Here is a 56,198-nt window from a genome sequence, read left to right as displayed (position 1 = left end):
ACTGAAAACGGTACCTTCGTTATCAACGGTACCGAGCGTGTTATCGTTTCCCAGCTGCACCGTTCTCCGGGCGTGTTCTTCGACCACGACCGCGGCAAGACGCACAGCTCCGGCAAACTCCTGTACTCCGCGCGTATCATTCCGTACCGCGGTTCGTGGTTGGACTTCGAGTTCGACCCGAAAGACTGCGTGTTCGTGCGTATCGACCGTCGTCGCAAGCTGCCAGCCTCGGTATTGCTGCGCGCGCTTGGCTACACCACTGAGCAAGTGCTGGACGCTTTCTACACCACCAACGTATTCAGCCTGAAGGATGAAACCCTCAGCCTGGAGCTGATTGCTTCGCGTCTGCGTGGTGAAATTGCTGTTCTGGACATCCAGGATGAAAAGGGCAAGGTCATTGTTGAGGCTGGCCGTCGTATTACTGCGCGCCACATCAACCAGATCGAAAAAGCCGGTATCAAGTCGCTGGACGTGCCTTTGGACTACGTCCTGGGTCGCACGACCGCCAAGGTCATCGTTCACCCGGCCACAGGCGAGATCCTGGCTGAGTGCAACACTGAGCTGAACACCGAAATCCTGGCAAAAATCGCCAAGGCCCAGGTCGTTCGCATCGAGACTTTGTACACCAACGATATCGACTGCGGCCCGTTCGTTTCCGACACCCTGAAGATCGACTCCACCAGCAACCAATTGGAAGCGCTGGTCGAGATCTATCGCATGATGCGTCCTGGCGAGCCACCAACCAAAGACGCTGCCGAAACCCTGTTCAACAACCTGTTCTTCAGCCCTGAGCGCTATGACCTGTCTGCGGTCGGCCGGATGAAGTTCAACCGTCGTATCGGTCGCACCGAAATCGAAGGTTCGGGCGTGCTGTGCAAGGAAGACATCGTTGCGGTCCTGAAGACTCTGGTCGACATCCGTAACGGTAAGGGCATCGTTGATGACATCGACCACCTGGGTAACCGTCGTGTTCGCTGCGTAGGCGAAATGGCCGAGAACCAGTTCCGCGTTGGCCTGGTGCGTGTTGAGCGTGCGGTCAAAGAGCGTCTGTCGATGGCTGAAAGCGAAGGCCTGATGCCGCAAGACCTGATCAACGCCAAGCCAGTGGCTGCGGCGGTGAAAGAGTTCTTCGGTTCCAGCCAGCTCTCGCAGTTCATGGACCAGAACAACCCGCTCTCCGAGATCACCCACAAGCGCCGTGTTTCCGCACTGGGCCCGGGCGGTCTGACCCGTGAGCGTGCAGGTTTTGAAGTTCGTGACGTACACCCGACTCACTATGGTCGTGTATGCCCGATCGAAACGCCGGAAGGTCCGAACATCGGCCTGATCAACTCCCTGGCAGCCTATGCGCGCACCAACCAGTACGGTTTCCTTGAAAGCCCGTACCGCGTGGTGAAAGACGCCCTGGTCACCGACGAGATCGTATTCCTGTCGGCCATCGAAGAAGCTGATCACGTGATCGCTCAGGCTTCGGCCACGATGAACGACAAGAAAGTACTGATTGACGAGTTGGTAGCTGTTCGTCACTTGAACGAGTTCACCGTCAAGGCGCCGGAAGACGTCACCTTGATGGACGTATCGCCGAAGCAGGTAGTCTCGGTTGCTGCGTCGCTGATCCCGTTCCTGGAGCACGATGACGCCAACCGTGCGTTGATGGGTTCTAACATGCAGCGTCAAGCTGTACCTACACTGCGTGCCGACAAGCCGCTGGTGGGTACCGGCATGGAGCGTAACGTAGCTCGTGACTCCGGCGTTTGCGTCGTGGCTCGTCGTGGCGGCGTGATCGACTCCGTTGATGCCAGCCGTATCGTGGTTCGTGTTGCTGATGACGAAGTTGAAACTGGCGAAGCCGGTGTCGACATCTACAACCTGACCAAATACACCCGCTCGAACCAGAACACCTGCATCAACCAGCGTCCGCTGGTGCGTAAGGGTGATCGCGTTCAGCGTAGCGACATCATGGCCGACGGCCCGTCCACCGACATGGGTGAACTGGCGCTGGGCCAGAACATGCGCATTGCGTTCATGGCATGGAACGGCTTCAACTTCGAAGACTCCATCTGCCTGTCCGAGCGTGTTGTTCAAGAAGACCGCTTCACCACGATCCACATCCAGGAACTGACCTGTGTGGCGCGTGATACCAAGCTTGGGCCAGAGGAAATCACTGCAGACATCCCGAACGTGGGTGAAGCTGCACTGAACAAACTGGACGAAGCCGGTATCGTTTATGTAGGTGCTGAAGTTGGCGCGGGCGACATCCTGGTTGGTAAGGTCACTCCGAAAGGCGAGACCCAACTGACTCCGGAAGAGAAGCTGTTGCGTGCCATCTTCGGTGAAAAAGCCAGCGACGTTAAAGACACTTCCCTGCGCGTACCGACCGGTACCAAGGGTACTGTCATCGACGTACAGGTCTTCACCCGTGACGGCGTTGAGCGTGATGCTCGTGCACTGTCCATCGAGAAGACCCAGCTCGACGAGATCCGCAAGGACCTGAACGAAGAGTTTCGTATCGTTGAAGGCGCAACCTTCGAGCGTCTGCGTTCCGCCCTGGTAGGTCACAAGGCTGAAGGTGGTGCGGGCCTTAAGAAAGGTCAGGACATCACCGACGAAGTGCTCGACGGTCTTGAGCACGGCCAGTGGTTCAAACTGCGCATGGCTGAAGATGCTCTGAACGAGCAGCTCGAGAAGGCCCAGGCCTATATCGTTGATCGCCGCCGTCTGCTGGACGACAAGTTCGAAGACAAGAAGCGCAAACTGCAGCAGGGCGATGACCTGGCTCCAGGTGTGCTGAAAATCGTCAAGGTTTACCTGGCAATCCGTCGTCGCATCCAGCCGGGCGACAAGATGGCCGGTCGTCACGGTAACAAGGGTGTGGTCTCCGTGATCATGCCGGTTGAAGACATGCCGCACGATGCCAATGGCACCCCGGTCGACGTCGTCCTCAACCCGTTGGGCGTACCATCGCGTATGAACGTTGGTCAGATCCTCGAAACCCACCTGGGCCTCGCGGCTAAAGGCCTGGGTGAGAAGATCAACCGTATGATCGAAGAGCAGCGCAAGGTTGCTGACCTGCGTAAGTTCCTGCACGAGATCTACAACGAGATCGGCGGTCGCAAAGAAGAGCTGGACACTTTCTCCGACCAGGAAATCCTGGATCTGGCGAAAAACCTGCGCGGCGGCGTTCCAATGGCTACCCCGGTGTTCGATGGTGCCAAGGAAAGCGAAATCAAGGCCATGCTCAAGCTGGCAGACCTGCCAGAAAGCGGCCAGATGCAGCTGTTCGACGGCCGTACCGGCAACAAGTTTGAACGCCCGGTTACTGTTGGCTACATGTACATGCTGAAGCTGAACCACTTGGTAGACGACAAGATGCACGCTCGTTCTACCGGTTCGTACAGCCTGGTTACCCAGCAGCCGCTGGGTGGTAAGGCTCAGTTCGGTGGTCAGCGTTTCGGGGAGATGGAGGTCTGGGCACTGGAGGCATACGGTGCTGCTTACACTCTGCAAGAAATGCTCACAGTGAAGTCGGACGATGTGAACGGTCGGACCAAGATGTACAAAAACATCGTGGACGGCGATCACCGTATGGAGCCGGGCATGCCCGAGTCCTTCAACGTGTTGATCAAAGAAATTCGTTCCCTCGGCATCGATATCGATCTGGAAACCGAATAACACGTGACGCGAATCGAGAGCGGGGTTGTTTAGCCCGCTCTCTGCTCCGCCAGGAGGAAAGGCCTTGAAAGACCTACTGAATTTGCTGAAAAACCAGGGTCAAGTCGAAGAGTTCGACGCCATCCGTATTGGGTTGGCATCGCCTGAGATGATCCGTTCGTGGTCGTTCGGTGAAGTTAAAAAGCCGGAAACCATCAACTACCGTACGTTCAAACCTGAGCGTGACGGCCTGTTCTGCGCCAAGATCTTTGGCCCGGTAAAGGATTACGAGTGCCTGTGCGGTAAGTACAAGCGCTTGAAGCACCGTGGTGTGATCTGCGAGAAGTGCGGCGTTGAAGTTGCATTGGCCAAGGTTCGTCGTGAGCGCATGGCGCACATCGAGCTGGCTTCGCCGGTTGCCCACATCTGGTTCCTGAAATCGCTGCCGTCCCGTATCGGCTTGCTGATGGACATGACCCTGCGTGATATCGAACGCGTTCTCTACTTCGAGAGCTATGTCGTTATCGATCCAGGCATGACCACCCTTGAAAAAGGCCAACTGCTGAACGACGAGCAGTACTTCGAAGCGCTGGAAGAGTTCGGTGACGATTTCGATGCCCGCATGGGTGCCGAAGCGGTCCGTGAATTGCTGCACGCTATCGACTTGGAGCACGAGATTGGTCGCCTGCGTGAAGAAATTCCGCAAACCAACTCCGAAACCAAGATCAAGAAGCTGTCCAAGCGTCTGAAGTTGATGGAGGCCTTCCAAGGTTCCGGCAACTTGCCAGAGTGGATGGTGCTGACCGTTCTGCCGGTTCTGCCGCCAGACCTGCGTCCGCTGGTGCCGTTGGATGGTGGTCGTTTCGCGACGTCCGACCTCAACGACCTGTATCGCCGAGTGATCAACCGTAACAACCGCTTGAAGCGCCTGCTTGATCTGTCCGCTCCGGACATCATTGTGCGCAACGAAAAGCGTATGTTGCAGGAAGCGGTCGATGCCCTGCTGGACAACGGTCGTCGTGGCCGCGCTATCACCGGTTCCAACAAGCGTCCTCTGAAATCCTTGGCTGACATGATCAAGGGTAAGCAAGGTCGTTTCCGTCAGAACTTGCTCGGTAAGCGTGTTGACTACTCCGGTCGTTCGGTAATTACCGTAGGCCCGACCCTGCGTCTGCACCAGTGCGGTCTGCCTAAGAAGATGGCTCTCGAGCTGTTCAAGCCGTTCATTTTCGGCAAGCTGGAAATGCGCGGTCTCGCGACCACCATCAAAGCGGCCAAGAAAATGGTCGAGCGCGAACTGCCAGAGGTCTGGGACGTTCTTGCTGAAGTGATTCGCGAACACCCGGTTCTCCTCAACCGTGCACCGACCCTTCACCGTCTGGGTATCCAGGCGTTTGAACCGGTACTGATCGAAGGTAAGGCTATCCAGCTGCACCCTCTGGTCTGTGCTGCGTACAACGCCGACTTCGACGGTGACCAAATGGCCGTGCACGTACCGCTGACACTGGAAGCCCAGTTGGAAGCGCGTGCGTTGATGATGTCGACCAACAACATCCTGTCGCCAGCCAACGGTGAGCCAATCATCGTTCCGTCGCAGGACGTTGTATTGGGTCTGTACTACATGACGCGTGAAGCGATCAACGCCAAGGGCGAAGGTCGTGTGTTCGCTGACCTGCAGGAAGTTGACCGTGTGTTCCGTGCCGGCGAAGCCGCACTGCACGCCAAGGTCAAGGTGCGGATCAACGAAACCGTCAACGACCGTGACGGCGGCAGCGTGACCAACACCCGTATCGTCGACACCACTGTCGGTCGTGCGCTGTTGTATCAAGTTGTGCCAAAAGGTCTGTCGTACGACGTCGTCAACCTGCCGATGAAGAAAAAGGCGATCTCCAAGCTGATCAACCAGTGCTACCGCGTGGTTGGTTTGAAAGAGACCGTGATCTTCGCTGACCAGTTGATGTACACCGGTTTTGCTTACTCGACTATTTCCGGCGTTTCCATCGGTGTTAACGACTTCGTTATCCCGGATGAAAAAGCTCAGATCATCGGCGCTGCTACCGATGAAGTGAAAGAGATCGAAAGCCAATACGCCTCCGGCCTGGTAACCCAGGGCGAGAAGTACAACAAAGTGATCGACCTTTGGTCCAAAGCCAACGACGAAGTGTCGAAGGCAATGATGGCTAACCTCTCGAAAGAGAAGGTTATTGACCGTCATGGTGTGGAAGTCGACCAAGAGTCGTTCAACTCGATGTACATGATGGCCGACTCGGGTGCGCGGGGTTCTGCTGCGCAGATCCGCCAGCTCGCCGGTATGCGTGGCCTGATGGCCAAGCCGGACGGTTCCATCATTGAGACGCCGATTACCGCGAACTTCCGTGAAGGCTTGAGCGTACTTCAGTACTTCATCTCGACTCACGGTGCTCGTAAAGGTCTGGCGGATACCGCGTTGAAAACCGCTAACTCCGGTTACCTGACTCGTCGTCTGGTAGACGTGGCGCAAGACTTGGTTGTGACTGAAGTCGACTGCGGCACCGAACACGGTCTGCTGATGACTCCGCACATCGAAGGCGGTGACGTTGTTGAGCCGTTGGGTGAGCGCGTACTGGGTCGAGTCATCGCCCGTGACGTATTCAAGCCAGGTACCGAGGAAATTATCGTTCCTGCTGGCACCCTGGTAGATGAGAAGTGGGTCGAGTTCATCGAACTCAACAGCATCGACGAAGTGATCGTTCGCTCGCCGATCAGCTGCGAAACCCGCTATGGCATTTGCGCCAAGTGCTACGGCCGTGACTTGGCTCGTGGTCATCAGGTGAACATCGGTGAAGCGGTCGGCGTTATCGCTGCCCAGTCCATCGGTGAGCCGGGTACCCAGCTGACCATGCGTACGTTCCACATCGGTGGTGCGGCAAGCCGGACCTCCGCAGCCGATAGCGTTCAGGTGAAGAATGGCGGTACCGTCCGTCTGCACAACCTGAAGCACGTTGAGCGAGTGGATGGTCACTTGGTTGCCGTGTCCCGTTCCGGTGAGCTGGCAATCGCTGATGACTACGGTCGTGAGCGCGAGCGCTACAAGCTGCCGTACGGTGCTGTGATTTCGGTTAAAGAGGGTGACAAGGTCGACGCTGGCGCAATCGTGGCCAAGTGGGATCCGCACACTCACCCAATCGTTACCGAAATGAAAGGTACCGTGACCTACGTGGGCATGGAAGAAGGCATCACGATCAAGCGTCAGACTGACGAATTGACCGGTATGACCAACATTGAAGTACTCGACGCGAAAGATCGCCCAGCTGCCGGTAAAGACATCCGTCCTGCCGTGAAGATGGTTGATGACAACGGTAAGGATCTGTTGCTGCCAGGCACTGACGTAATCGCTCAGTACTTCCTGCCAGCCAACGCCCTGGTCGGTGTAGCGGATGGTGCGAAGATCGCGATCGGTGATGTTATCGCGCGTATCCCGCAAGAAACTTCGAAGACCCGTGACATCACCGGTGGTCTGCCGCGTGTTGCCGACTTGTTCGAAGCTCGTCGTCCGAAAGAAGCGTCGATTCTGGCTGAAGTCAGCGGCACCATCGCGTTCGGTAAAGAGACCAAGGGCAAGCGTCGTCTGGTCATTACCCCGAACGACGGTAGCGATCCGTATGAAGAGCTGATTCCGAAGTGGCGTCACCTGAACGTCTTCGAAGGCGAACAGGTAAACCGCGGCGAAGTTATCTCTGACGGTCCAAGCGATCCACACGACATCCTGCGTCTGCTGGGTGTAAGTGCGCTGGCCAAGTACATCGTTAACGAGATCCAGGACGTTTACCGCCTGCAAGGCGTGAAGATCAACGATAAGCACATCGAGACCATCCTGCGTCAGATGCTGCGTAAAGTTGAAATCGCTGAATCCGGCGATTCCAGTTTCATCAAGGGCGACCAGATGGAACTGACTCACGTGCTGGTAGAGAACGAGCGCTTGAGCGCGGAAGACAAGTTTGTTTCCAAGTTCACTCGCGTGCTGCTGGGTATCACCAAGGCGTCGTTGTCCACTGAGTCGTTCATCTCGGCGGCCTCCTTCCAGGAGACCACTCGCGTACTGACCGAAGCAGCGGTAACGGGTAAGCGCGATTACCTGCGTGGCCTGAAAGAAAACGTGGTTGTGGGTCGACTGATCCCGGCCGGTACCGGTTTGGCTTACCACAGCGAGCGTAAGCGCCGCCGTGAAGCTGACAAGCCGCTGCGCGTAAGCGCCAGTGAAGTGGAAGCTGCACTGACCGAAGCACTGAACTCAAGCGGTAACTGAGTTCAGCGATAAATAAGTCCGGGCCCTGGCAGCCCCCATTCGTCGGATCGAGGCAGTATTGCCCCGGTTCGATGAGAGGGGACGTCGGGGCCTTGCCTTGACTGGGGGCAAGATCCTCTTTAGACTCTTGTACCCCTAAATTTGGCGGGAATTCGTTCCTGCCATTTTGCTTTTCTTGTAAGACAATAGCGTCGCAAGACAACAGTGGAGCTAGTAGATGGCAACTATCAACCAGCTGGTACGTCAGCCGCGTAAGCGTATCGTCGAGAAATCCGACGTGCCTGCGCTGCAGAACTGCCCGCAACGTCGTGGCGTATGCACTCGCGTGTATACCACTACGCCCAAAAAACCTAACTCGGCACTGCGTAAAGTATGCCGTGTGCGTCTGACCAACGGTTTCGAGGTTTCCTCGTACATCGGTGGTGAAGGCCACAACCTGCAAGAGCACAGCGTGGTACTGATCCGCGGCGGTCGTGTAAAAGACTTGCCAGGTGTTCGTTACCACACCGTACGCGGCTCCTTGGATACTTCCGGCGTTAAAGGTCGTAACCAGGGTCGTTCGAAGTACGGTACCAAGAAGCCTAAGTAGTAGCGGCTTTTTGCAAAACTGAATCATCTTATTTTCTGAGTCGATAAGAGTAAGGTCGGAGGCGCCCCTGAAGGGCACCAATTCCGAGCGAACCTGAAGACCGTTTGAGGGCTTATCCATGCCAAGAAGACGCGTAGCAGCCAAGCGCGAAGTGCTTGACGATCCAAAATACGGAAGCCAGATCCTGGCCAAGTTCATGAACCACGTGATGGAAAGCGGCAAGAAAGCCGTTGCCGAGCGTATCGTTTATGGCGCGCTGGAAAAGGTTAAAGAACGCAAGAACAGCGACCCCCTGGAAATCTTCGAGAAAGCTCTCGACGCCATCGCTCCGCTGGTCGAAGTGAAGTCGCGCCGTGTAGGCGGTGCTACTTACCAGGTTCCGGTTGAAGTTCGTCCGTCCCGTCGTAATGCTCTGGCAATGCGCTGGTTGGTAGACTTCGCCCGTAAGCGCGGCGAGAAGTCTATGGCTCTGCGTTTGGCTGGCGAACTGTTGGACGCTGCTGAAGGCAAAGGCGCTGCAGTTAAGAAGCGTGAAGACGTGCACCGTATGGCTGAAGCTAACAAAGCTTTCTCGCACTACCGCTTCTAAATCCAGCGTCACTAATTTTGCGAGGGCTTTATGGCTCGTACTACACCGATTAATCGCTACCGTAACATTGGTATCGTTGCTCACGTGGATGCTGGTAAAACCACCACCACCGAGCGCGTCCTTTTTTACACTGGCAAAAGTCACAAGATGGGCGAGGTGCATGACGGCGCCGCGACCACAGACTGGATGGTTCAGGAGCAGGAGCGTGGTATTACCATTACTTCTGCTGCTATTACCGCCTTCTGGAAAGGTTCCGAGAAGCAGTACAAGGACGAGCACCGCTTCAACGTTATCGATACCCCAGGCCACGTAGACTTCACTATTGAAGTTGAGCGTTCCCTGCGCGTACTCGACGGCGCTGTCGTTGTGTTTTGCGGTACCTCGGGTGTTGAGCCTCAGTCGGAAACCGTATGGCGTCAAGCCAACAAGTACGGCGTTCCACGTCTTGTTTATGTAAACAAGATGGACCGTGCTGGTGCTAACTTCCTGCGCGTGATCGGTCAGATCAAGCAGCGTCTGGGTCACACTCCGGTGCCTATCCAATTGGCTATCGGTTCCGAAGATAACTTCCAGGGTCAGATCGATCTGATCGCCATGGAAGCTGTCTACTGGAACGACGCTGATAAAGGTATGGTCCCTGTTCGCAAGCCTATCCCTGCAGAACTGCAGGAACTGGCTGACGAGTGGCGCAATAACATGGTGGAGGCTGCGGCCGAAGCCAGCGAAGAACTGATGAACAAGTACCTCGAAGGTGAAGAACTCACCAACGTGGAAATCAAGGCTGCTCTGCGTCAGCGTACTATTGCTGGCGAGATCGTCTTGGCTGTTTGCGGTTCCTCGTTCAAGAACAAGGGTGTCCCCCTGGTTCTCGATGCTGTGATCGACTACCTGCCAGCTCCAACCGACATTCCTGCTATCAAGGGTACTAACCCTGATAACGAGGAAGAAGAGATGGAGCGTCACGCAGACGACAGCGAGCCTTTCTCGGCCCTGGCGTTCAAGATCGCTACCGACCCATTCGTGGGTACCTTGACCTTCGTCCGCGTTTACTCGGGCGTGTTGGCCTCCGGCGACGGCGTGATCAACTCGGTTAAGGGTAAGAAAGAGCGCGTGGGTCGTATGGTGCAAATGCACGCAAACGCCCGTGAAGAGATCAAGGAAGTGCGCGCTGGTGACATCGCGGCCTTGATCGGCATGAAGGACGTCACCACTGGTGAGACTTTGTGCGACGCTGCTAAGCCAATCATCCTGGTTCGCATGGACTTCCCGGAGCCGGTTATTTCGGTTGCCGTAGAGCCTAAGACCAAGGATGACCAGGAAAAAATGGGTATCGCTCTGGGCAAGCTTGCTCAGGAAGATCCATCTTTCCGCGTCAAGACTGATGAAGAGACTGGTCAAACGATCATCTCCGGCATGGGCGAGTTGCACCTGGACATCCTGGTTGACCGGATGCGCCGTGAGTTCAACGTCGAAGCCAACATCGGTAAGCCTCAGGTTTCCTATCGTGAGCGCATCACGAAGAACTGTGAAATCGAAGGCAAGTTCGTTCGTCAATCCGGCGGTCGTGGTCAGTTCGGTCACTGCTGGATCCGTTTTGCTCCTGCTGACGAAGGTCAAGAAGGTCTGCAATTCGTGAACGAAGTAGTCGGTGGTGTTGTTCCTAAGGAATACATCCCGGCTATCCAGAAGGGTATCGAAGAGCAGATGAAGAACGGTGTTGTTGCCGGCTATCCGCTGATCGGCCTGAAAGCAACCGTTTTTGACGGTTCTTACCACGACGTCGACTCCAACGAGATGGCGTTTAAGGTGGCTGCTTCCATGGCAACCAAGCAACTGGCCCAGAAGGGCGGTGGTGAGTTGCTTGAGCCAATCATGGCGGTAGAAGTTGTTACACCTGAAGACTATATGGGTGATGTCATGGGCGACCTTAACCGTCGTCGCGGCATGATCTTGGGTATGGAAGACACGGTTTCCGGCAAAGTGATTCGCGCCGAGGTTCCGTTGGGTGAGATGTTCGGTTATGCGACCGACGTTCGCTCCATGTCCCAGGGTCGCGCAAGCTACTCTATGGAATTCAAAAAATACAACACAGCTCCGGCGCACATCGCTGAAACTGTATCCAAAAAACAAGGCTGATTCAGTCCTTTAGGCAAGGAGTTAATTGTCGTGGCTAAAGAAAAATTTGATCGTTCCCTACCGCACGTCAACGTTGGCACCATCGGTCACGTTGACCACGGTAAAACCACTCTGACTGCTGCTCTGACTCGCGTTTGCTCCGAAGTATTCGGTTCCGCAATCGTTGATTTCGATAAAATCGACAGCGCACCAGAAGAAAAAGCTCGTGGTATCACCATCAACACCGCGCACGTTGAGTACAACTCTTCGATCCGTCACTACGCTCACGTTGACTGCCCAGGTCACGCTGACTATGTGAAGAACATGATCACCGGTGCTGCCCAGATGGACGGCGCTATCCTGGTTTGCTCGGCCGCTGATGGTCCGATGCCACAAACCCGTGAGCACATCCTGCTGTCCCGTCAGGTTGGCGTTCCGTACATCGTGGTTTACCTGAACAAGGCTGACCTGGTAGACGACGCTGAGCTGCTGGAACTGGTTGAGATGGAAGTGCGCGATCTGCTGAGCACTTACGACTTCCCAGGCGACGACACTCCGATCATCATCGGTTCTGCTCGTATGGCTCTGGAAGGCAAAGACGACAACGAAATGGGCACCACGTCCGTTAAGAAACTGGTTGAGACTCTGGACAGCTACATCCCAGATCCAGTTCGCGTTATCGACAAGCCATTCCTGATGCCGATCGAAGACGTATTCTCGATCTCTGGTCGTGGTACTGTTGTTACCGGTCGTATCGAGCGCGGTATCGTTAAGGTTCAAGATCCACTGGAAATCGTTGGTCTGCGTGACACTACCGTCACCACCTGCACCGGTGTTGAAATGTTCCGTAAACTGCTCGACGAAGGTCGTGCAGGCGAGAACTGCGGCGTTCTGCTGCGTGGTACCAAGCGTGACGACGTTGAGCGTGGCCAGGTTTTGGTTAAGCCAGGTTCGGTTAAGCCGCACACCAAGTTCGAAGCTGAAGTGTACGTGCTGAGCAAAGAAGAAGGCGGTCGTCACACTCCGTTCTTCAAGGGCTACCGTCCACAGTTCTACTTCCGTACTACTGACGTGACTGGTAACTGCGAACTGCCGGAAGGCGTTGAAATGGTAATGCCAGGCGACAACATCAAAATGGTTGTCACCCTGATCAAAACCATCGCAATGGAAGACGGTCTGCGCTTCGCTATTCGTGAAGGCGGCCGTACCGTTGGTGCTGGCGTTGTAGCTAAAATCATCGAGTAAGCTCTTTTTGAGTTAGCTCCGATGCTTTGAGAAAGCCCCCGCTCAGCGGGGGCTTTTTTATTGGGTTGACACCTACTGGGGGCGTCTATAGAATTGCGCCTCCTTTTAACGGGCGTATTGCGCCCGGTGGGAATAGCAGCCGGAGTCTGAAATCCAATGCAAAATCAGCAAATCCGTATCAGGTTGAAGGCTTTTGACCATCGCCTGATCGACCAATCCACCCAGGAAATCGTGGAAACCGCGAAACGTACTGGTGCACAAGTGCGTGGTCCAATTCCACTGCCTACCCGTAAAGAGCGGTTCACCGTTCTGGTCTCCCCGCACGTCAACAAAGACGCGCGTGACCAGTACGAGATCCGTACTCATAAGCGCGTACTGGACATCGTCCAGCCAACGGATAAAACCGTTGATGCACTTATGAAGCTTGATCTGGCGGCCGGTGTGGAAGTACAGATCAGCCTCGGCTAAGACTTGGGTCTTAGTCGTGTAACGCTCTGAAATGGGCGGCCATAGCGGGTGAAAGCCCCGTACACTCATGAGGTTTACAACATGACTATTGGTGTAGTCGGTCGTAAATGCGGTATGACCCGTATTTTCACCGAAGAAGGTGTCTCCATTCCGGTCACGGTCATTGAGATCGAGCCGAATCGCGTCACCCAGTTCAAAACTGAAGAAACCGATGGCTATCGTGCAGTGCAAGTCACTGTCGGCGAGCGTCGTGCTTCGCGCGTGACTGCTGCTCAAGCAGGTCACTTCGCTAAAGCAAACGTTGCAGCTGGTCGTACTGTTATGGAGTTCCGTCTTGAAGAAGGCGACTACCAGGCAGGCGATCTGATCAACGCTGAAATCTTCGCCGCTGGTCAACTGGTTGATGTAACCGGTCAGTCCAAGGGTAAAGGCTTCCAGGGTACGATCAAGCGTTGGAATTTCCGTGGCCAAGACAACACTCACGGTAACTCCGTTTCCCACCGCGTCCCGGGCTCTATTGGCCAGTGCCAGACTCCTGGTCGTGTATTCAAGGGCAAAAAAATGTCCGGTCATATGGGCGCTGAGCGCGTGACCGTGCAGTCCCTCGAAGTAGTGCGCGTCGACGCTGAACGCAATCTGTTGTTGGTCAAGGGTGCTGTTCCTGGCGCTACTGGCGGCAACCTGGTTGTACGTCCAGCGGCCAAGGCTCGCGGTTAAGGGGAAGCTGACATGCAATTAAATGTAAATGACGCTCAAGCGATCGAAGTTTCCGAACTGACATTTGGCGGCGAATTCAACGAGACGCTGGTTCACCAAGCAGTCGTGGCCTACATGGCCGGCGGCCGTCAAGGTAGCAAGCAGCAAAAGACCCGTTCCGACGTTCGTGGTGGCGGTAAGCGCCCTTGGCGTCAGAAAGGTACTGGCCGTGCTCGTGCCGGTACTATCCGTAGCCCAATCTGGCGTGGCGGCGGTACCACTTTCGCAGCTCGTCCGCAGGATCACACTCAGAAGCTCAACAAGAAGATGTATCGCGCAGCACTGCGCTCCATCCTTGCTGAACTCGTGCGTACTGATCGTCTGGTCGTGGTTCAGGACTTCGCTGTTGAAGCGCCGAAAACCAAAGATCTGCTGAACAAGCTGAACGGCATGGGCCTGACTGACGTCTTGATCGTGTCTGAAGCTGTTGATCAGAACCTGTACCTGGCTGCTCGCAACCTGCCACACGTTGATGTACGTGACGTGCAAGGTTCCGATCCAGTTAGTCTGATCGCATACGACAAGGTGTTGATCACCGTGTCGGCCGTGAAGAAATTCGAGGAGCTGCTGGGATGAACCAGGAACGCGTATTTAAAGTTCTGCTTGGCCCGCACGTTTCCGAAAAGGCTACGGTTCTGGCTGACAAGAAAGGCCAGTTCGTTTTCAAGGTTGCGACTGACGCAACCAAGCTGGAAATCAAGAAGGCCGTCGAAAGCCTGTTCAGCGTGAAAGTAGAGCGTGTTACTACCCTGAATGTTCTGGGTAAGAGCAAGCGCACTGCTCGCGGTCTGGGCAAGCGTAATGACTGGAAGAAGGCAGTTATCTCCCTTCAACCAGGCCAAGATCTCGATTTCAGCAGCAGTGCTGAGTAAGGAAGGGGTGCATCATGGCAATCGTTAAATGCAAACCGACTTCCCCTGGCCGCCGTTTTGTGGTCAAGGTGGTCAACCAGGAGCTGCATAAAGGCGCTCCTCACGCACCGCTGCTCGAGAAGAAATCGAAGACTGGTGGTCGTAACAACAATGGTCGTATTACCACTCGTCACATCGGTGGTGGCCATAAGCAGCATTATCGTCTGGTCGACTTCCGTCGCAACGACAAAGATGGCATCGCTGCCACTGTCGAGCGTATCGAATACGATCCAAACCGTACTGCTCACATCGCTCTGCTGCTGTACGCAGATGGCGAGCGTCGCTACATCATCGCCCCTAAAGGCGTGAGCGCTGGCGACCAGCTGATCGCAGGTGCCTTGGCACCGATCAAGCCGGGCAACGCTCTGCAACTGCGCAACATTCCAGTTGGTAGCACCGTACACGGCATCGAATTGAAGCCAGGTAAAGGCGCGCAAATCGCTCGTTCCGCTGGTGCTTCGGCTCAGCTGATCGCTCGTGAAGGTGTCTACGTGACCCTGCGTCTGCGTTCTGGTGAGATGCGTAAAGTGCTGGCTGAATGCCGCGCGACCCTGGGTGAAGTCTCGAACTCCGAGCACAGCCTGCGTTCGCTGGGTAAAGCTGGTGCCAAACGCTGGCGTGGCGTTCGCCCAACCGTTCGTGGTGTTGCCATGAACCCGGTTGACCACCCACACGGTGGTGGTGAAGGTCGTACCTCTGGTGGTCGTCATCCGGTATCGCCATGGGGCTTCCCGACTAAGGGCGCGAAGACTCGTGGTAATAAGCGTACCGACAAAATGATCGTCCGTCGTCGCAAGTAAATAGAGGGATACGACAGTGCCACGTTCTCTGAAAAAAGGTCCTTTTATTGATCTTCACCTACTGAAGAAGATCGAAGTGGCGGCGGAAAAGAACGATCGCAAACCAGTTAAGACCTGGTCGCGTCGTTCGATGATCCTGCCACAAATGGTCGGTTTGACCATCGCAGTACACAACGGTCGTCTGCACGTCCCAGTTCTCGTTAACGAAGACATGGTCGGCCACAAACTAGGCGAGTTTGCCGGTACCCGCACTTATCGTGGGCACGTGGCAGACAAGAAAGCCAAGCGTTAAGGGGTAAGGAAATGGAAGTAGCCGCTAAGTTGTCGGGCGCTCGAATCTCCGCCCAGAAAGCCCGCTTGGTCGCCGACCAGATCCGCGGGAAGAAGGTGGGCGAAGCGCTCAACCTGTTGGCTTTCAGCAGTAAGAAAGCCGCCGAGATCATGAAGAAAGTGCTGGAGTCGGCCGTAGCCAACGCCGAGCATAACGAAGGCGCAGACGTTGATGACCTGAAGGTCAGCACCGTTTTCGTCAACGAAGGGCGTTCGCTGAAGCGTATCATGCCGCGTGCCAAAGGCCGTGCTGATCGCATCGTCAAGCGGTCTTGCCATATCACTGTCAAGGTTGCTGACAAGTAACGGAGTCGAAGAGATGGGTCAGAAAGTACATCCCATTGGCATTCGCCTGGGAATCGTCAAGGAGCACACCTCCGTCTGGTACGCAGACGGTCGGACTTATGCGGACTATTTGTTCGCTGATCTGAAGGTGCGTGAGTATCTCCAAGACAAACTAAAAAGCGCGTCCGTAAGCCGTATCGATATCCATCGTCCGGCGCAAACTGCACGTATCACCATCCACACCGCTCGTCCAGGTATCGTTATCGGGAAGAAAGGTGAAGATGTTGAGAAACTGCGTCAGGACCTGACCAAGCAAATGGGTGTGCCTGTGCACATCAATATCGAAGAGATCCGCAAGCCGGAGCTCGACGGTATGCTGGTTGCGCAGAGCGTAGCTCAGCAGCTGGAGCGTCGCGTAATGTTCCGTCGCGCTATGAAGCGCGCTGTACAGAACGCCATGCGCATTGGTGCCAAAGGCATCAAAATCCAAGTGAGCGGTCGTCTCGGCGGTGCTGAAATCGCACGTACTGAATGGTATCGCGAAGGTCGTGTGCCGTTGCACACCCTGCGTGCCGACATCGACTATGCCAACTACGAAGCTCACACCACTTACGGTGTGATCGGTGTAAAGGTTTGGATCTTCAAAGGCGAAGTAATTGGTGGTCGCCAAGAAGAACTGAAACCACAAGCACCAGCGCCTCGTAAAAAAGCTGCTAAGTAAGGGGTACGCCAAATGTTGCAACCAAAGCGTACGAAGTTCCGCAAGCAGATGACAGGCCACAACCGTGGTCTGGCTCAGCGCGGTAGCAAAGTCAGCTTCGGCGAATTCGCGCTGAAGTCTGTAGCTCGTGGTCGTCTCACCGCTCGTCAGATCGAGTCAGCGCGTCGTGCTCTGACCCGTCACGTAAAACGTGGCGGCAAGATCTGGATCCGTGTATTCCCGGACAAGCCGATTTCCAAAAAGCCCCTCGAAGTTCGGATGGGTAAAGGTAAGGGTAACGTGGAATACTGGGTAGCCCAGATTCAGCCAGGCAAAGTCCTGTATGAAATCGAGGGTGTAACTGAAGAGCTGGCGCGTGAGGCTTTTGCCCTGGCTGCTGCAAAGCTGCCGCTCGCCACCGCCTTTGTTAAACGGACGGTGATGTGATGAAAGCGAATGAACTTCGTGAAAAATCCGCACAGCAGCTGAACGAGCAACTGCTCGGCCTGCTGCGCGACCAGTTCAATCTGCGTATGCAGAAAGCAACTGGCCAGTTGGGGCAGTCTCATCTGCTCTCGCAAGTTAAGCGTGACATTGCTCGCGTGAAGACTGTGCTCAACCAGCAGGCAGGTAAGTGATCATGGCTGAAGCCGAAAAGACTGTCCGTACGCTGACTGGCCGTGTTGTCAGCGACAAGATGGACAAAACCATCACCGTTCTGATCGAGCGTCGCGTTAAGCACCCGATCTACGGTAAATATGTTAAGCGTTCGACTAAGCTGCACGCGCACGACGAAACCAATCAGTGCCACATCGGCGACAAAGTCACTATTCGTGAAACTCGTCCGCTGGCCAAGACTAAGTCTTGGGCACTGGTTGATGTTCTCGAACGCGCTGTGGAAGTCTAAGGACTAGGGGTCGGAGAAATTATATGATTCAGACTCAATCCATGCTCGATGTGGCCGATAACAGCGGCGCTCGCCGTGTTATGTGCATCAAGGTGCTGGGTGGCTCCCATCGTCGTTACGCTGGTATCGGTGACATCATCAAAGTTACCGTTAAGGAAGCAATTCCTCGCGGTAAAGTGAAAAAAGGCCAAGTGATGACTGCTGTTGTAGTCCGCACTCGTCACGGCGTACGTCGTGCAGATGGCTCCATTATCCGCTTTGATGGCAACGCTGCTGTTCTTCTGAACAACAAGCAAGAGCCGATCGGCACCCGTATCTTTGGGCCAGTGACCCGTGAACTTCGTACTGAGAAGTTCATGAAGATCGTCTCGCTCGCCCCAGAAGTGCTGTAAGGAGATCCGACATGCAAAAGATTCGTCGTGACGACGAGATCATCGTGATCGCCGGCAAAGACAAAGGTAAGCGCGGTAAGGTGCTGAAGGTTCTCGCTGACGACCGTCTGGTCGTTGGTGGTCTGAACCTGGTCAAGCGTCATACCAAGCCTAACCCGATGTCGGGCGTACAGGGCGGTATCGTCGAGAAAGAAGCGCCATTGCACGCTTCTAACGTCGCCATCTTCAACGGCGAAACCAACAAGGCTGATCGTGTTGGTTTCAAAGTAGAAGACGGTAAGAAAATTCGTGTCTTCAAGTCGACCCAAAAAGCGGTTGATGCTTGAACACTGCTAGGTAGATAAGACCATGGCACGACTACAAGAGATTTACCGGAAGGAAATCGCCCCCAAGCTTAAGGAAGAACTTAAGCTCGGGAACGTGATGGAAGTTCCGCGCGTTACCAAAATCACCCTGAACATGGGTCTGGGCGAAGCGATCGGCGACAAAAAAGTCATCGAGCACGCTGTTGCTGACCTGGAAAAGATCACCGGTCAAAAAGTCGTTGTGACTTACGCTCGGAAATCCATCGCTGGCTTTAAAGTCCGTGAAGGTTGGCCGATCGGTGTCAAAGTGACTCTGCGCCGTGAGCGTATGTACGAATTCCTGGATCGTCTGCTGTCGATCTCCCTGCCTCGGGTTCGCGACTTCCGCGGCCTGAATGCCAAGTCCTTCGATGGTCGTGGTAACTACAGCATGGGCGTGAAAGAGCAGATCATTTTCCCGGAAATCGACTACGACAAGATCGATGCTCTCCGCGGTCTGGACATCACCCTGACCACCACTGCCAAGAACGATGATGAAGGTCGCGCCCTGTTGCGTGCTTTCAAATTCCCGTTCCGCAACTGATTGGAGTAGGACCATGGCCAAGATGAGCATGAAAAACCGCGAGCTGAAACGTCAGCTCACGGTTGCCAAGTACGCCAAGAAGCGTGCAGCACTGAAAGCAATCATCGTTGATCTGAACGCAAGTCCAGAAGCGCGTTGGGAAGCTACAGTTGCTCTGCAGAAGCAGCCACGTGACGCAAGCGCCTCGCGCATGCGTAACCGCTGCCGCCTGACTGGTCGTCCACACGGCGTTTACCGCAAGTTCGGCCTCGGCCGTAACAAACTGCGTGAAGCGGCAATGCGTGGCGACGTACCTGGTCTGGTTAAAGCCAGCTGGTAAGTACTTTCAAAGTCCGGGTGGTCGGGATCGCAAGATGCTGACCGCCGGTACCTTGAATCTGGAACAAGCCCCTTTTGGGGCTTGTTTCATTTCCGGAGTGTGTCTAGAATACCCGGCTCGCCTGAGCCCGTGTTTTCTATGCCCGGAGATACTCAGCGACATATGTAGCCGTAAGGCTAATTTTTTTGTATTAGGAGCGTCTAGCCCATGAGTATGCAGGACCCGTTAGCGGACATGCTAACTCGTATCCGTAATGCCCAGATGGCTGAAAAGTCCGTCGTAAGCATGCCATCTTCCACGTTGAAGGTAGCTGTTGCCAAAGTCCTGAAAGACGAAGGCTACATTGCGGGTTATCAGATCAGCAGCGAAATCAAGCCACTGCTGTCCATCGAGCTGAAGTACTTCGAAGGCCGTCCGGTCATCGAGGAAGTGAAGCGCGTTAGCCGTCCAGGCCTGCGTCAGTACAAGTCCGTTGAGGATCTGCCGAAAGTTCGTGGCGGTCTTGGCGTGTCTATCGTCTCCACCAACAAAGGTGTGATGACGGATCGTGCTGCGCGCGCTGCCGGTGTCGGCGGCGAAGTTCTTTGCACTGTGTTCTAAGGGGGGATAAGCATGTCTCGCGTCGCTAAGAACCCCGTTAAGCTGCCAGCCGGTGTCGAAGTCAAATTCGCAGGCCAACAGCTTTCGGTGAAGGGTGCCAAGGGTACTCTTGAACTGAACATCCATTCGTCCGTTGAGATCGTTGAAGAAGCTGGTGAGCTGCGTTTCGCTGCTCGCAATGGCGATCAACAAACTCGCGCAATGGCCGGTACCACGCGTGCGTTGGTAAACAACATGGTCCAAGGCGTAAGCCAAGGCTTCGAGCGTAAGCTCCAGCTGGTCGGTGTTGGTTACAAAGCGCAAGCAAAAGGCTCGGTTTTGAACCTGGCCCTTGGCTTCTCGCACCCAGTGGATTACGAACTGCCGGAAGGCATCACCGCTGAGACTCCTAGCCAGACCGATATCCTGATCAAGGGCATCGATAAGCAGCTGGTAGGTCAGGTGGCCGCTGAGATCCGCGACTTCCGTCCACCAGAGCCGTACAAAGGCAAAGGTGTGCGCTACGCGGACGAAGTCGTCCGTCGTAAAGAAGCCAAGAAGAAGTAGGGCATAGCAAATGACCGACAAAAAAGTTACTCGACTGCGTCGCGCTCGCAAAGCACGCCTGAAAATGCACGAACTAGAAGTCGTGCGTCTCTGCGTGTTCCGCTCGTCGCAGCACATCTACGCCCAGGTCATCTCGGCCGACGGCAACAAAGTCCTGGCCAGCGCCTCGACTTTGGATAAAGAACTGCGTGATGGTGCCACTGGCAACATCGACGCGGCCACAAAGGTTGGCCAGCTGGTCGCTACGCGTGCTAAGGCCGCTGGCGTCTCGCAAGTGGCTTTCGACCGCTCTGGCTTCAAGTACCACGGCCGCGTTAAAGCGCTGGCTGATGCTGCTCGTGAAGCTGGGCTGGAGTTCTAAGTTATGTCAAATAACGACCAAAAGCGCGACGAAGGCTACATTGAGAAGCTGGTTCAAGTTAACCGCGTAGCCAAAACCGTTAAAGGCGGCCGTATCTTCACTTTCACCGCGTTGACCGTGGTTGGTGATGGTAAAGGGCGTGTTGGCTTCGGCCGTGGCAAGTCACGTGAAGTGCCTGCTGCGATCCAGAAGGCAATGGAAGCTGCTCGTCGCAACATGATTCAAGTTGACCTGAACGGCACCACTCTGCAGTACGCAATGAAGTCTGCTCATGGCGCTTCGAAGGTGTACATGCAGCCTGCTTCTGAAGGTACCGGTATCATCGCTGGCGGCGCTATGCGTGCTGTCCTCGAAGTTGCTGGCGTTCAGAACGTTCTGGCCAAGTGCTACGGCTCGACTAACCCGGTAAACGTGGTTCACGCCACTTTCAAAGGTTTGAAAGCTATGCAATCTCCTGAATCCATTGCCGCCAAGCGTGGCAAAAGCGTCAAGGAGATCTTCTGATCATGGCTACCGTTAAAGTAACGCTGATCAAAAGCATGACCGGCCGCATCCCTAACCACAAATTGTGCGTTAAGGGTTTGGGTCTGCGTCGCATCGGTCACACTGTAGAAGTCCAGGATACTCCCGAGAATCGCGGGATGATCAACAAGGCTTACTACATGCTGCGTGTCGAGGGTTAATCGATGAAACTCAATGATCTGAGTCCAGCGCCGGGTTCCCGTCGCGAAAAGCATCGTCCGGGCCGTGGTATCGGTAGCGGTTTGGGTAAGACTGGTGGCCGTGGCCACAAAGGTCAAACCTCCCGCTCCGGTGGCACCATTGCTCCAGGCTTTGAAGGCGGTCAACAGCCGCTGCATCGTCGCCTGCCTAAGTTCGGTTTCGTTTCCCTGAAGGCCATGGACCGCGCAGAAGTGCGTCTGTCCGAGCTGGCTAAAGTGGAAGGCGACATCGTTACTGTGCAGACCCTGAAAGATGCCAACGTGATCAACGTCAACGTACAGCGTGTGAAAATCATGCTGTCCGGTGAAGTGACTCGCGCTGTCACTATCGGCAAGGGAATCGGCGCCACCAAAGGTGCGCGTTCGGCTATCGAAGCAGCTGGCGGCAAGTTCGAGGAATAAATGGCTAAGCAAGGTGCTCTCTCAGCGCTCGGCAAAGGCGGTATGTCTGAACTTTGGGCTCGTCTGCGTTTTCTGTTCCTGGCGATTATCGTCTACCGAATAGGCGCACACATCCCGGTTCCAGGTATCAATCCGGACCGACTCGCAGACCTGTTTCGACAGAATGAGGGGACCATTCTTAGCTTGTTCAACATGTTTTCTGGCGGCGCGCTGGAACGGATGAGCATTTTTGCACTGGGGATCATGCCGTACATCTCGGCATCGATCATCATGCAACTGATGACAGCCGTCAGCCCGCAGCTGGAGCAGTTGAAGAAGGAAGGTGAAGCTGGCCGTCGCAAGATTAGCCAGTACACCCGCTACGGCACTGTCATCCTCGCCCTGGTTCAAGCTATCGGCATGTCCGTTGGCCTGGCGGGGCAGGGTGTTGCGTTCACTGGTGACTTTGGCTTCCATTTCGTCGCGGTATCCACGTTTGTGGCTGGTGCGATGTTCATGATGTGGCTGGGTGAGCAGATTACTGAGCGTGGTGTTGGCAACGGTATCTCGATGTTGATTTTCGCAGGTATCGTCGCCGGTCTTCCGAGAGCAATCGGGCAGTCTTTCGAGTCTGCACGTCAGGGTGATATCAACATTTTCGCCTTGGTTGCCATCGGTTTGCTGGCAGTAGCGATTATCGGTTTTGTGGTGTTCATTGAGCGTGGCCAGCGTCGTATTGCTGTTCACTACGCCAAGCGTCAGCAGGGCCGCAAGGTTTTTGCTGCGCAGACCAGCCACTTGCCGCTGAAAGTGAATATGGCCGGTGTTATTCCGGCAATTTTCGCGAGCAGCATCTTGCTGTTTCCGGCTTCGTTGGGTACCTGGTTTGGTCAGTCTGAAAATATGGGCTGGCTGCAGGACCTCTCTCAGTCGATCGCTCCTGGTCAGCCGTTGAATATTCTGCTGTTTAGTGCAGGGATTATTTTCTTCTGCTTCTTCTATACGGCGTTGATGTTCAATCCGAAAGACGTAGCGGAAAACCTGAAGAAGTCCGGTGCCTTTATTCCGGGCATCCGTCCAGGTGAGCAGTCTGCACGCTACATTGATGGCGTTCTGACTCGTTTGACCCTGTTCGGTGCTCTATATATGACGGCCGTCTGCTTGTTGCCCCAGTTCCTGGTGGTTGCAGCAAACGTTCCGTTCTACCTTGGCGGGACCTCGTTGCTGATCGTGGTCGTGGTTGTGATGGACTTCATGTCCCAAGTACAATCGCACCTCGTTTCGCACCAGTACGAATCCCTGATGAAGAAAGCCAACCTGAAGGGTTACGGCAGCGGCATGTTGCGCTGAGTACCCATAAGGTTCGAGGAGTTGGTGATGAAAGTTCGTGCATCGGTGAAAAAGCTGTGCCGTAACTGCAAGATTATTCGCCGCGAAGGTGTTGTTCGAGTAATTTGCAGCGCGGAACCGCGTCACAAACAGCGCCAAGGCTGAGTGTGATCCGCTTGAAGCCCGGCAGCTAGTGCGCTGCCGGGTTGATTATTTGTTATTACAGCGATATTATCTCGCGCCCTATTTCTTGGCTTCCGGGGCGTAGGTAGCTGTCAATTGGAGTCCCACTGAATGGCCCGTATTGCAGGCGTTAACATTCCAGATAACAAGCACACTGTTATCTCGCTGACCTACATCTATGGTGTTGGTCGCACTACTGCGCAGAAAATTTGCGCAGTTGCTGGGGTAAACCCAGCCGCTAAGATCAAGGATCTGAGCGACGAGCAGATTGAATTGCTGCGTGGCGAAGTGGCGAAGTTCACCACTGAAGGTGACCTGCGTCGCGAAATCAACATGAAAATCAAGCGTTTGATGGACCTCGGTTGCTATCGCGGTCTGCGTCATCGTCGTGGTCTTCCAGTACGCGGTCAGCGTACCAAGACTAACGCGCGTACCCGTAAAGGTCCGCGTAAGCCGATCCGCAAGTAATCGCCCCAGCGAATCGACAGGAAAATTATCATGGCAAAACCTGCTGCTCGTCCTCGTAAAAAAGTTAAAAAGACAGTGGTTGATGGCATCGCCCACATCCATGCATCTTTTAACAACACCATCGTGACCATCACCGACCGTCAAGGTAACGCGCTTTCTTGGGCTACCTCCGGTGGTTCGGGTTTCCGCGGTTCCCGCAAGTCCACCCCGTTTGCTGCTCAAGTAGCTGCTGAACGTGCTGGTCAAGCTGCGCTGGAATATGGCCTGAAAAACCTCGACGTTAACGTCAAAGGTCCAGGTCCAGGTCGTGAGTCTGCTGTCCGTGCTTTGAACGGCTGTGGCTATAAGATCGCCAGCATCACCGACGTGACGCCAATCCCGCACAACGGGTGCCGTCCGCCGAAGAAGCGCCGCGTGTAATCCAGGAGATTGTAAAGAATGGCTCGTTACATTGGTCCAAAATGCAAACTCGCTCGTCGCGAAGGCACCGATCTCTTCCTGAAGAGCGGCGTGCGCGCGATCGAATCGAAGTGCAACATCGAAGCAGCACCTGGTATCCACGGCCAACGCCGCGGTCGCCAGTCCGATTACGGCACCCAACTGCGTGAAAAGCAGAAGGTCCGTCGTATCTACGGCGTTCTCGAGCGTCAGTTCAGCGGCTACTACAAAGAAGCTGCTGGCAAGAAAGGTGCAACCGGTGAAAACCTGCTGCAACTGCTCGAATGCCGTCTGGACAACGTTGTATACCGTATGGGCTTTGGTTCTACTCGTGCCGAATCCCGTCAGCTGGTATCGCACAAGTCGATCAGCGTTAACGGCCAGACCGTAAACGTTCCGTCCTACCAGGTTCGTGCTGGTGACGTGGTCGCAGTTCGCGAGAAAGCAAAAAACCAACTTCGCATTGTCCAAGCTCTCGATCTGTGTGCCCAACGTGGCCGCGTAGAATGGGTAGAAGTAGACACTGAGAAGAAGTCGGGCGTTTTCAAGAACGTTCCTGCTCGCAGTGATCTGTCCGCCGACATCAACGAAAGCCTGATTGTCGAGCTCTACTCCAAGTAAGGGCTAGAAAATAGGTGCATCCATGCAGATTTCGGTAAATGAGTTCCTGACACCCCGCCATATTGATGTGCAGGTTGTCAGTCCAACCCGCGCCAAGATCACTCTCGAGCCTCTCGAGCGTGGTTTTGGCCACACCCTGGGCAACGCGCTGCGCCGCATCCTGTTGTCCTCAATGCCCGGCTGTGCAGTAGTCGAGGCCGAGATTGACGGTGTGCTCCACGAGTACAGCGCCATCGAAGGTGTACAGGAAGACGTAATTGAAATCCTGTTGAACCTTAAAGGTCTGGCTATCAAGCTGCACGGCCGTGACGAAGTTACGCTGACCTTGTCGAAGAAGGGTTCGGGGGTGGTTACCGCTGCCGATATTCAGCTGGATCATGATGTCGAGATCGTTAACCCCGATCACGTAATCGCTAACCTGGCGTCTAACGGCGCCCTGAACATGAAGCTCACTGTAGCTCGTGGTCGTGGTTATGAACCGGCCGACTCGCGTCAGAGCGATGAAGACGAAAGCCGCAGCATTGGTCGCTTGCAGCTTGACTCTTCGTTCAGCCCGGTTCGCCGTATCGCATACGTGGTGGAAAACGCCCGTGTCGAGCAGCGTACTAACCTGGACAAGCTGGTTATTGATCTGGAAACCAACGGTACTCTGGATCCTGAAGAGGCTATCCGCCGCGCTGCAACCATTCTGCAACAGCAGTTGGCTGCGTTCGTCGACCTCAAAGGTGACAGCGAACCAGTGGTAATCGAGCAGGAAGACGAGATCGATCCGATCCTGCTTCGCCCGGTTGACGATCTGGAACTGACTGTACGTTCGGCTAACTGCCTTAAGGCGGAAAACATTTACTACATCGGCGACCTGATTCAGCGTACCGAAGTAGAACTGTTGAAGACTCCGAACCTGGGCAAGAAATCCTTGACTGAAATCAAGGACGTTCTGGCCTCCCGCGGTCTGTCCCTCGGCATGCGCCTCGACAACTGGCCGCCTGCAAGTCTTAAGAAGGACGACAAGGCGACTGCCTGATCGTCGTAATCACCGAACGTGAGTTTGGTAAGGAATGAACCATGCGTCATCGTAAAAGTGGTCGTCACCTGAGCCGTACCAGCTCGCACCGCAAGGCCATGTTCCAAAACATGGCGGTGTCGCTGTTCGAGCACGAGCTGATCAAAACTACACTGCCGAAAGCTAAAGAACTGCGTCGCGTTGCTGAGCCGCTGATCACTTTGGCTAAGACAGACAGCCTGGCTAACCGCCGTCTGGCTTTCGACCGTACTCGTTCGAAAGCTATCGTTGGTAAGCTCTTCAACGACCTGGGCAAGCGTTATGCTACCCGTGAGGGTGGCTACCTGCGCATCCTCAAGTGCGGTTTCCGCACTGGCGACAACGCGCCTATGGCGTACGTCGAGTTGGTTGATCGTGCTACTGCCGGCGAAGCTGTAAGCGCCGAGTAAGACGACAGTCTGTAACGAAGAACCGGGCCTAGTGCCCGGTTTTTTGTGCGCGCGACAAAAGCGCGATATGTACAAGTTTCCTGCTGTGGCGTTGGGCACTATGGGGTTTGGATTGTTGGTAGAAATTTTCTATTGAGGCTCACAATTTAATGAATTTGTAGCCGTCATGTTGATGATTAATACTTCCTCCAAGCCGATTAGCCTGTAGTTCCAAGTCCGACCAGAGGAAAACTGAACATGAGCCAGAACAAAATCCTTACCACCGCCAGCGGTGCACCCGTTGCGGACAACCAGAATTCCCGTTCCGCCGGCCCACGAGGTCCGTTGCTGCTCGACGACTTTCACCTGATCGAGAAGCTCGCCCACTTCAACCGCGAAAATATTCCAGAGCGTCGCGTGCACGCCAAGGGTTCGGGTGCCTATGGCACCTTCACGGTCACCCGAGACATCACTCAGTACACCAGTGCCAAGCTGTTCGAGGCCGTGGGCAAGCAAACCCCGACGTTCCTGCGGTTCTCCACGGTAGGTGGTGAGCGTGGTTCGGCTGACACTGAACGTGACCCACGTGGTTTTGCCTTGAAGTTCTACACCGAAGAAGGCAACTGGGACATCGTCGGTAACAACACTCCGGTGTTCTTCATCCGCGATCCGTTGAAATTCCCTGACTTCATTCACACCCAAAAGCGCCTGCCGCAAAGCAACTTGAAGAGCGCGCAGATGATGTGGGACTTCTGGTCGCACTCTCCAGAGGCGCTGCATCAGGTCACTATCCTGTTTTCGGACCGGGGCATTCCTGATGGCTACCGTCACATGCATGGCTTCGGCAGTCACACCTACAGCCTGATTAATGCCAAGGGTGAGCGTCACTGGGTCAAGTGGCACTACAAAACCAAGCAGGGCATTAAGAACCTGGCGCCGGCAGAAGCAGCGCGGCTGGCAGGTACCGATCCTGATTATGCACAGCGTGATCTGTTCGGTGCGATCGAGCGCGGTGACTTCCCGAAATGGCGTGTGTGCATTCAGATCATGACCGAGGCCCAGGCCAACGCTCATTACGAGAACCCTTTTGACGTGACCAAGACCTGGTCGCAGAAGGAATTCCCATTGATCGAAGTCGGTGAATTGGAGCTCAACCGCAACCCGCAGAACTACTTCGCCGAAGTAGAACAAGCAGCGTTCGGTCCAAGCAACATGGTGCCAGGTGTTGGTCTGTCGCCAGACCGTATGCTTCAAGGGCGTGTCTTCGCTTATGCAGATGCTCACCGCTACCGCGTTGGTACCAATCATCAGCAACTGCCGGTAAACGCCCCACGTAGCCCGGTGAACAGCTATCAACGTGATGGTTCGATGGCATTCGGCAGTAATGGTGGCGCGGCTCCTAACTACGAGCCAAACAGCTACGCTGACGCACCGAAGCAAGCACCACAATACGCTGAGCCTGCCTTGGCCCTGAGCGGTGCGGCGAATCGTTACGATCACCGCGAAGACACCGACTATTACAGCCACGCCGGCGCGTTGTTCCGCCTGATGAATGATGAGCAGAAAGCGTTGCTCACCAGCAACATCGCCGGAGCCATGGCCGGTGTTTCCAGCGATGTCGTCCAGCGCCAATTGCAGCACTTTTTCAAGGCTGATCCTGCTTATGGAGAAGCAATCGCAAAGGCGCTCGGTGTATCGCTTAACTGACTCTAAACGATAAGCAGAACCGCCCTCATTTGGGCGGTTTTTGCGTTAATTCGACTACTTTTCTCAGTAAATCTGCACTTTTCTGCTGTTGATCCCGTGACCTGGGAGTCATCATGGTTCAAACTACAGACTTTCAAGCAGGGAGATGTAGGGCGATGCAAGGTCACCCCGACGTAATCGATTACCTCAACACGTTGCTGACGGGCGAACTGGCTGCTCGTGACCAATATTTCATCCATTCGCGCATGTATGAAGACTGGGGCTTTACCGAGCTCTATGAGCGTATCAATCACGAAATGGAAGAAGAGGCACAGCACGCCGACGCACTGATGCGCCGTATCCTGATGCTCGAAGGCACGCCACGTATGCGTCCCGATGACCTTGATGTGGGCACCACGGTGCCTGACATGCTCGCTGCCGACCTGCGCCTCGAGTACAAGGTGCGTGCCGCGCTCTGCAAGGGCATCGAGCTCTGCGAGCAGCACAACGACTATGTCACCCGGGAAATCCTGCGGGTGCAGTTGAATGACACCGAAGAAGATCACACCTATTGGCTGGAAAAGCAGTTGGGCCTGATCAAGTTGGTTGGCTTGGAGAATTACCTGCAATCGCAGTTCTGATTCCCGGCTACAAAAAAGCCCCCGTCACTGCTGAAGTGACGGGGGCTTTTTTATCGGGCTTGATAAATCAGGCCCGGTCGCGCGCCAGCAAGGGCTTGAGGTAGTAACCCGTGTGGGACTGTGGCATTTCGGAGACCTGCTCCGGCGTGCCCACCGCAATGATCTGGCCACCCTTGGAACCGCCTTCCGGGCCGAGGTCAACCAGCCAGTCGGCCGTCTTGATCACATCCAGATTGTGCTCGATCACCACCACGGTGTTGCCGTGGTCGCGCAGGCGATGCAAGACATCCAGCAACTGTTGAATATCCGCGAAATGCAGGCCGGTAGTTGGCTCATCCAGGATATACAAGGTCTTGCCGGTATCGCGCTTGGACAGCTCGCGAGACAGCTTCACCCGTTGCGCTTCACCGCCGGATAGAGTGGTCGCGGACTGCCCAAGTTTGATATAGGACAAGCCCACATCCATCAGCGTTTGCAGCTTGCGCGCCAGCGCCGGGACCGCATCGAAGAACACCCGCGCTTCCTCGATAGTCATTTCCAGGGTTTCGTGGATGCTCTTGCCCTTGTACTTGATCTCCAGGGTTTCGCGGTTGTAGCGCTTGCTCTTGCACACATCGCACGGCACATAGATGTCTGGCAGGAAGTGCATCTCCACCTTGATCAAGCCATCACCCTGGCATGCTTCGCAGCGCCCGCCTTTGACGTTGAACGAGAACCGGCCAGGCCCGTAGCCCCGCGAGCGAGATTCCGGAACGCCAGCGAACAGTTCGCGAATCGGCGTGAACAGCCCTGTGTAGGTTGCCGGATTGGAGCGTGGTGTGCGGCCAATCGGGCTCTGGTCGATATCGACCACTTTGTCCAGGTGCTCCAGGCCCTTGATGCTGTCGTGTGCCGCCGCTTCCAGGGTGGTCGCGCCGTTCAGGGCGGTGGCACTCAGTGGGAACAGGGTGTTGTTGATCAGCGTGGATTTGCCTGAACCGGAAACACCGGTTACGCACGTCAGCAAGCCCAGGGGAATTTCCAGGTCGACATTGCGCAAGTTGTTGCCCCGCGCGCCCTTGAGGTGCAATGCCATCTTCTTGTTACGTGGCGTACGCTTGGCTGGCACTTCAATCTTCACTCGGCCAGACAGGTACTTGCCGGTCAACGAGTCAGGGTGAGCCATGACTTCGGCGGGCGTGCCCTCGGCGACAATATGACCGCCATGCACGCCAGCCCCAGGGCCGATATCGACTACGTAGTCCGCCAGGCGGATAGCGTCTTCATCATGCTCGACCACAATCACCGTGTTGCCGATATCCCGAAGGTGCTTCAAGGTGCCCAGGAGACGATCATTGTCGCGCTGGTGCAGACCGATCGACGGCTCATCGAGGATGTACAGCACACCCACCAGGCCGGCGCCAATCTGGCTGGCCAGGCGAATCCGCTGGGCTTCGCCGCCTGATAGCGTATCGGCGCTGCGATCCAGCGACAGGTAGTCCAAGCCAACGTTGACCAGGAACTGCAGGCGCTCGCGGATTTCCTTGAGGATCTTGTCGGCAATTTCCCCACGGCGCCCGGTCAGCTTGAGTGCACCGAAGTACTCGCATGCATCGCCGATTGGCAGGTTGGTGACTGCCGGCAGCGTCTTCTCGCCAACCCACACATGCCGCGCCTCACGGCGCAGGCGAGTGCCGCGGCAATCCGGGCAGGGTTGAGTGCTGAGGAACTTCGCCAGTTCTTCGCGCACGCTCGCCGATTCAGTCTCGCGGTAGCGCCGCTCCAGGTTCGGCACGATGCCTTCGAACGGGTGGGAGCGCTTGACGATATCGCCACGGTCGTTCAGGTATTTGAAATCGACGTTCTGCGAGCCACTGCCATTGAGGATGACTTTCTGCTGTTCTGCCGACAGTTGATTGAATGGCACTTCAAGGCTGAACTTGTAGTGGGACGCCAGCGACCCCAGCATCTGGAAGTAGTAGACGTTACGTCTGTCCCAGCCGCGTATCGCGCCCTCCGCCAATGTCAGCTCCCCGTTAACGAGGCGCTTGATGTCGAAGAATTGCTTCACGCCCAGGCCATCGCAGGTCGGGCAGGCGCCGGCCGGGTTGTTGAAGGAGAACAGCTTGGGTTCCAGCTCGCTGATGGCATGGCCACAGATCGGGCAGGCAAAGCGCGCGGAGAAGATGATCTCTTCGCCCGGCTCGTCATCCATCGGCGCCACCAGGGCTATACCGTCTGCCAGCTTCAACGCAGTCTCGAACGATTCTGCCAGACGCTGCTGCAGGTCGGCCCGCACTTTGAAGCGGTCGACCACCACATCGATCGAGTGCTTCTTCTGCTTGTCGAGCTTCGGCGCTTCGTCCAGTTCGTAGAGCTTGCCGTTGATGCGTGCGCGCACAAAGCCCTGCGCACGCAGCTCTTCGAATACGGAAAGGTGTTCACCCTTGCGTTCGCGAATCACCGGCGCCAGCAGCATCAGCTTGGCGCCTTCCGGTTGGGCCAGCACCAGGTCGACCATCTGGCTGACGGTCTGGGCTTCCAGTGGAATGTCGTGGTCCGGGCAACGGGGAATGCCCACTCGCGCGTACAGCAGGCGCAGGTAGTCGTAGATTTCGGTGATGGTGCCCACGGTGGAGCGCGGGTTGTGGGACGTCGACTTCTGTTCGATGGAAATCGCCGGCGACAGGCCTTCAATGGTGTCGACGTCGGGTTTTTCCATCATCGACAGGAACTGGCGGGCATAGGCCGACAGCGATTCCACATAGCGACGCTGACCTTCGGCATACAGCGTGTCGAACGCCAGGGAAGATTTGCCGGAGCCGGACAAGCCGGTGATGACGATCAATTTGTCCCGGGGCAGGGTCAGGTCGATGTTCTTCAGGTTGTGGGTTCTAGCCCCACGAATCAGGATCTTGTCCAAGATGGCCTCGCACGGCGGGCGTAAATAATGCAGGAGTATACGGCTAAAGACTGGATGAATATACACTGTCAAAGTGCCGGGTGCAGCCTTACATGAAAGCTGCGCGGCAAAGCGCCGCATATACCCTCTCAATCGATGGGACTGGTAGAATCGCCGCCGGTTCACACGAGGTTTTTCCATGCACGATCCCCACAGCGAACGCATGAGTAGCGGCGAGACCCGAGCAGCAAGCGGTCTGGCCCTGGTGTTCGCCTTCCGTATGCTTGGCATGTTTATGGTGTTGCCAGTGCTGGCGACCTATGGAATGGATCTCGCAGGAGCGACCCCCGCCTTGATCGGCCTGGCCATTGGCGCCTATGGCCTGACCCAGGCGATTTTCCAGATTCCATTCGGCATCATTTCCGACCGTATTGGCCGCCGCCCTGTGATTTACCTGGGGCTGATCGTGTTCGCTCTCGGCAGCGTGCTCGCGGCCCAGTCGGATTCGATCTGGGGCGTGATCGCCGGACGTATCCTGCAGGGGGCCGGGGCAATTTCCGCAGCGGTCATGGCGTTGCTGTCCGACCTCACCCGCGAGCAACACCGCACCAAGGCCATGGCCATGATCGGCATGACCATCGGTCTGTCGTTCGCCGTGGCGATGGTGGTCGGCCCGTTGCTGACGCGCGCCTTTGGCTTGCACGGCTTGTTCCTGGCCACCGGCGGCATGGCGTTGTTCGGGATCGTGATCGTGGCCTTCATGGTGCCGCGCTCCACCGGCACGTTGCAGCACCGTGAGTCGGGCGTCGCCCGCAAGGCCCTGTTGCCGACACTCAAGCATCCGGATTTGCTGCGCCTGGATTTAGGTATCTTCGTATTACACGCAATGCTGATGTGCAGTTTCGTCGCCTTGCCCCTGGCCCTGGTGCAAAAAGCCGGGTTGCCCAAGGAGCAGCACTGGTGGGTCTACCTGACTGCCCTCCTGATTTCGTTCTTCGCCATGATCCCCTTCATCATCTACGGCGAGAAGAAACGCAAAATGAAACGAGTTTTACTCGGCGCCGTCGCGACGCTGATGCTCACTGAGCTATTCTTCTGGCAGTTCGGCGACAGCCTGCGGGCACTGGTAATCGGTACGGTGGTGTTCTTCACCGCATTCAACCTGCTGGAGGCCTCGTTGCCTTCGCTGATCAGTAAAGTTTCACCGGCCGGTGGCAAGGGCACGGCAATGGGGGTGTACTCCACCAGCCAGTTCCTTGGTTCTGCACTGGGCGGCATCATGGGTGGCTGGATGTTCCAGCACGGCGGTTTGTCGGTTGTGTTCCTGGGATGTGCCGGGCTGGCTGCACTTTGGCTGGCCTTTGCTGTTACCATGCGCGAACCTCCCTACGTCACAAGTCTGCGTTTGCCGCTATCGCCCGAGGCGATCCGTGAAAGCGGTCTGGTAGAGCGCCTCAAGGCCGTCGTTGGGGTAACCGATGCAGTCGTGGTTGCTGAAGAAGCAGCCATTTACATCAAATTGGACACCGAATTATTGGATCGCGCGACGCTCGAGCAACTGGTCAACCCAGTGCCGGCAGCGCGCCCAGCTTAGGAGAACGTTATGGCCCGTGGGGTTAACAAAGTCATATTGGTCGGTACATGCGGCCAGGATCCCGAAGTTCGCTACTTGCCTAACGGTAATGCCGTGACCAACCTGAGTCTGGCGACCAGCGAACAGTGGACCGACAAGCAGACCGGCCAGAAGGTCGAGAAAACCGAATGGCACCGCGTGTCGATGTTCGGCAAGGTGGCAGAGATCGCCGGTGAATACCTGCGCAAAGGCTCGCAGGTCTACATCGAAGGCAAGCTGCAAACCCGCGAGTGGGAAAAAGACGGTATCAAGCGTTACACCACTGAAATCGTGGTCGACATGCAAGGCACCATGCAACTGCTGGGCGGCCGTCCACAGGGTGACCAACAGGGCCAGGGCGGCATGTCCAACTCGGCACCGCGCCCACAGCAGTCCCGTCCGCAGCCAAGCCAGCAGCCACAACGTGAGTCGCGCCCAGCGCCACAACAGGCCGCTCCGCAACCGGCTCCGGATTTCGACAGCTTTGATGACGATATCCCGTTCTAAGGTCGCAGACCCGCAACGAGCGATACTCAAGAACCCCCGCTGGCGCAGGCCGCGGGGGTTTTTTATGGCTACTGATCAGGCGTCTGTTGCCGCCGTGGTCAGCACCATGTCCTTGAACCGCCGCAATACGGCCGAGTCATCACCGGCTCGCGTCGCCAGGTGGAGCGGCGCCACCAGGTTCTGGCAATCCGTCAGTGGCCGATAGACGATGCCGTCTCCACGCAGCCGTTGCATCGACGCCGGCACGATGGATACGCCAAGGCCCGCTGCCACCAGGCTCAAGGTTGCTGTCATGCGCGGCGCTTCCTGCACCACTTGCGGGCTGAACCCCGCTTCACGGCAGGCCACCAGGATCGCGTCATACAAACCCAACCCCACGCGCCGTCGATAGAGTACGAAGGACTCAGTAGCCAGTGCCGCCAAAGGCAGGGGGGAGGCGGCGTCGAGTGCCAGGGGATGATCGGTGGGCAGTGCCAACAACATGGGCTCCACGAGGATCGGTTGGTCCTGCAGCGATTGAATCCCGCTGAGCGGTGAGCGGATAAAGGCTGCGTCGAGTTTTTCATGCACCAGCGCATCCAGCAGTTCGCCGGTACCTGCTTCCTCCAGCACCACCGAGACGCCCACGAAGGTTTCGCGAAACAGCCGCAGCACACTGGGCACGAATGGGTGCAGGGCGGCCGAACTGGTAAACCCGATGGCCAGCCGTCCGCGCTCACCTCGGGCAGCGCGACGCACGACCTCCGCCACGCCGTCGACACGTGCCAACACCTCGCGCGCTTCCTCCAGCAACGCCAGCCCGGCAGGGGTTGGGCGCACGCCACGGGGCAGGCGTTCCATCAGCACAACGCCCAGCTCGGCCTCAAGGCTTTGCAGCAGTCGCGTCAGCGGTGGCTGCTGCATCCCCAAACGTTCCGCCGCGCGGGTGATATAGCCTTCTTCGGCAATGGCGACAAAGGCTCTGAGTTGGCGCAACTCCAACATAGGGATACTTTTCAGGTATGGGAGGTCGTCAATCCTGGCATTTGTTCTCATGGCTCACAAGATTTAGGCTGTCTTCACCCTTTAAAAAGCCGCCTCTAAAAAAGAAGGAAAGCCGCGATGACCTGGTCTGCCAAGCAATACACGATGTTTGAACAACAGCGCACTCGCCCGGTTCGTGACTTGGTCGCGGCCATTCCCAATACCGAGGTGCGCACCGCTGTCGACTTGGGCTGTGGCCCCGGTAACTCCACTGAAGTGCTGGCCGGGCGTTTCCCGCAAGCGCAGGTCACCGGCATGGACAGCTCCGATGACATGCTGGTCGACGCCCGTAAACGCCTGCCGGGGCTGAACTTCGAACGGGCGGATATCGGTGCCTGGAGCCCCGAGCAGGCCTTCGACGTCATCCTGGCCAACGCCTCCCTGCAATGGCTGCCCGATCACGCCACGCTCTACCCGCACCTGGTCAACCAACTGACGCCCGGTGGCACGCTGGCGGTGCAAACTCCGGACAACCTTGATGAGCCTGCCCACCGGTTGGCACGAGAGGTAGCGGCAGACGGCCCATGGTCCGCGAAGATCGGTGCGGTCAAACACCATGAGCGGCACACCGCGAGCTACTACTACGAGCTACTCAGCCAACACTGCAGCGTCGTCGACGTGTGGCGCACCACCTACCTGCATCCGTTGGCGGATCATGCGGCGGTGGTGGAGTGGTTTAAAGGTTCTGCATTGCGGCCATTTCTTGCGCCGTTGAGCGACGGGGAAAAGGCCGCATTCCTACGGGAATACCAGGCACGGATTACGCAGGCTTACCCAGCCCTGGGCGATGGCACCGTGCTGCTGCCGTTTCCGCGCCTGTTCGTCATCGCCACGCGCTGAAGCCAGCAGCATACGGGGGGCGGTCACGCGGCCGCCGTTTGTGTCTTGAGGTATTCATCCGCTGACACCACGCCTGCATAGCCGAATGCCAGCGATGCCATATAAGCGTCATGCACCTGCGCCGCCGGGATGACTTTGCCATTGAATTCCAGGTCGCGCGTGGCGCAGGCGTCATGGATCAGCGTGACCTTGTAGCCCAGGTCCGCCGCCGCTCGCACCACCGCATCGATGCACATGTGGCTCATGCTGCCGACCACCACCAGTTCGGTAATGCTGCGTTGTTCCAACAGCTCACGCAGGTTGGTTTCACGGAACGCATTCACGAAATGCTTCAGTACCACCGGCTCATTGCCCTCGTTCAACACCTTGGGGTGCAAGTGCGCCCCCTCGGAGTTCGGTGTAAAGAAGGGAGCATCCTGCGAGGTGAACTCATGGCGCACATGTATCACCGCATCGCCCGCCTGGCGAAAGGCCTGGAGCACTTGTGCAGCCTTGTCCGCCGCGGCTTCCACGCCGCTGAGCGGCCACTTGCCCTGGGGGAAGTAGTCGTTCTGGATATCGATTAGGATGAGTGCTTGCTTGGCCATGGGTGTTGCCTCGTGATGGGTTGATGGGGCCAGTATCTTAGCTGGCGCCGCTGCCGAGGATTGGCTGCACCGACAATAACAGGGGGAAAACTGACAATGGCCGTGGAACGCTCGATCGTCGAGCTGGGTGTATTGATCTATCAAGGGGCGCAATTGGCTGCGGTGCATGGCTTGACCGACCTGTTCGGCGTGGCCAACCGGATCGCCGCCGAGCATCAATCCGCGCAACTGCCGCTGCTGCGGGTCAGCCACTGGCAGGTGGATGCCCAGGGTACCCCCGCGCGGGTATTCGACAGCCATCCCGGCCCTGATCTGCCGCTGATGGCCGTGCTGGTGCCGCCCTCGATTGGCGAGTTCACCGACGAGCAAGCGCCGCCTGCGTTGCTGGCGTGGATTCGCCAGCAACACGCGGCGGGCACGGTTCTCGGTGGCGTGTGCATTGGTTCGATCATGCTGGCGCGTAGTGGCCTGCTGGACGGGCGCAGCGCCACCACGCATTGGTCCTCCGCCACATCCTTCGCCGCTCGTTACCCAGCCGTACGCCTGGAGGCGGATAAACCGATTGTCGATGACGGCGACCTGATCACGACCGCCGGGCTGATGGCCTGGTCCGAACTTGGCCTGCGCCTGGTTGACCGCACCATGGGCCCGAGCATTGCGGCCCAGACCGCCCGGTTCCTGGTGATCGCGCACAGTGACAGCGCCAGCCACTGCGGCAGCAACTTTGCGCCGATTCTCGGGCACGGCGACAGCGCGATCCTCAAGGTGCAGCACTGGTTGCAGGCCAGTGGTGCGGTGGATGTCAGCGTGGCGGCAATGGCCCAGGAGGCGGGTCTGGAAGAGCGTACATTCCTGCGGCGCTTTCGCGGCGCAACAGGGTTGAAGCCCACCGAATACTGCCAGCACTTGAGGGTCGGCAAGGCTCGGCAGATGCTGGAGTTCACCAACGGCACCATCGACCATATCGCCTGGACCGTGGGTTATCAGGACCCCAGTGCCTTTCGCGCCACCTTCAAGAAAATCACCGGCCTGGCCCCCAGTGATTACCGCAGCCGGTTTGGGGTGTGAATCGTGCAGAACACCGCGTCCATCCGCGGCTGTCGTGCAGAATCAAACAGGCCAACTGCCATCGCTTTTCAGCTAACCACTTGATTTCCACGCCATCGCCTTGAGCCAGGCCTTGGCTTGATCCCTGCAGCAGTGTCTGCACACACATGGCGGGACAATCAAGGGGGACGCATGACCCCAACGCAGCGCAAAAAGCTGGTCGTTGCCCATTCCACGCGGGAGGGCGCGCCCCAGCATGAAGTCGAAACCAATCGCGCCCTGGCGCGCTGGCTGGCGCAGATCCTCGGCCTCAAGTTTGGCGGCAGCTACGACCCCAACCGGCACGCTGGGCGTGATCTGTATGTGCTGCCCACCCAAACCCTGGTCGGCCCGGACCAGGCGCGCCCATTCGGTATTAGTGGCCCTGACGACCTGTGGGGCGGCTATGTCGATCACGACTTCATCTGTACCAAGGCGATCAGTCACGGCGTGTTGGGCCCCGAAGCCGTCGCCCCGGAGGGCTGGTCGACGTTATTTGGTGAGCGCGTGCGCGATGTGGTGTTGGACGGCCTGAGCGTGTTTGCCCTCAAGGATGCGCGGGAAGCTGCGACACGCCTGCTCTACAGTGGGCCGATCCGGTTGAAACCTGTGCACGCCAGCGCCGGGCGTGGCCAGCAAGTGATCCGTAGCCTGGATGAGTTCGACGCGTTGCTGGCGCGCCCCGAAGCGGCGCAGCTGTTCGACGACGGTGTGGTATTGGAACAGGACCTTCAGGATGTGGTCACTCATAGTGTGGGCCAGAGTTTCATCGGCGCGCACCGGTTCAGCTATTGCGGCGAGCAATACTTGACCCAGGACGGGCAGGGTGAAGAGGTCTACGGTGGCTCGAACCTGATCGTGGTCCCGGGTGACTACGACGACCTGCTGCAACTCGACCTGTCCGACGACGTACGCCTGGCCATCCGGCAAGCCCAGGTCTTCGACGCCGCCGCCCTTGAGGCCTACCCTGGTTTTTATGCCTCACGGCGCAACTACGACATCGCCCAGGGCGTGGACAGCAACGGCCAGCGTCGCAGCGGTGTACTTGAACAGTCCTGGCGCATGGGCGGGGCCAGCAGCGCGGAAGTCGCGGCGCTGCAAAGCTTCATCAACCACCCGGGCCTTAAAGCCATTCATGTGTCCTCGGTAGAAACCTACGTGGACCAGCCACTGCCGGCGGATGCCATCGAGGTTTACCGCGGCCCGGCCGAAAACAGCGACTTTCTTCTCAAGTACGTGACGGTTAAACCTTATGACGGCTAGAAGCGAAAGCATTGCGATCGACATCGACGGCGAACAGATGAGCGGCACGTTCTTGAGCCCCAAGTCCAAAGTGCCTGGGGTGTTGTTCGTGCACGGCTGGGGCGGTAGCCAGGAGCGTGATCTGGAACGGGCCAAAGGCATCGCCGGCCTGGGCTGCGTGTGCCTGACCTTCGACCTGCGTGGCCATGCGGGCACTGGCATTCCGTTGTCCCGCGTGACCCGCGAAGACAACCTGCGCGACCTGTTGGCCGCCTACGACCGCCTGCTGTCGCACCCGGCCATCGACACCTCGGCGGTGGCGGTGGTGGGCACCAGTTACGGCGGTTACCTCGCCGCCATTCTGACGTCGTTGCGCCCGGTGCGCTGGCTGGCGCTGCGCGTGCCGGCACTGTACCGCGACCAGGAATGGCTCAAGCCCAAGCGCGATTTGGACAAGGCGGACCTGATGGATTACCGCAGTACGCTGGTGCACGCGCAAACCAACCGCGCCTTGCATGCCTGCGCGCAATTTACCGGCGATGTGCTGATCGTCGAATCGGAAACCGACGACCATGTGCCCCACGCGACCATCATGAGCTACCGTGCGGCGTGCCAGCGGACACACTCCCTGACCCACCGCATCATCGACGGCGCCGACCACGCCCTGAGTGACCCAGTCTCCCAGCAGGCCTACACCTCAATCCTGGTGGACTGGATCACCGAGATGGTGGTGGGCGAACGGTTGAGCATCATCCAGTCCCAATAACCTGGCGCCCACGAATTGGGCGCTCTGTAACCAGCGGGCTTGCCCTAATGCCGTTCAGTTAAGGCTTTTTTGTAGGAGCGAGCTTGCTCGCGAAGCACTCACAGGCGCCGCGTTCATTCAGGAAACACGCGTTATCGTTGACGTTTTTCGCGAGCAAGCTCGCTCCTACAGAAGGTGATGTACGCTTAACTGAACGGCATTAGGACTTGCCCGGCGTTGGGCTGCGTAGCAGCCCCAAAACCAGCCGCTGAGGAGTGCCTGATCCTCCGCCTGTCAAGCCGCTGCCTTCTTCACCCGCAACGCCTTGGCCTTGGCTTCCACCGCGAGGTACATCACCAGCGCAATCAGCAACGGCAAGATAAAGTAGATCGCCCGATACGCAATCAACCCGGCGAGCAAGCTGCCCCGCGACGCCTCATGCTGCAACAGCGCAATAAACACCGCCTCCAGCACCCCAAGCCCGGCAGGGATATGGGTCACCACCCCGGCAATCGCACTGATCAGCAACACCCCCAGCACCAACGGGTAGTCCAGCTTCGCCGGCAGCAGGGTGAAAATCACCGCCGCCATCAATGACCAATTCAACGCACCGAGCGCCAGTTGCAAACACGCCATGCGCAGCGACGGCAGGTTGATCTCGATACCGCGAATCGCCCACGCGCGTTTTGTCGAAAACTGGCAGGCCGCCAAGTAGCCCAGGCTCGCCAGCACCAGCAATACTCCGACACCTTGCAGGGCGCCGCTGCTGAGCTTCCAGCCCGGTGGCATTGTCACCAACCCGCTGCTGAACACGACGCCGGCCAGTGCCATATAGCCGAACCAATTGGTCGCCAGGCTCAAGCCGAGGATCTTGGCAATATTGCCGGTGCTTACCCCCAGGCGCGAATACAGGCGATAACGCATGGCGATACCACCGACCCACGCACTCAGGTTGAGGTTGAACGCATAGCTGATGATCCCCACCGGCAGGATCTGCTTCCAGCGCAGGGGCTGGCGGATGTAGGTGCGGCCGATCAGGTCGAAGCAGGCGTACACGATAAAACTGCACAACGTCAGCGTGCCGGCGATCAGCAAGGTGCGTAGCTTGAAGTCGCCCAAGGTCTGGAACACTTCGCTCCAGTCGATGCGCCGGGCGAGCAGGGTGAACAACACGATCAGCAAGAGGAAGAACGCGACAGTCAGCGGCTTCTTCCAGCGTGTAAAACGCGAGCGGTTGGCTTCAGCGGTCATGGGCCCGACTCTCAAAGGGTTTCAAACGCGGTTTGTGCGCCGGCAGCCAGCCCGTCAACGCCGGGAAATGGCGCATCACATGGAACACCAGGAAACCCACGGTCAAGCGCCAGAGCCACAGGCGCGGCGTGCGGTTTTCCGGCATGGTCTGGCAATGGTGCTTGCTGAGCACTTCGAGGCGTTCGTACAGCTGCTGGTTGAATGCCCGGTCGCGAATCAGCACATTGGCTTCCAGGTTCAGCGACAGGCTCAGCGGGTCCAGGTTGCTGGAACCCACGGTGCTCCAGTCGTCATCCACCAGCGCCACCTTGCCGTGCAGCGGGCGCTGGCAATACTCGTGGATCACCACGCCGTCCTTGAGCAGGTAGTCGTAGAGCATGCGCGCCGCCAGCTTGGCCAGCAGCACATCGGGCTGGCCCTGCATGATCAATTGCACGTGCACGCCCCGCCGCGCGGCGTTGCGGATCTCGCGCAGCAAGCGGTAGCCGGGGAAGAAGTAGGCATTGGCGATCACCGCGCGGCGCTGGGCTTTACTCAGGGCGTGGATATAAGCCTCTTCGATGTCATCGCGGTGCTGCACGTTATCGCGATAAATCAGGCGCACCAGGCCATCGCCGTCTGCCGAGGTCCACAGTGAGGGGCGCCGGTCGCGGCGTCGCCAGCCGCGGCGGCTGCGTACTTTTCGGCCGCTTTGGGCCAGGGCAAAGTGATGCAGGTCGGCGACCGCCGGGCCGACCACCTGCACCGCGTAATCCTGCTTGGCCTCGGGGCCATAGTCGCCCAAGTGGTCGGCAGAGAAGTTGATCCCGCCGATAAACCCCACGCGCGCATCCACCACCACGATCTTGCGGTGCAAGCGGCGGAACCAATTGGTGCGAATGCCGAGGGTCTTGGACGCCGGGTCGAACATCTGCACTATCACCCCGGCTTCGGCCAACTCGGCGAGGAAGGCCGGGCTCAGCTCGCCGCAGCCAAACCCGTCAAGGCTGGCGACGACTTTGACGCCGCGCTGTGCCGCATCGACCAGGATGTCCCGTAGCTCATGGCCAACCTTGTCTTCGAACAGGATGAAGGTTTCCAGCAGGATTTCCCGCTGGGCCTGGCGCATGGCGTCGAACACCTTCGGGAAGTAGGCCTCGCCGTTTTCCAGCAACTCGATCTGGTTGCCGCTCTGCCAGCCGTAATCCAGGTCCCGCGCCGAGGCTTCGTCCGGTGGCTGGTCGGTAGCGATATGGGCGACGGCGACTTTTTCCAGTGGGGCACTGTTCATAGCTCGATCTCCACTGACAGGGGCGCGTGGTCTGACAAATGCGACCAGGGGCGGCTGTTCAACACCTGGGGCGCATGCGCCTTCACATTGCGCACATAGATTCGATCCAGGCGCAGCAGGGGCAGGCGCGCGGGGAAGGTGCGCGGTGGTTTGCCATGGGCCTCGGTAAACACTTCGCGCAGGCCGCAATGGCGCAGGTCGGCGCGCAGGCGCCAGTCGTTGAAGTCGCCGGCAACGATCAGCGGTGCATCGGCGGGAATCTGCGCCACGCGCTCGGCGATCAGGCGCAGTTGCTGCTGGCGATGTTTTTCCTGCAAGCCCAGGTGCACGCAAATGGCATGCAGTTCCTTCTCCTGCCCGGGCAAGCGCATCACGCAATGCAGCAGCCCGCGACTTTCATGGCCGCTCTGGGAGATGTCGAGATTGTCGTAGCGCACGATCTGGAACTTCGACAGCAGCGCATTACCGTGATCGCCATCGGGGTACACCGCATTGCGTCCATAGGCGTACTGCGGCCAGATGCTGTCGGCGAGGAACTCGTACTGCGGCATCGCCGGCCAGTTGCTATAGCGCTTGGGGTGGCGTTCGTGGGTGCCGTGGATTTCCTGCAGGAACACGATGTCGGCCGCCACACTGCGTACCGCCTCGCGTAATTCCGGCAGGATGAAGCGCCGGTTGAGGGCGGTGAAGCCCTTGTGGGTATTGACCGTCAGCACGCGAAAACGGGTGATGGTGGTGGTGGGTGTCGGGGGGATCAGTTCCGAGTGAGTCATGCCAATCCCTCAGGTATCAGTCGTCTCCGGGAGGCGTTGCGTGACGCAATCAACCACGCGCGTTGCCGCCTGTAGTGCCCGCCGGAAATGCCGATATGAATCGCCGCCATGTTTGCTCCCGTGGATGTAGGGTCGAGTGACCTCCGTTTTGGGATGACTGCGATATTTGCGCGAAAGTTTCCGTGGGCCTACAGGCGGTACCCATCCCTGAGAGCCGCGTGGGTTGCCAGCGCGAGCAAGGCCATGGGCATGGCTGCAACTACGATGGGTTTCAATCAGATGTGCAGTGTCTGGGTTCGGCTGGTGCGGAAAAAGGCAGGGAAGGGCATTTGATCTTTGCCTATAGGGCAAAGATGTCGACACAGGGGAACGATCAGGATTCAAACCCGTCAGTTCCTTACAGACCCTTCTGAAGGAGCTCGGAGTTTTGCTGAATCTCAAGACTGCATTACTGCTCGGCGCGCTGTTGTTTTGCACCAGTGGCGCACTGCAAGCTGCGGCCACTGCGCCTGAAGCCGAAGCGCCGGCCAAGCCGGAGTTGCTGGTCGAAGGCGGATTGCTCGGCGCCATCAGCTCCAGCATGGATGATGTGCAGCAGAAGCTCGATCTCAACCAGAACCTGATAGATGAGTGGCGGCTGCGCGCCGACCGCGCCGCGGATGAAGTCGGGCGCCTGGTGAACCAGACGGCGCAGCGTTCGCCGTGGAGCGTGGCCGGGGATTTCCTGTTGCTGTCCGGGGTGTGGATCGGCGCCTTCGCGTTGTTGACGCTGCTTGGGCGTTTTATCCTGCGGCGCCTTGGGCGGCGCACGTTCTTCGAGCAGCGTGGGCGGCTGCGTGCGGTGCTCGGGTATGTGCTGCCCTATACGATTCCCGCGCTGATCTGCCTGCCGCTGACCCTCTACTTCAGCCACTTCCTCCCCACCTCGATAGGCCGCGCGCTGGCGCTGTGTTTTGCCTACGCCACCAGTAGCGGCATTTTCTCCACCTCCATGCTGCTGTGCGTCATCGTCATGTTCAACGTCGGCCACAAGCGCCCGGCGGTGCAGATTATTCGCGACTACTGCCCCAAGCCGCTGTTCCTGATTGGCTTTCTCGCCGCCCTCAGCGACGCCCTGACCAGCCCGCAAATCGCCCGTCAGTTGGGCGGCAATATCACCAGCAGTATTGCGGTGTTGACCGGCTTGTTGGCGGCAGTGATTTTCGCTGTGCTGGTGATACGCCTGCGGCGCCCGGTCGCGCATCTGATCCGCAATCGGCCCCTGGCCCAGCGTCTGAAGCATCCCGCGTTGCAGCAGTCGCTACGGGTGTTTTCCGGGCTGTGGTACTGGCCGATCCTGTTGATGGTGTTGGTCTCGGCGATCAACCTGATCGGTGCCGGCGACGACAATCAAAAAGCCCTGCGTTGCGCGCTGTTTACCACGATCCTGCTGATCGGCACGGTATTCCTCAGCACCGTGCTGCAGCACCTGTTCAAATCCCGTAGCCAGGTGGCGATCCAGCGCAGCAGCGCCTACAAGGAGCGCTTCCTCAGCCTGTTGCACGCGATCTTGCGCATCATCATGGCCATCGCGTTTATCGAAATCCTCGGGCGTATCTGGGGGGTGTCGCTGTTCGAATTTGCCCAGCGCAACTCGGTGGGGCGCGCCATCAGTGATTCCCTGAGCAGCATCGGCCTGATCCTGCTGATGACCTGGCTGTTCTGGGTGGTGCTCGACACGGCAATCCAGGAAGCCTTGAAACCGCCGCTAAACAAACGCTCCAGCCGCCAGCCCAGTACGCGGGTGAAAACCATCCTGCCCCTGCTGCGCAATGCGGTGAAAATCATATTGGTGGTGATCTGCGCGATCACCACCATGGCTAACCTCGGTATCAACGTCGCGCCGCTGCTGGCGGGGGCCGGGGTGGTGGGGCTAGCGATTGGTTTTGGCTCGCAGCAACTGGTGCAGGATGTGATCACCGGCCTGTTCATCATCATCGAAGACACCCTGTCGATTGGCGATTGGGTGGTGCTCGACTCCGGTCACGCTGGCACTGTCGAGGGCCTTACCATCCGTACTCTGCGCCTGCGCGACGGCAAGGGTTTCGTGCACTCGGTGCCGTTCGGGCAGATCAAGGCGGTCACCAACCAATCGCGGCAATTTGCCTATGCGTTCTTCTCCGTGCAGTTCACCTACGACACCGATGTGGATAAGGCCGTGGAGCTGATCCGCGAAGCCGGGCAGTCGATCCGGGATGACGTGTTCCTCAAGTACAACCTGCAAGGGCCGCTGGAGGTGTTCGGCGTCGACAAGATGGACCTCAACGGCGTGGTGCTCACGGCGCAGTTCCGTACCGTGTCGGGCGGGCAATATGCGGTGAGCCGTGCGTTCAACCAGCGTTTGAAAAAGCTTGTGGATAACTGTGATGAGGTGCACTTCGCGCAAACTTATCCACAGCAGGTTTTGCTGCCGAAGCGTACATCCCAGGTGGATGAGCCGGATGAAGAGGTGCCGGCGTCGGTGGTGTTGACGGAGCAGCCCAGGTCTCAATGAGGGAGGACTGTTCTGGCCTCATCGGGGGCAAGCCCCCTCCCACATTTGATTGTGTTCACAGATCAAGCTGGGGGAGGGGCCTTCAAAGTCACTATGACTCAATGCCTGATCAACTTCTCCAGCACCGCCTGCTGATCCACCTCCAACAACACCTGCTGCTTGCCTGCGACCATCACCGCCGCTGGCAACCCGTCCCGGTACACAAGCCGATTCCCACTCACCGCCGGCACCTTGCTGCCCGGCAACAGCGTGCCCACCAGGTTCAACGGGTCGGCGCCGCACACTGCGATCAAGCTACCGTCATGGGGCCGCCGCCGCACTTCGCGCAGTAACGGGATCGCCTCCGGCAAGGCAAACTGTTCCCCGGCCAAGCCACTGACAAACCGTCCGCCGCGAATCTCACCCCGCGCCTCGAGCCGATGGAACGTGCGCAGCAATTCGCGCCAGCTCGGCAACCAATCCGCCTCACGCTCCAGTAATCGCCAGAACACCACGCCATAACGCCGCAGCAGGGTCATCGCCACATGTTCCAGCGTCTCGGCGGAGTGCGGTGCGGCCGCTTCCGGCGGGCGCCGAATCAGCGCCCAACGCCCGGCATCGTCCATCCCGCCAACCAATGCGCCGCGCCCACGTCGGCTGCTGCGCGCCTGGCGTTTACTGGCGGGCGTGGTCAGCGCGCGCAGCCCGGCAAAACTGTCGGCATTGACCAGGCCGGCGCCGACCAATTCCTGTAGGGCGCCTTCCAGTTCGCTGCGCAGCAGATGGGCTTCGTGCACCAGTTCGTCGAAAAACAGCGCGCCGTGTTCGCGCAGGGCCAAGTGGACTTTTTGTGCCTTGGGCGACAACGTCGTGCTGTCCGTCTGTTCGGTCAGCCCGCTCCATAGCGGTACCTGGCTGCGCGGCAACAGCACTACCGGGGTGCTGCGCAACGCCATGGCGCCGGGTTTATTGCTCAGGCGTATCCACACCAGCCTGCCGCTGCGGCAGAGGTCATCGAGCCAGGTGGGAGTGTAATCCTTGATCCGCGCACTGAGCAGGTCACTGTCCCAGGCCGAGGCGGCCGCCGCGTAGCCTTCGAACTGCCCGACAATCTGGGGCAACACTGCGCTGCCCTGGCCGCGGGTGCTGTCGGACAGGTGCTGCCAATCGAACAGAAAGCGCATGAAATCCTGCAACGCCACCGGCTCTATTTCCCGGCGCAGGCGCTTGACCGTGTAGCGATGAATCCGCGCGAGCAAGTGCCGTTCGCACCATTGTTCTTCGCCGATGCCGGGACTGAAGTGCCCGCGCAGCACGTAGCCTTCTTGCTCCAGGCGTGCCAGGGCCTGGGCGATGTCGGCCACCGGCAGGCCGAGGGGCGCGGCAATTTCGATCAGCGTCAGCGGGCCGAAGCCAGCCAGGCGCGCACGCAGCAGTTCCACCAGCGCGTCATCGTGAGTCCAGGGCTCATCGAACCCCGGTAGCAGCGGCAGGTGGTTGGGATAAATCGTCTGCACGCAACTCAAGCGCTCCACGGCCACCCAAAGACCGTTCGACAAACAATAAGCGCGGCCACCCTTGGCCAAGGCATGCAGCCACTGCGCCCACTGTGGCGTGACTTCGTGGCTGGCGATGCACGCCAGGCTCATCAACGCCTCATGCATTTCATCCAGGCCCTGGGGCGCCGGCCAGGCTTCTTCGCGCACGCCGTCGATGGCCTGCGCGTCCAGCGCACCGAGGTCGTCGGTGCTTTGCGGGTCGCTCCAGCGCCGGTTGAGTACGGCCTGGGTGCGGCGTTCTTCCAGCGGGGCATCGTCGAGAAAGGTGTAAGGGCGCGCGTTGAGAATTTCGGCGGCCATGGGCGAGGGCGCCGGCAAGTCGCGGCTGATCAACCGCACTTCGCCGCGCTCCATGCGCCGCAACAGGGCCAGCCAGGCGTCGCTGTCCATGGCTTCGTGCAGGCAGTCATCGAGGGTCTGTTCCACCAGCGGATGCTCAGGCACTTCGCGTTCGCCTGCGAGGTTTTCCAGGCAGGCGATCTGGTCGGGAAACACGCAGGCGATCAGGTCTTCGCTTTTCATGCGCTGGATCTGGGGGGCCACCTTGCGCCCCCCGGTATAACGCGGCAACGCCAAGGCCACGCCGGCGTTCCAGCGCCAGCGCACACCGAACAGCGGCGCATCAAGCACGGCCTGGATCAGCAGGTGTTCGGCGCTGTGACTGTTCAAATAGCGCCAGACGTCGTCCAGCTCGAAACTGTGGCTGGTGGACAGCGACAGCACAATCGCATTCTCGCTGGCCGCCGCTTGCAGTTCGAAGTTGAAGGTGCGGCAAAAACGCTTGCGCAAGGCCAGGCCCCAGGCACGGTTGACGCGGCTGCCGAACGGTGTGTGGATGATCAACTGGGTACCGCCGGACTCGTCGAAAAAGCGCTCCATGATCAACGTGTCCTGGGATGGCAATGCGCTCAGGGCCAGGCGTGCGCGCGCCAGATAATCGAGGATTTGTTCGGCGCTGGCGCGGTTCAGGCCGAGGGTGACGGTCAGCCAGTCGTGTGCACCTTGCAGGTCGCCGGGGGTAGCGCTGAGCAGCGTGTCCAATTGCCCCTGCAAGCGCGCCACCGCGGCGGATAATTCGTTGCTGCGCCCCGGTGCCTCGCCCAGCCAGAACGGAATGCTTGGCGGCTGGCCGTGGGCGTCTTCGACCCGCACCTTGCCGGCCTCGACGCGCAGGATGCGGTAGGACGTATTCCCGAGCTGGAAGATATCCCCAGCGATACTTTCCACCGCGAAGTCTTCGTTGACGCTGCCGATATTCAGGCCCTGGGGTTCGAGCAACACGCTGTAGTCGGCGTTGTCGGGGATGGTGCCGCCGCTGGTCACTGCGGTGAGTCTGGCGCCCCGGCGGCCGCGCAAGGTGCGCGTCAAGGCGTCGCGGTGCAGGTAGGCGCTGCGAATGCCCTGGCGACCGCTGTAGCCCTCGCTGAGCATCTGCAACAGCGCCTGGTAATGGTGGTTATCCAGCGCGGCGTAGGGCGCGGCGCGGTGGATCAGGTCGAGCAGGGCCTGTTCCGACCATTCCTGGGCGCTGACCTCGGCGATGATCTGCTGGGCCAGTACGTCCAGCGGCGCAATCGGGATATGCAAGGTGTCGAGTTCGCCCCGGCGCACGCAGTCGAGCAGCGCGGCGCATTCGATCAGGTCGTCGCGGGTGGTGGCGAACAGGCGCCCCTTGGGCGTGCCGCCAACCTGGTGCCCGGAGCGGCCAACGCGTTGCAGAAACCCGTTGATGGAGCCCGGCGAGCCGATCTGGCACACCAGGTCGACATCGCCGATATCAATCCCCAGCTCCAGGGACGCGGTGGCGATCAGTACTTGCAGGGTGCCGGCCTTGAGGCGTTGCTCGGCGTCCAGGCGCAGCTCCTTGGCCAGGCTGCCGTGGTGGGCGGCCACTGCGCTCTTGCCCAGGCGCTCGCTCAAGTGCCGGGCCAGGCGTTCGGCCAGGCGCCGGGTGTTGACGAAAATCAGCGTGGTGCGGTGTTCACGGGCCAGGGCGGCGAGGCGGTCGTAGACCAGCTCCCACACATCGTTGGCCATCACCGCCGACAGTGGCACCGGCGGCACTTCGATATCCAGGTCGCGGGGGCGGGCGTGGCCGATATCGACGATGTCGCACAGGCGCTCGCTGCCCACCAGAAAGCGCGACACGGCCTCGATGGGCTTTTGCGTGGCGGACAGGCCAATGCGGGTCAGCGGCTCGGCGCACAAGCCTTGCAGGCGCTCCAGGCTCAAGGCCAGGTGGCTACCGCGCTTGCCGGCGGCGATGGCGTGGATTTCATCGACAATCACCGTGCGCGTGCTGGCGAGCATCTGCCGGCCGGAGTCCGAGCCCAGCAGCACATACAGCGATTCCGGTGTCGTCACCAGGATATGCGGCGGGCGCTTGCGCATCAGTGCGCGGTCTTTTTGCGGGGTGTCGCCGGTGCGCACGGCGGTGCGGATCGCCAGCGGTGGCAAGCCCAGGCGCTGCAGATGGTCGGTGATCCCGGCCAGCGGATTTTGCAGGTTGATCTGGATATCGTTGGACAGCGCCTTGAGCGGCGACACGTACACCACCAGGGTTTCATCCGGCAACTGCCCGCCGTTGGCCAGGCCTTGGTGCACCAGGTCATCCAGTACGGCCAGGAAGGCGGTCAGCGTCTTGCCGGAACCGGTGGGCGCGGCGATCAGCGTCGAGCGGCGCTGGCGGATTAACGGCCACGCCTCGGCCTGGGCCTGGGTCACCGAGGGAAAAGTACTACGGAACCAGGCGCTGACGGCGGGGTGGAAACCGTTCAATACCGTGTCCGTTGATTCAGGAAGGTTCATAAAACAATCCTACCTCATTGGGGCCGCCGCGCAGCCCAACGCGGGGCAAGCCTGCTCACCGCCGTCCAACAACGTGCAACCCCGCACTTTATAAGTGACGGTTGCGCTACAAACCCGCAAAATGCAACGATTCTGGCAACTACCCACAGCATCGCTCACAAGGCGGCTGACAATAACCATCGTTCCAAACAGACCGGGCCTGCTCAATCTATGCGAATGCGCCTTATGTTACTGGGCGGCGGGAATGCCCTCGGGCAGGCGCTGATTCGCCTCGGTGCAGAGGAAGACATCGGTTTCCTCGCACCCAAACCGCCCCAAGACGGCTGGGATGCCGCAAGCCTCACCCAATTGCTCGACGACACCCGTCCCGATGCGTTGATCAACCTCGCCTACTATTTCGATTGGTTCCAGGCAGAGGCGGTCAGCGAAACCCGCCTGGCGTCCCAGGAGTATGCGATCGAACGTCTGGCCGAACTGTGCCAGCACCACACCATTACCCTGCTGCAACCGTCCAGCTACCGCGTGTTCGATGGCTCCCGCGCCACCGCCTACAGCGAAAAAGACGAACCGGTGCCCCTGGGCCTGCGTGGCCAGGCGTTGTGGCGGATCGAACAAAGCGTGCGCGCCACTTGCCCGCAACACGTACTGCTACGGTTCGGCTGGCTGCTGGACGACAGCGTCGACGGCACCCTTGGGCGCTTTCTGGCCCGAGCGGAGAAAGCGGAGGAATTGCTGATGGCGGATGACCGGCGCGGCAATCCGACCCCGGTGGACGATGCCGCGCGGGTGATCCTTTCGGTGCTCAAGCAACTCGATTGCGCGGCGCCGCTATGGGGCACCTATCACTATGCCGGCCACGAGGCGACGACCCCGTTGGCGCTGGGCCAGGCGATTCTTACCGAAGCGCGTCACTTTCATCCGCTGGCGATCGAATCGCCCACCGCCCAGGCTCATGCGGCGCGGCCGGATGCGGGCGACGAACCGCAACATGCGGTGCTGGCCTGCAAGAAAATCCTGCATACCTTTGGCATCAAGCCACGGGCGTGGCGGGCCGGGTTACCGGCGTTGCTGGACCGGTTCTACCGCCGCGGCTGACACCACATAAAGCAAAAATGTGGGAGGGGGCTTGCCCCCGATAACACGGTGTCAGTCAACTGATTCATTGACTGATCACCACCGCTATCGGGAGCAAGCCCCCTCCCACATTGGTTGTGTGGCGTTTGTTCAATTTCGCTTAGAACTTGTAGCCGATACCGACCATGTAGACCAATGGGTCGACATCGACATCAACCTTGGCGCGAGTGCCTGGGGCCACTCCGTTGTTTTCAACGGTGGCGGTGGTGCTGATGTCGATGTAGCGCACCTGGCCGTTGATCATCCATTTATCGTTGATCATGTAGTCGGCACCAATTTGCGCGGCCCAGCCCCAGGAGTTATCGGCCTTGAAGTTGCTGAAGCCAGCTTGTTGGGCGCCGCTGCTGACGTGTTCGTCATAGATCCAGGTGTAGTTGATACCGGCACCCACATACGGTTGGAACGCCGACTTGCTGTCCAGCGGGTAGTACACAACGCTCAGGGTTGGCGGCAGGTGTTTCAGGGTGCCGAGTTTGCCGTTGGCGGCGCTGAGAGCCGTGTTCTTGAGCTTCACATCATGCTCGAACGGGGTAGCCGCCAGCAGTTCGATACCCCAGTGGCTGGTGAACATATAGGCGAAGTTCAGACCCAGTTGCGTGTCGCTGTCCATGGTCGCCTTGCCGCCCAGGTTGGTACCGGCCAGCGGGCCCTGGTCTACCTTGACACTGCCGCTGTCGGCCTTCGGGTTCACGGTAATTGCACCAGCGCGAACCAGAATGTCGCCCGCTTCGTGAGCGTGGGCTACGGGGGCCGCGAGGGCGAGCGCGAAGAGGGACGCGCCGAGCAGAGACTTGTTGTTCATGGGAGCTCCAAGGGACGTTTAAAAGTTGTACGTCCAATGGTAAAGATCGTTCCGTTCGGACTTTTGACTCAGCTCAATGAAAGGGTGATAAGCGTTATTCCGGCAGTTCGTAGAGGTAAATCTTCTCGGCATCCATCTGGTAGCCGGCGTCCGCCAGCTCACTGGACGACGGCTTGACCTGCATCGCCCCTTCGATCCAGTACGGCTGGTACAGCTCATCGAGCTTCACCCCAACCTCACTTTTCACGTGCACGATCTGGTTCGACGGCGGCGGCGGCACGTGGATGCACGCGCCGAAATACGGCACCAGCAAGAACTCGGTGGTACGGCCTTCCTCGCTGACTTCCAACGGCACGATGTAACCCGGCAGGCGAATATGCTGGCCGTCGAGGCTTTGCACCACCGGCGCATTGGGCAAGTCCTGCTTGGCCGCAGGCGCCGCTTCGACGGACAAGGCATCGGCCATGTTCGACAGGTCGTGCAGCGGTTTCATGTTGGGGATTTCCGGCGGCGCGTCCGGCGGGATCATCTCCTGCCAGGATAGATCCCTGGGCTGATCCTCCGCCCAGGCGGGCACAGCCACCAGCAGTAACAACGCAAACAGAGCGCGACGCATCGAAGCCTTCCTCATAAACGTATGGACAGGCCGTCGGCCAAAGATTGTCGATAGGCACGCCAGGCGGGCACGCTGCCCATCAACAGTGCCGCTGCAAGGATACCGGCCAGTAACGTCCACTCATATTCGCTCGGCCAGGACATCGGCAGGTCCAGGCCGTAATTGGCCTGTAGATATCCGCGCGACGCGGCGATGCATACATACAGCAAACCCACGCCGGCGATCACACCGGACAGCGCCAGGGCGAAGGCTTCGAAGATCAGCAGCGTCGCAATGTGCCAGGGCCGCGCGCCCACGGAACGCAGGATCGCCATTTCGCGCCGGCGTTCGTTGAGGCTGGTGAGGATCGCTGTGAGCATGCCGATCAAACCGGTCAGCACCACGAACAGTGAGATCACGAACAGCGCCTTTTCAGCGGTGCCCATCATGCTCCATAGCTCTTGCAGCGCCACGCCGGGCAGGATCGCCAGCATCGGCTCGCCACGGAATTCGTTGATCTCCCGTTGCAGCGCAAAGGTGGAAATCTTGTTGTTCAGGCCAAGCATAAAGGCGGTGATGGCTTGCGGGGTCAGGTCCATGTTGCGTGCCTGGTCGGCGCTGATGCGGCCTTTGCCCTGGGCCGGCACGCCGTTGTGCCAGTCGATATGGATCGCCTCCATGCCGCCGAGGCTGATATGCAGCGTGCGGTCCACCGGCGTGCCGGTGCGCTTGAGAATACCGACCACGGTGAACGGTTTGTCGTCGTGCTTGACCAGGCTGACCGCTGCCACGCCATGGGCCAGCACCAGTTTGTCGCCCAGCTTGTAGTGCAGTGCATCGGCCACTTCGGCACCTAGCACCACTTCGAACGGGTCGGTGGCGAAGGCACGGCCGCTGGCCAGTTCGAGGTTTTGCTTGCGCCCGTACTGATAGTGCTCGAAGTATGATTCGTTGGTGCCCATCACGCGGTAGCCGCGGTGGGAGTCGCCGAGGGAAATCGGGATCGCCCATTTCACCTGGGGGTTGGCGGCGAAGTGTTCGTAGCTGTCCCAGCGGATGTTATTGGTGGCGTTACCGATGCGGAACACCGAATACAGCAGCAGGTTGACCGAACCGGAGCGCGCGCCGACGATCAGGTCGGTGCCGCTGATGGTGCTGGCGAAACTGTTGCGCGCCTCAACGCGCACGCGCTCCACCGCCAGCAGCAGGCACACCGACAGGGCGATGGCGAAGGCGGTGAGGATCGCGGTAAAGCGACGGTTAGCCAGGCTGGCCATGGCTAGACGAAACAAATACATCTCAAACCTCTGCGGGCGTGGCGGCGCGATTGAGTTCGGCCAGCGACAGGTTGCGATCGAACAACGGCGCCAGGCTCTGGTCATGGCTGACAAACAACAGGCTGGAACCGGCTTCGCGGCATTCGGCGAACAACAGCTGGATGAAGGCTTCGCGGGCGTCGTAGTCGAGGGCCGAGGTGGGCTCGTCGGCAATCACCAGTTCTGGTTGGCCGATCAGTGCGCGGGCGGCGGCGACTCGTTGTTGCTGGCCGATGGACAACGAATCGGCGCGGCGTTCCAGCAGGTCGAGGTCTTTCAGGCCCAGGTGCGCCAGCAAGGTCGCGGCGGCCTGGTCGATGCTGCCGTGACGCTGGATCGCACGTTGCGCGCGCAGCTTGGAAAAGTGGCACGGCAGCTCGACGTTCTCGCGCACCGACAGGAACGGCAGCAGGTTGAACTGCTGGAAGATATAGCCGGTGTGGTCGACGCGAAAGCGATCACGGGCACCGGCCGAAAGGTCGGTCAGCTCCTGCCCGAGCAGGCGGATGCTGCCTCGGCTGGGCTTCTGCACACCGCCCAGCAGGCCGAGCAGGGTGGTCTTGCCACTGCCGCTTGGGCCCTTGAGGAACAGGGTTTCACCCGCTTCCAGGCGGAACGCGGGGATGTCCAGCAACTGGGGGTGACCTGGCCAGTTGAAGCCCAGGTCGGACAGTTCGATGAGCGCTTGAGTCATGGGAAATCAGTATCGCCTGCTAACGAGGTTACGAAAAATGGCGCCGATCGCCTGTGGGGGCGCATTCCAATCAGAACTTCAGGGTAGCTGCCTGCGGCGTCGCTTCAACACCTTGCTGGCCGCTTGGGCCGATCAGTTGTACCTGGATTTTTTGGGTGGCGGGGAAGGTCTTGAACACTTGCGTCAGGTCGAGATTGCTCAGGGCGGTCGGCGTGGCGCAGGTGAACTGGTAGTGGGCGTGGATTTCGCTGTGGTCGTGATGATGCTCATGGGCGCCGTCTTTGGCGTCGTGATCGTGATCGTCATCGTCATCATGGTCCGCTTCCGGCTTGTCGCCGAACAGCGGGCTGTTCAGTTCCTGGGTGCTGATCACGCAGCCAGCGGCCTTGGGCAGGTTGAACAGGGCCAGCGGGTTTTCCAGCTGTTTGCGCGCGGCGGCGACCTTGGCTTTGTCGGCGGCGCTGGTTGCCGCATGTTCGAAGCCCACCAGGTTCATCGCCGGGCTGTCCAGTTCAAGCTCCAGGGCCTGGCCGTCGAGGACTGCGTTGAGGCGGCCAACCCCATGTTCATGAGCACCCAGGCTGCCGTGCTCATGATCGTGGTCGTGTTCATCCGCGGCGTGAGCGACGGCCAGTGGCAACAAGGCGAACGGCAAAGCAAGCATCAGACGGCGCATGACAAGGCTCCAGAACATGAAAGTTTGTTATGTGATCTTATAACAATATTCGGCAGAGTTTGACCGTCCGCTTGGCGTTGCGCAAGCCGCATGGGAGCATGCTCGTCAGAAAAATGCAGGAGTAAGGACGATGTTGCGAATTCGTGGAACCGTCGGCGACCTGCCGGTGGATTTGACCCTGGAGCTGGATGATGGCGATTGGGCGCGACTCGGCGCGCAGCTACAGGCGACGCCAGTGAACAGCGCGGCGGCCGCACCGGTTGCTCCGGTCAAGCACAATGATGACCTGTGGCAACACGCCCAGGACCTCTTGCGTCATGCCGGGCAGCTCAATGGCCTGGAGCTGCTCGACCAGTTGGAAGGTTTGGCGGGGGATGCCTCGGCGGGCAAGCGCCTGCTGGTGCGCCTGCGCCATAGCGCCAAGGTCAAGGTGAGCAGCGGCGGGGATACGCCGCTCTATACCTGGATTGAGCCCTTGTAGGCGCGAGCTTGCTCGCGAAAGTCGTTAACGATAACGCGGGTATTCTGGATGAGCGCGGCGCCCTGGCGTTTTTCGCGAGCAAGAACTAGGCGTCCCCCTCGCTCCTACAGAGCGACTAGTACAACGCAGCGAACAACTTGCGACGGTACACGGTCACCAGCGGGTGATCATTGCCCAGTAACTCGAACACCTGCAGCAAGGTCTTGTGCGGCAAGCCTTCGCCATAGCTGCGGTTACGGATGAACAGCTTGAGCAAGCCTTCCAGCGCCGCGTCGTACTGCTGGCGTGCCAGCTGCTGGATGGTCAACTGATAGGCCGCTTCATCGTCCTGCGGGTTTTGCGCCAGGCGGCTTTTCAGGTCGGCGGCATCCGGCAGGTCACCCGCCTGGCGCAGGAAGGTGATCTGCGCCTTGGCCCCGGCGAGGGCGGCCTTGTGATCGTCGCTCTTCACGGCGTCGAGCACGGTCTGGGCTTCGCCCAATTCACCGCGTTCGGCCAGGCAGCGGGCATACAGAATCAGCGCGGCGGCGTTGGTATTGTCCTCGCCCAGCAATGTCACCAATACGGCTTCGGCGTCGCTGATACGGCCCTCGGCAAACAACGCCTGGGCCTGCTCCAGCGGGTCCGCCGCAGCCGGCGGCGGCATCTGCACATGGGGCTCCAACATGGCCCGCACTGCCGACTCTGGCTGTGCCCCGGCAAACCCGTCCACCGGCTGGCCGTCCTTGAACAGCACCACCGTCGGCAGGCTGCGAATACCGAAACGCGCGACGATGTCCTGCTCGGCCTCGCAATCGACCTTGGCCAGCAGCAACTCGCCCTGATAACTCTCGGCAATCTGCGCCAGCAGCGGCATCAACGCCTTGCACGGCGCGCACCACTCGGCCCAGAAGTCCACCAGCACGGGCTTTTCAAAGGAGTTCTGGATCACCGCCTGGTCGAAGTTGGCGGTGGTGACATCGAAGATGTACGGCGTGGGCTCACTCATGGGGCGTCTCGAATAAAGCGGGAATGGCGCAACTATAAGGGCTGGTGAAGGCTACCGGAAGGAGCAGGGTGCTGATGATCAAGCGCAAGCCCCAATGCCAGTCAGTTAAGGAGAAACATTGTGACTGTGGCGAGCGGGCTTGTCCCGCGTTGGGCTGCGCAGCAGCCCCAATAAGAACG

General features: G+C 58.6%; 59 protein-coding genes (1 of these 59 running past the window's edge). 45 read left to right on the top strand and 14 right to left on the bottom strand.

Annotation, left to right across the window (positions count from 1 at the left end; translation table 11 throughout):
- The 36 genes from rpoB to bfr all read left to right on the top strand — a co-directional run.
- Positions 1-3,672, top strand: partial view of a DNA-directed RNA polymerase subunit beta gene (gene rpoB / locus ACODSV_RS21410; RefSeq protein WP_024077680.1) — the 3' portion only. Its footprint begins 402 nt before the window's first position; 3,672 of the gene's 4,074 nt are visible here — the last part of the coding sequence; its start codon lies off the left edge, out of view; it ends in the stop codon at positions 3,670-3,672.
- A 64-nt stretch (positions 3,673-3,736) separates the two neighbouring features.
- Positions 3,737-7,936, top strand: a complete 4,200-nt coding sequence (gene rpoC / locus ACODSV_RS21405; protein ID WP_024077679.1) for a DNA-directed RNA polymerase subunit beta' — start codon at positions 3,737-3,739, stop codon at positions 7,934-7,936.
- 217 nt (positions 7,937-8,153) lie between these two features.
- Positions 8,154-8,525: a 30S ribosomal protein S12 gene (gene rpsL, locus ACODSV_RS21400; protein ID WP_002555494.1), complete on the top strand. Its 372-nt coding sequence runs from the start codon at positions 8,154-8,156 to the stop codon at positions 8,523-8,525.
- 118 nt (positions 8,526-8,643) lie between these two features.
- Entirely contained in the window at positions 8,644-9,114 is a 471-nt protein-coding gene (gene rpsG, locus ACODSV_RS21395; protein ID WP_002555493.1) for a 30S ribosomal protein S7, read from the top strand.
- A 30-nt stretch (positions 9,115-9,144) separates the two neighbouring features.
- A complete protein-coding gene (gene fusA, locus ACODSV_RS21390; protein WP_024077678.1) occupies positions 9,145-11,250 on the top strand; it encodes an elongation factor G in 2,106 nt (701 codons plus the stop codon).
- Positions 11,251-11,280: 30 nt separating this feature from the next.
- Positions 11,281-12,474 carry an elongation factor Tu gene (gene tuf / locus ACODSV_RS21385; protein WP_010566854.1) on the top strand — a complete coding sequence of 398 codons (1,194 nt, stop codon included), beginning with the start codon at positions 11,281-11,283 and terminating at the stop codon, positions 12,472-12,474.
- 156 nt (positions 12,475-12,630) lie between these two features.
- The gene (gene rpsJ / locus ACODSV_RS21380) at positions 12,631-12,942 is read left to right on the top strand and encodes a 30S ribosomal protein S10 (protein WP_003186070.1); all 312 of its coding nucleotides are present in this window, start codon (positions 12,631-12,633) and stop codon (positions 12,940-12,942) included.
- A gap of 81 nt (positions 12,943-13,023) precedes the next feature.
- Positions 13,024-13,659: a 50S ribosomal protein L3 gene (rplC, locus tag ACODSV_RS21375; RefSeq protein WP_007253310.1), complete on the top strand. Its 636-nt coding sequence runs from the start codon at positions 13,024-13,026 to the stop codon at positions 13,657-13,659.
- Between the two features lie 12 nt (positions 13,660-13,671).
- A complete protein-coding gene (rplD, locus tag ACODSV_RS21370; protein WP_003210082.1) occupies positions 13,672-14,274 on the top strand; it encodes a 50S ribosomal protein L4 in 603 nt (200 codons plus the stop codon).
- A complete protein-coding gene (rplW, locus tag ACODSV_RS21365) occupies positions 14,271-14,570 on the top strand; it encodes a 50S ribosomal protein L23 (RefSeq protein WP_002555488.1) in 300 nt (99 codons plus the stop codon). Before rplD ends, rplW begins: the two co-directional genes overlap by 4 nt.
- 14 nt (positions 14,571-14,584) lie before the next feature.
- A complete protein-coding gene (rplB, locus tag ACODSV_RS21360; protein ID WP_003210080.1) occupies positions 14,585-15,409 on the top strand; it encodes a 50S ribosomal protein L2 in 825 nt (274 codons plus the stop codon).
- Positions 15,410-15,425: 16 nt separating this feature from the next.
- Positions 15,426-15,701, top strand: coding sequence for a 30S ribosomal protein S19 (gene rpsS, locus ACODSV_RS21355; RefSeq protein WP_003232420.1), 276 nt, complete (start codon positions 15,426-15,428; stop codon positions 15,699-15,701).
- An 11-nt stretch (positions 15,702-15,712) separates the two neighbouring features.
- The gene (gene rplV / locus ACODSV_RS21350; RefSeq protein WP_003103908.1) at positions 15,713-16,045 is read left to right on the top strand and encodes a 50S ribosomal protein L22; all 333 of its coding nucleotides are present in this window, start codon (positions 15,713-15,715) and stop codon (positions 16,043-16,045) included.
- Positions 16,046-16,058: 13 nt separating this feature from the next.
- The gene (gene rpsC, locus ACODSV_RS21345; RefSeq protein ID WP_003176422.1) at positions 16,059-16,745 is read left to right on the top strand and encodes a 30S ribosomal protein S3; all 687 of its coding nucleotides are present in this window, start codon (positions 16,059-16,061) and stop codon (positions 16,743-16,745) included.
- A gap of 12 nt (positions 16,746-16,757) precedes the next feature.
- Positions 16,758-17,171, top strand: coding sequence for a 50S ribosomal protein L16 (rplP, locus tag ACODSV_RS21340; RefSeq protein WP_003232424.1), 414 nt, complete (start codon positions 16,758-16,760; stop codon positions 17,169-17,171).
- Entirely contained in the window at positions 17,171-17,362 is a 192-nt protein-coding gene (gene rpmC / locus ACODSV_RS21335) for a 50S ribosomal protein L29 (protein ID WP_002555481.1), read from the top strand. Before rplP ends, rpmC begins: the two co-directional genes overlap by 1 nt.
- Positions 17,363-17,364: 2 nt before the next feature.
- Positions 17,365-17,631 carry a 30S ribosomal protein S17 gene (gene rpsQ, locus ACODSV_RS21330; protein ID WP_003176419.1) on the top strand — a complete coding sequence of 89 codons (267 nt, stop codon included), beginning with the start codon at positions 17,365-17,367 and terminating at the stop codon, positions 17,629-17,631.
- Between the two features lie 23 nt (positions 17,632-17,654).
- Positions 17,655-18,023, top strand: a complete 369-nt coding sequence (gene rplN / locus ACODSV_RS21325) for a 50S ribosomal protein L14 (protein ID WP_002555479.1) — start codon at positions 17,655-17,657, stop codon at positions 18,021-18,023.
- An 11-nt stretch (positions 18,024-18,034) separates the two neighbouring features.
- The gene (gene rplX, locus ACODSV_RS21320) at positions 18,035-18,349 is read left to right on the top strand and encodes a 50S ribosomal protein L24 (RefSeq protein ID WP_007896770.1); all 315 of its coding nucleotides are present in this window, start codon (positions 18,035-18,037) and stop codon (positions 18,347-18,349) included.
- A gap of 22 nt (positions 18,350-18,371) precedes the next feature.
- Complete coding sequence (gene rplE, locus ACODSV_RS21315; RefSeq protein WP_003194642.1) at positions 18,372-18,911, top strand: 50S ribosomal protein L5; 540 nt, start codon at positions 18,372-18,374, stop codon at positions 18,909-18,911.
- 13 nt (positions 18,912-18,924) lie between these two features.
- Entirely contained in the window at positions 18,925-19,230 is a 306-nt protein-coding gene (gene rpsN, locus ACODSV_RS21310) for a 30S ribosomal protein S14 (protein WP_003176414.1), read from the top strand.
- 207 nt (positions 19,231-19,437) lie between these two features.
- A complete protein-coding gene (rpsH, locus tag ACODSV_RS21305) occupies positions 19,438-19,830 on the top strand; it encodes a 30S ribosomal protein S8 (protein WP_017848802.1) in 393 nt (130 codons plus the stop codon).
- A gap of 12 nt (positions 19,831-19,842) precedes the next feature.
- Positions 19,843-20,376: a 50S ribosomal protein L6 gene (gene rplF / locus ACODSV_RS21300; protein WP_024077677.1), complete on the top strand. Its 534-nt coding sequence runs from the start codon at positions 19,843-19,845 to the stop codon at positions 20,374-20,376.
- Positions 20,377-20,386: 10 nt separating this feature from the next.
- A complete protein-coding gene (gene rplR, locus ACODSV_RS21295; protein WP_003186037.1) occupies positions 20,387-20,737 on the top strand; it encodes a 50S ribosomal protein L18 in 351 nt (116 codons plus the stop codon).
- Positions 20,738-20,740: 3 nt separating this feature from the next.
- Positions 20,741-21,241: a 30S ribosomal protein S5 gene (gene rpsE, locus ACODSV_RS21290; protein ID WP_003186035.1), complete on the top strand. Its 501-nt coding sequence runs from the start codon at positions 20,741-20,743 to the stop codon at positions 21,239-21,241.
- A 2-nt stretch (positions 21,242-21,243) separates the two neighbouring features.
- A complete protein-coding gene (gene rpmD, locus ACODSV_RS21285; RefSeq protein WP_003176408.1) occupies positions 21,244-21,420 on the top strand; it encodes a 50S ribosomal protein L30 in 177 nt (58 codons plus the stop codon).
- Positions 21,421-21,423: 3 nt separating this feature from the next.
- Positions 21,424-21,861 (top strand): 50S ribosomal protein L15, encoded by a 438-nt coding sequence (rplO, locus tag ACODSV_RS21280; protein WP_003176407.1) that lies wholly within the window; start codon positions 21,424-21,426, stop codon positions 21,859-21,861.
- On the top strand, positions 21,862-23,190 hold the full coding sequence (gene secY / locus ACODSV_RS21275) for a preprotein translocase subunit SecY (RefSeq protein WP_003176406.1): 1,329 nt from the start codon (positions 21,862-21,864) through the stop codon (positions 23,188-23,190).
- A 27-nt stretch (positions 23,191-23,217) separates the two neighbouring features.
- Positions 23,218-23,334: a 50S ribosomal protein L36 gene (gene rpmJ, locus ACODSV_RS21270; protein WP_002555468.1), complete on the top strand. Its 117-nt coding sequence runs from the start codon at positions 23,218-23,220 to the stop codon at positions 23,332-23,334.
- A gap of 129 nt (positions 23,335-23,463) precedes the next feature.
- Positions 23,464-23,820: a 30S ribosomal protein S13 gene (rpsM, locus tag ACODSV_RS21265; protein ID WP_024077676.1), complete on the top strand. Its 357-nt coding sequence runs from the start codon at positions 23,464-23,466 to the stop codon at positions 23,818-23,820.
- A gap of 30 nt (positions 23,821-23,850) precedes the next feature.
- Positions 23,851-24,240 (top strand): 30S ribosomal protein S11, encoded by a 390-nt coding sequence (gene rpsK, locus ACODSV_RS21260; protein WP_002555466.1) that lies wholly within the window; start codon positions 23,851-23,853, stop codon positions 24,238-24,240.
- A gap of 18 nt (positions 24,241-24,258) precedes the next feature.
- Entirely contained in the window at positions 24,259-24,879 is a 621-nt protein-coding gene (gene rpsD / locus ACODSV_RS21255) for a 30S ribosomal protein S4 (RefSeq protein ID WP_003176404.1), read from the top strand.
- A gap of 22 nt (positions 24,880-24,901) precedes the next feature.
- Entirely contained in the window at positions 24,902-25,903 is a 1,002-nt protein-coding gene (locus ACODSV_RS21250; RefSeq protein ID WP_003176403.1) for a DNA-directed RNA polymerase subunit alpha, read from the top strand.
- A gap of 41 nt (positions 25,904-25,944) precedes the next feature.
- On the top strand, positions 25,945-26,331 hold the full coding sequence (gene rplQ, locus ACODSV_RS21245) for a 50S ribosomal protein L17 (RefSeq protein WP_007918448.1): 387 nt from the start codon (positions 25,945-25,947) through the stop codon (positions 26,329-26,331).
- 237 nt (positions 26,332-26,568) lie between these two features.
- A complete protein-coding gene (locus ACODSV_RS21240) occupies positions 26,569-28,017 on the top strand; it encodes a catalase (RefSeq protein ID WP_150053887.1) in 1,449 nt (482 codons plus the stop codon).
- Between the two features lie 155 nt (positions 28,018-28,172).
- Entirely contained in the window at positions 28,173-28,637 is a 465-nt protein-coding gene (gene bfr / locus ACODSV_RS21235) for a bacterioferritin (protein WP_015886133.1), read from the top strand.
- A 67-nt stretch (positions 28,638-28,704) separates the two neighbouring features.
- Here bfr and uvrA read toward each other — a convergent pair whose 3' ends face one another.
- Positions 28,705-31,539: an excinuclease ABC subunit UvrA gene (gene uvrA, locus ACODSV_RS21230; RefSeq protein WP_069077106.1), complete on the bottom strand. Its 2,835-nt coding sequence runs from the start codon at positions 31,537-31,539 to the stop codon at positions 28,705-28,707.
- 178 nt (positions 31,540-31,717) lie between these two features.
- Between uvrA and ACODSV_RS21225 the strand changes: the two genes are divergently transcribed.
- Together ACODSV_RS21225 and ACODSV_RS21220 are read left to right on the top strand one after the other, a co-directional pair.
- Positions 31,718-33,112, top strand: a complete 1,395-nt coding sequence (locus tag ACODSV_RS21225; RefSeq protein ID WP_150053888.1) for an MFS transporter — start codon at positions 31,718-31,720, stop codon at positions 33,110-33,112.
- Positions 33,113-33,121: 9 nt separating this feature from the next.
- Entirely contained in the window at positions 33,122-33,637 is a 516-nt protein-coding gene (locus tag ACODSV_RS21220) for a single-stranded DNA-binding protein (RefSeq protein ID WP_003232445.1), read from the top strand.
- Positions 33,638-33,712: 75 nt separating this feature from the next.
- Here the strand turns inward: ACODSV_RS21220 and ACODSV_RS21215 are convergent, their stop codons facing one another.
- On the bottom strand, positions 33,713-34,621 hold the full coding sequence (locus ACODSV_RS21215; protein ID WP_173903815.1) for a LysR family transcriptional regulator: 909 nt from the start codon (positions 34,619-34,621) through the stop codon (positions 33,713-33,715).
- A 117-nt stretch (positions 34,622-34,738) separates the two neighbouring features.
- On the opposite strand from ACODSV_RS21215, the gene tam reads away from it, so the two are divergent.
- Complete coding sequence (gene tam / locus ACODSV_RS21210) at positions 34,739-35,500, top strand: trans-aconitate 2-methyltransferase (protein ID WP_150053890.1); 762 nt, start codon at positions 34,739-34,741, stop codon at positions 35,498-35,500.
- Between the two features lie 23 nt (positions 35,501-35,523).
- On the opposite strand, the gene ACODSV_RS21205 is transcribed toward tam, so the two are convergent.
- Positions 35,524-36,087 carry a cysteine hydrolase family protein gene (locus ACODSV_RS21205; protein ID WP_024077670.1) on the bottom strand — a complete coding sequence of 188 codons (564 nt, stop codon included), beginning with the start codon at positions 36,085-36,087 and terminating at the stop codon, positions 35,524-35,526.
- Between the two features lie 96 nt (positions 36,088-36,183).
- On the opposite strand from ACODSV_RS21205, the gene ACODSV_RS21200 reads away from it, so the two are divergent.
- From ACODSV_RS21200 to ACODSV_RS21190, 3 genes are all read left to right on the top strand, one after another.
- Positions 36,184-37,155: a GlxA family transcriptional regulator gene (locus ACODSV_RS21200; protein ID WP_041161034.1), complete on the top strand. Its 972-nt coding sequence runs from the start codon at positions 36,184-36,186 to the stop codon at positions 37,153-37,155.
- Between the two features lie 171 nt (positions 37,156-37,326).
- Positions 37,327-38,436 (top strand): DUF3182 family protein, encoded by a 1,110-nt coding sequence (locus tag ACODSV_RS21195; RefSeq protein ID WP_024077668.1) that lies wholly within the window; start codon positions 37,327-37,329, stop codon positions 38,434-38,436.
- Complete coding sequence (locus ACODSV_RS21190) at positions 38,426-39,181, top strand: alpha/beta hydrolase family protein (RefSeq protein ID WP_024077667.1); 756 nt, start codon at positions 38,426-38,428, stop codon at positions 39,179-39,181. Before ACODSV_RS21195 ends, ACODSV_RS21190 begins: the two co-directional genes overlap by 11 nt.
- Positions 39,182-39,454: 273 nt before the next feature.
- Here ACODSV_RS21190 and ACODSV_RS21185 read toward each other — a convergent pair whose 3' ends face one another.
- From ACODSV_RS21185 to ACODSV_RS21175, 3 genes are read right to left on the bottom strand one after another with little or no spacing between them, the layout of a single operon-like run.
- The gene (locus tag ACODSV_RS21185) at positions 39,455-40,411 is read right to left on the bottom strand and encodes a lysylphosphatidylglycerol synthase domain-containing protein (protein WP_069077101.1); all 957 of its coding nucleotides are present in this window, start codon (positions 40,409-40,411) and stop codon (positions 39,455-39,457) included.
- A complete protein-coding gene (clsB, locus tag ACODSV_RS21180) occupies positions 40,401-41,681 on the bottom strand; it encodes a cardiolipin synthase ClsB (RefSeq protein ID WP_150055573.1) in 1,281 nt (426 codons plus the stop codon). The genes ACODSV_RS21185 and clsB overlap by 11 nt, the downstream gene beginning before the upstream one ends.
- The gene (locus tag ACODSV_RS21175) at positions 41,678-42,454 is read right to left on the bottom strand and encodes an endonuclease/exonuclease/phosphatase family protein (protein ID WP_024077664.1); all 777 of its coding nucleotides are present in this window, start codon (positions 42,452-42,454) and stop codon (positions 41,678-41,680) included. Before ACODSV_RS21175 ends, clsB begins: the two co-directional genes overlap by 4 nt.
- A gap of 427 nt (positions 42,455-42,881) precedes the next feature.
- On the opposite strand from ACODSV_RS21175, the gene ACODSV_RS21170 reads away from it, so the two are divergent.
- Entirely contained in the window at positions 42,882-44,987 is a 2,106-nt protein-coding gene (locus tag ACODSV_RS21170; protein WP_150055572.1) for a mechanosensitive ion channel family protein, read from the top strand.
- A gap of 98 nt (positions 44,988-45,085) precedes the next feature.
- Here ACODSV_RS21170 and ACODSV_RS21165 read toward each other — a convergent pair whose 3' ends face one another.
- On the bottom strand, positions 45,086-49,333 hold the full coding sequence (locus ACODSV_RS21165; RefSeq protein ID WP_150056302.1) for an Lhr family helicase: 4,248 nt from the start codon (positions 49,331-49,333) through the stop codon (positions 45,086-45,088).
- Between the two features lie 210 nt (positions 49,334-49,543).
- On the opposite strand from ACODSV_RS21165, the gene ACODSV_RS21160 reads away from it, so the two are divergent.
- Positions 49,544-50,428, top strand: a complete 885-nt coding sequence (locus ACODSV_RS21160; protein ID WP_024077661.1) for a sugar nucleotide-binding protein — start codon at positions 49,544-49,546, stop codon at positions 50,426-50,428.
- A 139-nt stretch (positions 50,429-50,567) separates the two neighbouring features.
- Here the strand turns inward: ACODSV_RS21160 and ACODSV_RS21155 are convergent, their stop codons facing one another.
- The 5 genes from ACODSV_RS21155 to ACODSV_RS21135 form a co-directional block, all read right to left on the bottom strand.
- Entirely contained in the window at positions 50,568-51,269 is a 702-nt protein-coding gene (locus ACODSV_RS21155; protein WP_024077660.1) for an OmpW/AlkL family protein, read from the bottom strand.
- Positions 51,270-51,363: 94 nt separating this feature from the next.
- The gene (locus ACODSV_RS21150) at positions 51,364-51,885 is read right to left on the bottom strand and encodes a DUF3299 domain-containing protein (protein WP_041161033.1); all 522 of its coding nucleotides are present in this window, start codon (positions 51,883-51,885) and stop codon (positions 51,364-51,366) included.
- An 11-nt stretch (positions 51,886-51,896) separates the two neighbouring features.
- Entirely contained in the window at positions 51,897-53,162 is a 1,266-nt protein-coding gene (locus ACODSV_RS21145; protein WP_024077658.1) for an ABC transporter permease, read from the bottom strand.
- 1 nt (position 53,163) lies between these two features.
- The gene (locus ACODSV_RS21140; RefSeq protein ID WP_024077657.1) at positions 53,164-53,874 is read right to left on the bottom strand and encodes an ABC transporter ATP-binding protein; all 711 of its coding nucleotides are present in this window, start codon (positions 53,872-53,874) and stop codon (positions 53,164-53,166) included.
- Between the two features lie 70 nt (positions 53,875-53,944).
- On the bottom strand, positions 53,945-54,550 hold the full coding sequence (locus ACODSV_RS21135) for a DUF2796 domain-containing protein (RefSeq protein WP_150056109.1): 606 nt from the start codon (positions 54,548-54,550) through the stop codon (positions 53,945-53,947).
- A 130-nt stretch (positions 54,551-54,680) separates the two neighbouring features.
- Between ACODSV_RS21135 and ACODSV_RS21130 the strand changes: the two genes are divergently transcribed.
- Positions 54,681-55,031 (top strand): hypothetical protein, encoded by a 351-nt coding sequence (locus ACODSV_RS21130; protein ID WP_024077655.1) that lies wholly within the window; start codon positions 54,681-54,683, stop codon positions 55,029-55,031.
- Between the two features lie 115 nt (positions 55,032-55,146).
- Here the strand turns inward: ACODSV_RS21130 and trxA are convergent, their stop codons facing one another.
- Complete coding sequence (gene trxA / locus ACODSV_RS21125; RefSeq protein WP_024077654.1) at positions 55,147-56,019, bottom strand: thioredoxin; 873 nt, start codon at positions 56,017-56,019, stop codon at positions 55,147-55,149.
- Positions 56,012-56,198: hypothetical protein (locus ACODSV_RS21120; protein ID WP_489078323.1), on the bottom strand; the 187-nt coding region annotated here is incomplete at its 5' end. The genes trxA and ACODSV_RS21120, both read right to left, overlap by 8 nt.

The sequence above is a fragment of the Pseudomonas sp. FG86 genome (assembly GCF_057808775.1).
This window is presented reverse-complemented; position numbering and strand designations above follow the sequence as displayed.

Coding starts and splice junctions, on each gene's coding strand:
- rplE (WP_003194642.1), top strand. CDS start 18,372: ATGGCACGACTACAAGAGATTTACCGGAAGGAAATCGCCCCCAAGCTT.
- rpsE (WP_003186035.1), top strand. CDS start 20,741: ATGTCAAATAACGACCAAAAGCGCGACGAAGGCTACATTGAGAAGCTG.
- rpmJ (WP_002555468.1), top strand. CDS start 23,218: ATGAAAGTTCGTGCATCGGTGAAAAAGCTGTGCCGTAACTGCAAGATT.
- rplP (WP_003232424.1), top strand. CDS start 16,758: ATGTTGCAACCAAAGCGTACGAAGTTCCGCAAGCAGATGACAGGCCAC.
- ACODSV_RS21240 (WP_150053887.1), top strand. CDS start 26,569: ATGAGCCAGAACAAAATCCTTACCACCGCCAGCGGTGCACCCGTTGCG.
- rplF (WP_024077677.1), top strand. CDS start 19,843: ATGTCTCGCGTCGCTAAGAACCCCGTTAAGCTGCCAGCCGGTGTCGAA.
- rplQ (WP_007918448.1), top strand. CDS start 25,945: ATGCGTCATCGTAAAAGTGGTCGTCACCTGAGCCGTACCAGCTCGCAC.
- ACODSV_RS21160 (WP_024077661.1), top strand. CDS start 49,544: ATGCGAATGCGCCTTATGTTACTGGGCGGCGGGAATGCCCTCGGGCAG.
- ACODSV_RS21225 (WP_150053888.1), top strand. CDS start 31,718: ATGCACGATCCCCACAGCGAACGCATGAGTAGCGGCGAGACCCGAGCA.
- ACODSV_RS21195 (WP_024077668.1), top strand. CDS start 37,327: ATGACCCCAACGCAGCGCAAAAAGCTGGTCGTTGCCCATTCCACGCGG.
- secY (WP_003176406.1), top strand. CDS start 21,862: ATGGCTAAGCAAGGTGCTCTCTCAGCGCTCGGCAAAGGCGGTATGTCT.
- ACODSV_RS21135 (WP_150056109.1), bottom strand. CDS start 54,550: ATGCGCCGTCTGATGCTTGCTTTGCCGTTCGCCTTGTTGCCACTGGCC.
- rpsC (WP_003176422.1), top strand. CDS start 16,059: ATGGGTCAGAAAGTACATCCCATTGGCATTCGCCTGGGAATCGTCAAG.
- rplN (WP_002555479.1), top strand. CDS start 17,655: ATGATTCAGACTCAATCCATGCTCGATGTGGCCGATAACAGCGGCGCT.
- rplD (WP_003210082.1), top strand. CDS start 13,672: ATGCAATTAAATGTAAATGACGCTCAAGCGATCGAAGTTTCCGAACTG.
- rpmD (WP_003176408.1), top strand. CDS start 21,244: ATGGCTACCGTTAAAGTAACGCTGATCAAAAGCATGACCGGCCGCATC.
- ACODSV_RS21220 (WP_003232445.1), top strand. CDS start 33,122: ATGGCCCGTGGGGTTAACAAAGTCATATTGGTCGGTACATGCGGCCAG.
- rpsG (WP_002555493.1), top strand. CDS start 8,644: ATGCCAAGAAGACGCGTAGCAGCCAAGCGCGAAGTGCTTGACGATCCA.
- rplW (WP_002555488.1), top strand. CDS start 14,271: ATGAACCAGGAACGCGTATTTAAAGTTCTGCTTGGCCCGCACGTTTCC.
- ACODSV_RS21155 (WP_024077660.1), bottom strand. CDS start 51,269: ATGAACAACAAGTCTCTGCTCGGCGCGTCCCTCTTCGCGCTCGCCCTC.
- ACODSV_RS21150 (WP_041161033.1), bottom strand. CDS start 51,885: ATGCGTCGCGCTCTGTTTGCGTTGTTACTGCTGGTGGCTGTGCCCGCC.
- rpsM (WP_024077676.1), top strand. CDS start 23,464: ATGGCCCGTATTGCAGGCGTTAACATTCCAGATAACAAGCACACTGTT.
- rplB (WP_003210080.1), top strand. CDS start 14,585: ATGGCAATCGTTAAATGCAAACCGACTTCCCCTGGCCGCCGTTTTGTG.
- tam (WP_150053890.1), top strand. CDS start 34,739: ATGACCTGGTCTGCCAAGCAATACACGATGTTTGAACAACAGCGCACT.
- rpsH (WP_017848802.1), top strand. CDS start 19,438: ATGAGTATGCAGGACCCGTTAGCGGACATGCTAACTCGTATCCGTAAT.
- ACODSV_RS21165 (WP_150056302.1), bottom strand. CDS start 49,333: ATGAACCTTCCTGAATCAACGGACACGGTATTGAACGGTTTCCACCCC.
- ACODSV_RS21175 (WP_024077664.1), bottom strand. CDS start 42,454: ATGACTCACTCGGAACTGATCCCCCCGACACCCACCACCACCATCACC.
- ACODSV_RS21140 (WP_024077657.1), bottom strand. CDS start 53,874: ATGACTCAAGCGCTCATCGAACTGTCCGACCTGGGCTTCAACTGGCCA.
- trxA (WP_024077654.1), bottom strand. CDS start 56,019: ATGAGTGAGCCCACGCCGTACATCTTCGATGTCACCACCGCCAACTTC.
- rplX (WP_007896770.1), top strand. CDS start 18,035: ATGCAAAAGATTCGTCGTGACGACGAGATCATCGTGATCGCCGGCAAA.
- clsB (WP_150055573.1), bottom strand. CDS start 41,681: ATGAACAGTGCCCCACTGGAAAAAGTCGCCGTCGCCCATATCGCTACC.
- ACODSV_RS21250 (WP_003176403.1), top strand. CDS start 24,902: ATGCAGATTTCGGTAAATGAGTTCCTGACACCCCGCCATATTGATGTG.
- ACODSV_RS21190 (WP_024077667.1), top strand. CDS start 38,426: ATGACGGCTAGAAGCGAAAGCATTGCGATCGACATCGACGGCGAACAG.
- bfr (WP_015886133.1), top strand. CDS start 28,173: ATGCAAGGTCACCCCGACGTAATCGATTACCTCAACACGTTGCTGACG.
- ACODSV_RS21185 (WP_069077101.1), bottom strand. CDS start 40,411: ATGACCGCTGAAGCCAACCGCTCGCGTTTTACACGCTGGAAGAAGCCG.
- ACODSV_RS21145 (WP_024077658.1), bottom strand. CDS start 53,162: ATGTATTTGTTTCGTCTAGCCATGGCCAGCCTGGCTAACCGTCGCTTT.
- rpsD (WP_003176404.1), top strand. CDS start 24,259: ATGGCTCGTTACATTGGTCCAAAATGCAAACTCGCTCGTCGCGAAGGC.
- rplV (WP_003103908.1), top strand. CDS start 15,713: ATGGAAGTAGCCGCTAAGTTGTCGGGCGCTCGAATCTCCGCCCAGAAA.
- ACODSV_RS21205 (WP_024077670.1), bottom strand. CDS start 36,087: ATGGCCAAGCAAGCACTCATCCTAATCGATATCCAGAACGACTACTTC.
- rpsQ (WP_003176419.1), top strand. CDS start 17,365: ATGGCTGAAGCCGAAAAGACTGTCCGTACGCTGACTGGCCGTGTTGTC.
- ACODSV_RS21130 (WP_024077655.1), top strand. CDS start 54,681: ATGTTGCGAATTCGTGGAACCGTCGGCGACCTGCCGGTGGATTTGACC.
- rpsJ (WP_003186070.1), top strand. CDS start 12,631: ATGCAAAATCAGCAAATCCGTATCAGGTTGAAGGCTTTTGACCATCGC.
- ACODSV_RS21215 (WP_173903815.1), bottom strand. CDS start 34,621: ATGTTGGAGTTGCGCCAACTCAGAGCCTTTGTCGCCATTGCCGAAGAA.
- rpsL (WP_002555494.1), top strand. CDS start 8,154: ATGGCAACTATCAACCAGCTGGTACGTCAGCCGCGTAAGCGTATCGTC.
- ACODSV_RS21200 (WP_041161034.1), top strand. CDS start 36,184: ATGGCCGTGGAACGCTCGATCGTCGAGCTGGGTGTATTGATCTATCAA.
- rpmC (WP_002555481.1), top strand. CDS start 17,171: ATGAAAGCGAATGAACTTCGTGAAAAATCCGCACAGCAGCTGAACGAG.
- rplO (WP_003176407.1), top strand. CDS start 21,424: ATGAAACTCAATGATCTGAGTCCAGCGCCGGGTTCCCGTCGCGAAAAG.
- rplR (WP_003186037.1), top strand. CDS start 20,387: ATGACCGACAAAAAAGTTACTCGACTGCGTCGCGCTCGCAAAGCACGC.
- rpsK (WP_002555466.1), top strand. CDS start 23,851: ATGGCAAAACCTGCTGCTCGTCCTCGTAAAAAAGTTAAAAAGACAGTG.
- rplC (WP_007253310.1), top strand. CDS start 13,024: ATGACTATTGGTGTAGTCGGTCGTAAATGCGGTATGACCCGTATTTTC.
- rpsN (WP_003176414.1), top strand. CDS start 18,925: ATGGCCAAGATGAGCATGAAAAACCGCGAGCTGAAACGTCAGCTCACG.
- fusA (WP_024077678.1), top strand. CDS start 9,145: ATGGCTCGTACTACACCGATTAATCGCTACCGTAACATTGGTATCGTT.